Raw genomic sequence first — 57671 nt, 5'->3', positions numbered from 1 at the left:
AACTTAATGATTAAGGAAGCTATTAAAATTCAATAATTTGGGCACTTACAGGTTTTAATGATACGGTTATCACTTTTCCCTGGGTGCTTAGTGCGCCCGAGCCGAGCAGCGCCGTAGCTTTAACACTTTTCACACCATTTAATAGTTGTTCGGGAATAACAATTTTAGCATCCATCGCAAGCGCTCTATCAAAATTAACCACTATTAATAAACGCTGTTTGGCGGTATAACGAATATAGCCATACATTCTGTTATTCATATTGCCGCTTTGCGGTATTTCAAAAATTTCTCCATGCTGTAGCGCAGATGCCGTTGCAGCAATATGCATTAGTTTTTTATAGAAATCTCTTAGCTCAAATTGGTCAGCATTCAATAGCGCCCCATCAAAGGCACCCTTGTTCATCCATTTTTGATGCTCAGGAATGCCCCAATAATCAAAAATGGTACTCCTGTTATCATCTCCACCAAAACCTTCTTTACCAATAGCAGGCTCTCCAACTTCCTGACCAAAATAAAGCATAACAGGTCCGCCAGATAATGTAGCAGATACCACCATTGCAGGTAAAGCAAGTACTGGATCGCCGGCAAAACCAGCAGAAGCAATGCGCTCTTCATCATGGTTTTCCAGAAAACGAAGCATTTTATTTGGGTATCCCTGGTGTTCCGCCTGCCAGGCTTTTGTAATTTCATTTACAGCTGCATTGGCCTCATTTCTAATCAGTTTCTTTAAACCATCATACAAGCCAACCTTATCATAGAGGTAGTCAAATTTTCCCTTGTTGAAATAAGTTTCATAGACTTTAGGGTTATAAGCTTCGCCAATGAACACCATTTTGGGGTGTACTTTTTTGATTTCCGGGATCACCCAATTCCAAAACGCTACAGGCACCATTTCGGCCATGTCGCACCTGAAGCCATCGACGCCTTTATCAGCCCAAAACATTAAAATAGCCTTCATTTTACCCCATAAAGGAGGCATAGGTGAAAAATAATTCATCTCGCCGGCACTATAATCAACACCATAGTTCAATTTTATGGTTTCATACCAATCGTCTACTTTAGGCTTTTCAGAAAACACATTGTTTCCTGTTGCTTTAGCAGGGTATTCCTGGAATTTACGATCTTGTAAATGAGTTAACGATGTGGTAATTGTATCCATGTTTGGAGGCACCACCAAAGCTTTTCCAGGCACATAATAAAAATCATTTGTTGGGGAAAAGGCTTTGTTAACATCATCCTGAGCACCAAAATCTATTACAGTTGCAGGTTTTGATAATGATTTATACCCACGGGAAACATGATTGGGAACAAAATCAATGATTACTTTCATGCCCTTTTGATGCGTTCTATGCAGCAGTGCTTCAAACTCGGCCATCCTGTTATTCACATCCACCGCCAGGTCAGGATCTACATCATAATAATCGCGGATGGCATAAGGAGATCCAGCACGACCTTTAACCACATCGGCATCATCGGGCATAATGCCAAAAGCACTGTAATCCGTAAGACTGGCATGGGCAATAACACCGGTATACCATATATGCGTGGTTCCCAGTTCCTTGATGCCATCGAGTGCTTTACCGGTAATGTCATTAAATTTACCACTGCCATTTTGGGCTATCGTTCCGTAGGCCATATTCTGCGTACTGCTGTTCCCAAACAAGCGAGGTAACAACTGGTAAATGATCAGTTTTTGCTGGTCCATATTTAATACTTTTTGATTGGTATTTTGATGCTTTTTTTGTGCATCGGTAGTAATGGCACTGCAAAGCACTAACAGTACGACTACCATTAATGGTTTAATAAACTTTATCTGCATGTTTGATGTTTATCGTTTTCTCTCCTGGAGGGAAAAGGTAAGCCTGCTCAAGAACCTGAATTGCCAAAGGTTCTGCAGCATAATTTTTGATGCTAATCTCTTCTGCCGAAATCCTGACGTTTAGGGTAGTACCTCTGAAATTGATATTGAAAGAAAACGACTTCCATTGTTGTGGTACAAAAGGATTAAATTGAAGTTGGTTATTGCTAACCCTCATACCGGCAAAGCCCTCCACAATGCTCATCCAAGTACCAGCCATGGAGGTGATGTGTAAACCGTCTTCCGTATCATTGTTATAATCATCAAGATCCAGGCGTGCTGTACGCAGGTAAAAGTCGTATGCTTTTTGTCCATAATTTAAACGAGAGGCCAAAATACTGTGCACACAAGGCGATAAAGAACTTTCGTGAACAGTTCTGGATTCATAGAAATTAAAATTGCGACGCAGCGTTTCCAGGTCAAATTCCTCCTCGAAGAAATACATGCCCTGTAAAACATCTGCCTGCTTGATAAAGCAGGAGCGCAAAATCCTGTCCCAACTCCATTTCTGATTAAGTGGCCTGGCTTCTGCTGGCAGTTCAGAAACCAATAGTTGCTCTTTGTCTAAATAACCATCCTGCTGCAAAAACACCTCTTCTTTCTGATCATAAGGATAATACATTTTATCGGAAATATTGATCCAGTCAGAAAATTCTTCCGCTTCCTGCAGCTTAGTTTTTTGAACAATCTTCTGGTACAATTCCGGAGTCGCTTGTTGCACCATTTTCGCCGCTTCCACAGCATATTTCAAACACCATGCGGCAAGCTTGTTGGTGTACCAGTTGTTGTTAATGTTATTTTCATATTCATTAGGTCCGGTAACGCCGAGCATGACAAAACTGTTTTTATCAGTACTCCAATTGACGCGTTGTCTCCAAAAGCGGGCAATACCGATAAGTACTTCTAAACCATATTCCTGTAAATAGCTTTGATCGCCGGTATACCTGATGTAGTTGAAGATGGCAAAAGCAATGGCACCATTGCGGTGAATCTCTTCGAATGTAATTTCCCATTCGTTATGGCATTCTTCACCATTCATGGTTACCATAGGATACAGTGCCGCACCGTTATTAAAGCCTAACTTCTCTGCATTTTCAATAGCCTTTTGCAAGTGCTTATACCTGTAAATTAACAGGTTTTTTGAAACTTCTGCAGGTGCCGTGGCTAAATAGAAAGGGATACAATAGGCTTCGGTATCCCAATAAGTAGAACCGCCGTATTTTTCGCCTGTAAACCCTTTTGGTCCGATATTTAAACGGGCATCTTTTCCGGTATAGGTTTGGTTCATTTGAAAGATATTGAACCTTATGGCTTGCTGGGCAGCAACATCACCCTCAATCAGGATATCACTTTCTTCCCATTTTGCCAACCAGGCCATGGCCTGTTCTTTCAATAATTGTTGGAATCCTTTTTTAGAAGCACGATCCAAAGCGGCACGACTCACCATTTGCAGTTCGCTTTTATCATAATTCATGGAAGAAATATGCGCACCAACTTTGTAAACATCAATACAATCGCCTTGTTTAACAAATACTTCTCCCGTTAAACTGATATACTTTGGCTGAGCTGCTCCCGAAGCTGAAGATAACAATTGGGCTTCCTCATTTTTAAACAGGGTTGTTTGGGTGGCAGTACAGACCTCAAAAGCCGTTTTCTTTGTCCTTAAAGTTAAATAGGTGTTTTCATTTTCCGTTAATGCACTTACTTCATCCCAAAACTTCTCGTCGTAATTGGCATCCTGGTTTTTTACATCGCCATCCGTAAAAGAAGTAATGCTAATCGTGCCCTCAAAGTTAAGTGGTAATACCTGGTAGTGCAGGGCAGCAATCTCATCATCGGCAATGCTGCAAAAACGTTTAGCCTTAATTTTCAACTGTTTACCACTGTTGAGCTCGGCAGTAAAAGTTCGTTCCAGGTATCCTTCTTTCATGTTCAGCACACGTTTAAAGTCTGTCACTTTAGCATGGCCAAGGTCGAGCTCTTCGCCATCAATGCTAATATGCAGACCAATCCAGTTGGCAGCATTTAAAACTTTGGCAAAATACTCAGGATAGCCATTTTTCCACCAGCCAACACGTGTTTTATCGGGGTAATAAACACCGGCCATATAATTACCTTGCAGGGTTTCACCACTGTATTGTTCTTCAAAATTAGCCCGATGCCCCATTCTGCCATTACCAATACTAAAAATACTTTCAGAAATCTTATTTAAGTGAGGATCAAATCCTTCCTCAATAATATTCCATTCCTCTGCTTGTATATATTGTTTCATCTTTTCTTCTTCTTATCCCTTTATAAGGGTCATTATTTCCTGCACTGTTATTTCCGAAAGGTCTTTAACATAACGATTGGCTCCTTTCAAATTAGCTGCTGTACCTACTGCTACCACTTTCATTTTTCCTGCGATGGCTGCTTCCACACCTACTTGTGCATCTTCAAAAACAATACAAGATGCTACAGGGACGCCCAGCATTGCTGCCGCCGTGGTAAACACTTCTGGATCTGGTTTTGAAGCAGAGACCACATTACCATCCACAATGGCATCAAAAAAGTGTGTGAGCTGAGTTCTTTCCAAAATAACAGCCGAATTTTTACTTGCAGACCCCAGGGCAATTTTCACTCCCTCCTTTTTAAGGTCTGCTAACAACTGCACAGTTCCCGGTAATAATTCTGCTGCCGTCATCTTATTGATCATGGCAACATACCATTCGTTCTTTGTAGCAGCCAAGGTTTCTTTTTCTGCAGCCGATTTATCCACGCCTCCCCAATTCAGAATCATATCAAGAGAACGCATGCGGTTTACACCTTTTAAGTTTTCGTTCTGTGCTTCCGTAAAATCAAAGCCCAAGGAATTGGCGAGCTTTTTCCAAGCCTGAAAATGATAAACAGCCGTGTCAACCAGTACACCGTCGAGGTCAAAAATACAGGCAACGGCAGGGCTTGATTGATGTTTTATGGGTTCTTGCATTTTTTAGTTTATTTCTAACACCAAGGTTCCATTTGCTGGTACCACTATGGTTTTAATTTGATTTAATTTTACTCCAGTAATCACATTGTTCGCTGTTGTGGCATTGCCTATGCGCTCGCTAAACCTGGAAGTAGTCAATTGTTTTTCTTTACTTTCCGTATTGACAACCACCATCACCGATTGAGCAGGTTGTTTGGCATCACTATATCTAAAATACACGTACATGCCATCTTCAGGCACATATTGCATCATTCTTCCTGCCTGAAGGGCCTCACTCGTTTTACGGAAATTAGCCAGTTTACTAAAATAGGAATGCGCTTCATTTTCTAAAGCCGTACGTCCGGCAGCTGTAAATTTATTGGACTGATCTACTTTCCATCCGCCTGGAAAATCTGAACGTACTAAACCATCAGGATTAGAATAGTTTTTCATTAATATTTCAGTACCATAATAGACCTGAGGGATTCCCCTGATCGTTAAAAGCAAGGTCAAACCCGCTTTGTATTTATTAAAATCTTCGTTGACCATGGAATAAAAACGACTCATATCATGGTTATCCATAAATATGACGTTTTTAGTGGCATCTTTATATAGAAAATCCTGCGCCAGGGTAGCATAAAGTCTAAAGATTCCATCTGTCCACCCTGATTTACCGTTCAATGCTTCATAAATGGCATCTTTTATGACGGCATCAGTAATACCAGGTAAATGGGTGTCAAAGCCACTGTTAACAGTGTTGCCCCCTGTAAAGAAAGCCTGACTGGCTACAGAATTAACTAATGTTTCTCCAAAAATACCTAAGGTTGGAAATTCTGCCTTTATTTTTTGTGCCCAATCGGCCATGTATACTGGATCGCTGTAAGGATAAGTATCAAGCCTTAAGCCATCAATACCAGCGTATTCCACCCACCAAATATGGTTTTGAGTGAGGTAATTTTGAACAAAAGGATTGCGTTGATTTAAATCTGGCATGGAAGGAACAAACCAACCATCCAACATTCTTTTTTTATCTGCTACCGAAGCATGGATATCCATCACTGGTTGATCGCGGTAGCTTGTTTGCGTATATTGAGGCCATTGGTTAACCCAATCTTTCATGGGCATGTCTTTAAACAAATAATGACCGGTACCGATATGGTTATGAACGATATCTTTGATCACTTTCATTCCTTTAGCATGTACTTGATCTACATAGCTTTTAAATAAGGAATTGGTGCCATAACGGGCATCAATTTTATAATGATCTGTAGCCGCATAACCATGGTAAGAGACCAATGGCATGTCATTTTCAATTTCTGGTGTCATCCAAACCGTGGTCACACCTAACTCTTTCAGGTAATCTAAATGGTTAATTACCCCTTGTATATCACCACCATGGCGGTAATACATAGAATCACGGTTAAGTTTAGTTTCCTGTAATCCTTTAACTACATCATTTTTAGGGTCACCGTTAGCAAAACGGTCGGGCATTAAAAGGTAAATTAAGTCTTTATTGCTTACTCCCTGAATTCTGGAAGTAGATTGTTCTTTATTTTTAAGTTCATATTCGTATTGTAACTTCTTTTTACCTTGTTGCATAAAGGTGATTGGAAATTTACCTGCCTTTGCGTCGGCAGCAATTTCCAGGTCGAGGAACAGGTAGTTTGGATTTTCAACTTGATGCACTTTTATCAATTTTACCCCCGGATAATTTACCTGGGCAGTTAAGGCTGAAATATGCGCTCCATGAACTAAGAGCTGCAATTTTGGATTGTGCATGCCCACCCACCAAAACATGGGCTCAATACGTTCCAATTTTTGGGCATGTGCCATGGTATTGACCAGGAAGAAGAACAAAACAATTAATAACTTTTTCATTGGTTTATGTTTTTTTTTTCAAAAGTGATGAAGCTATCAGGCGCAATATTCATTGCTGCTGGTGGTTTCATTTTATTTACTTTAAAATTGACAGAAATTATAAAAATGGATCATTAAAAAACCCTGCAAAAAAAGGAGTCTATTTTTGCAGGGTTTATCCTATAAATTTTAATTTTTAACTATAGTATATTTCAATGTATTGGTATTCAAAGTAACGGTATAAGAGCCAGCTGTAGTAATTTTAATATCCGCTCCTCCAGCTTCGGCATTTCCGCCACTACCGCCATAATTCACTTCCCATGCATGGTCTTTTCTGAATTTCATTGCACCCACGCTAAGGTTTGTGGATACCGACCAGGCACCTTTGGCATAGGTCATATCAGTGTCGCCATCCCATCCTTTTGCGGTAGCATCACCAATAATTCCGTACACTATTTTAGTATAGGTAATGGTATTGGCATTTAAATCAGCAACAATTAGATAAGCACCAACGCCAGGAGCTTTTAAATCGCCGCCAGTTGTACTTAGTTTTCCCGTACCTGCGTCACCGTAAGCACCGTCCCATTTTTTAGCTGGAGTAATTTTGAAAGCTAAATTACCTTCAGTAAAACCAATGATTCCAGTATAGATACCATTTCCGGTTAAAGAAACCAGGCTATCAGCCGTTTCCGGCGACCATCCCTGGTAAGCACCGGGTACATATATCCATGCTGTTAAAGGAAAAGGTTTAGCATTTAAGGTCAATACATTACTGTAAACAGGAGCTACAGCATTGGAAATAACAGATTTCAGCCTTACTTCAACAGCCGTTGCCTCTGTGAATGGTAAATTTAAAGAGAGCAATAAGTTGTTAAAATCAAGTCCGTTAAAGGTTTTGGATACCACGTTGGCAGGTAAAACAAAATCTTTTGTAGTTTGAAAATTCTTACCTTTTATTGCCAATTGTAAAGTATTTGAAACAGCGGCCTGGTAACCAAAATCAGCGTTAGAAAAGTTCAGCGTTATCACATTACTGTTCAGCATGGATTTATCCAAAGCTACGGTTGCAACTGAAGCGGTTATTGTGCCACCTTTTCCACTGGTAGCAATTATTTTGGTTTCGTCCTTCTTACAGGACCATAAACCCATGGTCATTAAACCCAGGGCTACAGCTTTTATAATGAATGATTTCATATCTATTTTCAATATTTTAATTAATAACCTGGATTTTGAACTAAGTTGGTGTTCGCAATTAAATCTGCAGTTGGAATAGGATAAATATTTCTAGTCTCTGCAACACCGGCTCCGGCTTTAACACCACCTTTAAATGGCCACAAATAAGATGCTGCAGTAAATTTTCCATAACGTACTAAATCGGTACGTCTAAATCCTTCCCAGTAAAGTTCACGTGCACGTTCATCTAAGAAAAGATTTACATTCAATACCGCCACATTTCCGTTGGCATTACCATAAGCCCGCTGACGAAGGTTGTTAAAATAGGTTAATGCTGTTCCTGCATTGCCACCACTACCACCACGGGTTACCGCTTCACCATAGATTAAATATTGCTCAGCTAACCTGAATAAAGGAAAATCTAAAGAAGAGAAAGTACCATTGGTAGAAGGTGAAGTAACACCTGTAGAACTTACATTTCTGAATTTAGTGACTCTCAAACCATCAGAAAAAACACCTGGATCATCAGTAGCTAACTTTGTTCCAAAGAACATCGCACGCTTGTCCGTATTTCCGCTGTAATCACTGAAAGTTAATGGCAAGTTACTACGACTTCTGTTACCGCCCCAGCCACCATTAGGAATACCGAAAGACTTTGTATCCATCTCTGCATTAACCGCAGCATTGATTAAAAAAGTCGTGCCACCGTAGTTTTCACCTCTTAAACCATCGTAGTTAATGGTTAAAATCAATTCGTTCTTACTGGTTGCCGCATTGTCTGTTAAGAAAAGGTTTTTGTAGGTAGGAGCCAAAGTATAACCTGCATTGATCACTTTACTAGAATAAGTAATGGCTTCTGTATATTTGGGTGTACCTGTATAAACTTCAGCATTTAAATACAGCCTTGCCATTAATGCCCAAGCAGCACCTTTATCTGCTCTGCCATATTCGTTGGAACGTGCATCAGGGAGTTCTGTTTCTATAGCTTTCAATTCTGATTCCACATATTTAAATAGATCAGCACGTTTGATTTGTTTTGGAGCTACTTTACCAATTAAATCATTTTCTGTAACAAACGGAGGATTTCCAAAACCATCCATTAATACCCAGTATTGGAAGGCACGCAGAAAGCGGGCCTCAGCTCTGTATTTATTGATGTTATCGGCATCTGCACCAGAAATATTACGGCTAGCCAATTTTTCGGGAGTGCTCTCTCTAAGGAATTCATTAGCAACAGTGATTTGGTACATACTTCTGGAATACAGGCCCCTTAAGAAAATGTTATCCGTAGACCATAAGGAAGTATTCAATTCTGGAAGACCAACATCACCCCATGAACACACCGCTTCATCTGTTGTTAATTCCTGGGAAGTCCAGAATAACCTTAAGAAATCAGAGAACCCTGGATTTAAACCACCTAAGTCACTAAAATCTGTAGCCCCACTGGAATGGGTTAAGCCAAAACTTGCGTATAATTTTACTAATGCTGATTTGTAACCCGTCGGATTAGCATAGACATCAGCTGCCGTTTTATCATTTATTGGCGTTAAATTTAAGTCCCCTTTTTTACAGGAAACAACTGATACCAATAAAATGATGGATAAGGTTAATATCTTATGTAAATTTTTCATCTTCTTCTTTTTATTAATTAAAACCCAACGTTTACACCTAAAGAGAATATTCTTGGTCTAGGATACAAGTTGTAATCTATTCCGTTACTTAGTTCAGGATCTATACCCTTATAATCTGTTACGACAAATACATTCTGACAGTTGGCAGAAATACGCAGATTGGCATTACTATTTTTAGATAGATTGCCAGCATTAAAGCTTAAACCCAAATTATCCATTTTTAAGAAAGATGCATTTTTAATGTAGTAATCGCTCAGGTATTGGTTACCAGTAAAATTGGTAAAAAGAACATCTGGATTGGCGTTATTCACTAAACCACTTGGACTTAAAATATTGTTTTTCACCCCCAAATTAGATGAAACATTATCATAAACATAATTGCCTAAACTAGCTCTTAAAACAGTGCTTAAAGTCCATTTTCTGTAATTAACAGCAGTTGTAAACCCAAACAAAAACTGAGGTTCTGGAGATTTATAATAATACTGATCGCTGGTGTTAATTACACCATCGCCATTTAAGTCTGCATAAACACCTTCTAATGGGACACCATTATCGTTATAAACTTGCTGGTATACATAAAAAGTTCCTGGAATCTGATTAGGCGTATTGTATTTGATGTTAATTCCAGTACCACCAGTGATACCACCAGCATCAACTTTAAAATTAGGATCAGGATTAACCGTTAAATTAGTTACCAATCTTTTGTTGTAGGCCATGTTAAAACCCAAGTCCCAGTTTAAATCTTCGCTTTTAATTACACCGATGTTCACACTTGCTTCGATACCTTTATTTTCCATGTTACCCACATTTGTAGTTAACCTGTTGCTAAAGTTAACACCCACCGGAATATCAATGGTACTCAATAAATCTTTTGTTTTTTTATAGTATACATCTACGCTACCGTAAACTCTTCCTTTAAAGAAACCATAATCAATACCTGCATTATAGGTTTTTGTAGTTTCCCATTTTAAATCAGGATCATAAGCAGATGGAGAATAGTAATCATAGTAAGTACCACCAACCTGGTATTGCCCGGTGTTGGTATTTAAATAATATTTAGACAAGTAATCATAATTGCCGATACCATCTTTATTTCCTGTTTCACCATAACTTAAACGCAATTTCAAATCAGAAACCACTTCACTGTTTTTAAGGAATTCCTCTCCGATAGCTCTCCAGGTAAAACCTGCAGAAGGGAAATAACCCCAACGATTTTGTTCAGAAAATTTAGAAGAAGCATCCGCTCTCATTGTTGCAGAAAGGATATACTTATCAGCTAAAGTATAGTTTAATCTACCATAATAAGAAAGCAATTTATTTTGCTGTACGCCAAAAGGAAATTTAGGTGTAGAGCGTACATTTCCTGCCGCATCATAAGCATCAAAGTTATAATCTTTATTATAGTTGTCATAATAACCGTAACCCGCAGTTGCACTAATATTACTGTTGATAGCGGTTAATTCTTTGGCATAGCTTAAATATGCTTCCAGAAAGGTGTTATTTTGATTACTTAGAAAGTGAGTCATAGAACCTTTCGTTGATGCACTTTGTGCAGCAAAATCAGGAACCCTTGTCCACCCTTGTCCTTTTGAAATATCATAACCTAAGTTGACGTTAGCATGCAATTCCGGTAAGAAATGGAAAGAGTAATCAACTTGTGCGTTACCGAAGGAACGATCTGCTTTTGCATCATTATTTTGCAGTCTAACTAAGCCTACTGGATTTCTTGGTGCGTTTGGATTAGGAACCGTTCCCGTAATCCATTCAAAATAATTACCAAATTGATTCGTTGCGTAAACCGCTTGTGTTGCGTCGAACTGAATGGCAGAAGCTACAGCACCCGTATTTGCAAAATGAGAATTACTTAATGTCCCCTTTAGGTTTAAATCAATTTTCAAGTGGTTATCGAACAAACTTGGAGAAATACGAAATCCACCGGAAGCACGTTTCAACCGATCAGTGATTAAAGAACCCTGCTGATCTAAATAACCAACAGAAACACGGTAAGGAACATCTTTGAAGGCACCAGCAATGCTGATATTATTATCTGTAGTAAAAGCATTCTGATAAATTTCATCCTGCCAATCTGTATTGGATTTTCCTAGTAATGAAGAATAAGTATGTGTTGGCACATCATCATAAGCTTTATCATTTGCCGCAACATAAGCACGTAATTGCCCAGCCGACAATACCGCTACTTTATTTGCTACCGTACTGTAAGAATTTACAGTACTAAAATTAATGATCGCTGCGCCTGATTTACCTTTTTTAGTGGTAATTAAGACCACTCCGTTAGAAGCTCTTGAACCGTAAATAGCCGTTGCATTTGCATCTTTTAAAATAGTAAAAGTTTCAATGTCATTCGGGTTGATTAAACTTAAAGGGTTAGCAGCACCACCAATAGCAGATCCACTCAATGGAATTCCGTCAATTACGATCAATGGATCGTTACTTGCATTTAAGGAAGCACCACCACGAATCCGGATTACACTACCTGCACCCGGCTGACCACTATTAGAGGTGATTTGAACACCTGCAACTTTACCAGAAATCAATTGCTCCGGACTAGTAATGTTACCAGATTGGAAATCTTTGGATGATACTGTTGCTACAGACCCTGTTAAGTCCTTTTTCTGAACAGTACCGTAACCAATCACTACAACTTCATTTAGATTTTGAGCATCTGGTTTTACCGAGAAATCTGCATTGGTATTACCGGTTATAATTACAGTTTGTTCTGTAGAACTGTAACCAACATAACTAACGGTAACCACAATAGAACCGTTGGTCAATCCTGTTAAGCGGTACTTTCCACTCACATCAGTGGTGGTACTTCTATTCAGGCTTTTAATTTGAATTGATGCACCAGGAAGTGACTGTCCGGTTTCATCTAAAATAGTACCAGTCAATGAGCTGGTTTGTGCCTTTGCTACAAATGTTGCCAGTAAAATTAGCAACAGTAAACAAGGCTTAAGAAGATAAAATACTTTCATATTTGAACGCGAGTTTAAGGGTAAATATTTGATTAACAATCTTCGTGTATAACACTAACCCTAAATTTACAATTGCAAACCATAATTCAAAATAATATATCAAATAATTTTTTAAGGCAATATTATATACTTTAAAAACCACAAAAAAGGTATATATATTTGTAATTCCGATTTTAATTATTCAAACATTTCTCAATACTAGCCATTGAAAACCAAATAATTACAAAATAATTTAAACAAAAAAAGTGTAATAAATACACTAAGTGTTTTTTGGCTCTTTTTTCGGGAACGATACCGGGAACGTTCCCGAGATTATATAGATTTCAGCCGACGACTAACAACGTAAGTCGTCGGATTTCTGCGTAAAACCAGGAAAAGTTCAAAATAAATGAGCGAAATAAGGGCTTTTCAACACGCTAAAAACGACGGTTTTTAACCCTTATTTTCGGTAGATTTTCGCTTGATTAATTTAGAGTTCAAGACCACTTTTTTATTGCAATCTACAGACTGCGGGGCCTCCAGCATTTTGAATAAAAGCGAGGCCGCTTCTATCCCAATTTGTGTAGCCGGCTGGGTAACCGTTGTTAAAGAAGGGTTAAGCAATGGGGCAATTTCCAAACTAGAAAAACCTATGACCTTCAACTCATTAGGTATCGAAATACCCAAATCATAGGCTGCATAATAAGTAGCGAAGGCCAGACGCTCTACAGAGGTAAAAACACCATCAGGCTTTAGCACCTTCAGCATATTTTTTAAGATGGCATTATTTTCTTTATAACTATTACTGCAATCTACAATAAAGCGATCATCAAAAGGAATATTGTATTTACCTAATGCATCAATATAACCCTGCATCCGGGTTTTACCGATCGATAGGTTTTTATTAATAACTAAATAAGCAATACGGGTGCAACCTTGTTTAATAAGGTGTTGAGTAGCAGAAAAACTACTGGCATAATCATTTGTAACTACCCTTGGGGTAATGATATCTTCATAAACCCGGTCAAAGAAAACCAGGGGCAATCGTTTACTACCAAATTCATTAAGATAAGTATGGTCGTTTGCTTCACCAGAAACCGACATGATGATACCATCAACCCTTCCATTATGCAAATGTTGTATAAAAGAAACTTCTTTTTCATATTCATCATCCGTGGCATAGATCAAAATATGATAGCCATTATCACGGGCAATGCGTTCAATACCATTTATAGCCTGCGAGAAAAAATTATTCCCCAGCTCAGGCACAATAACAGCAATCGTTTTACTACGCTGTTCACGCAAATTACTGGCGTAATGATTTGGCTGGTAATGAAACTCTTTCGCTTTGGCTAAAATCCTTTCTTTCGTTTCCTTATTGATGTCACTATTATCCCTAAAAGCGCGAGAAACAGTTGAAGTCGACAAATTTAAAGCTTTAGCCAGCTGTTTAATATTAAAGTTTGGCATCAGTCCCCTCTTTCCAACGCCATTCACCCGCAATCTTTAATGGCAATTCCAAGCCTTGTTCTTTTAAAAACTCGCGCAACTCCACGTCAGCTTGTTTATTAACCGGTATCACCTTCGTATTCGCTAAGGCATAAGTAAGCATGGCACTATAGCGGACTGTATTTTTCAGTTCCTGTTCAACTACTAACGAAAAAGCATCTCCGTTGGAATGATAAAACTGACCCGAATTATTAGGCAGTTTCCCACCAAAGCCACCCCCAGTAGGAATGCCTTGCAACAAAAATGGCTGATGATCGCTGTGTAAACCAGCACCAGCAATAAATAAATTTTTATACCCTGTGTCTAACTTAACAATATCAGCGCCCCATGCCGTAAACAAATCCTTCATTTCTTTTCTGCTCGCAGCAGTTCCTTTAGGATCATTGGTCATATCGTAATTCAGCATGAACTTTACTTGTGTTAATTCTCCGGCTTTTTCTGCTGCCGACACATAGGCTTTTGAGCCAAGTAAACCCTGTTCTTCGCCCATAAAAAGTACAAATTCAATGGTGCGGTTATTTTTTAACTTTAACTTTTTAAAAGTACGGGCCATGTCCAATATAGCAAAAGAACCTATTCCATTATCGATAGCCCCTGTAGCTAAATCCCAGCTGTCTAAATGCCCACCGACAACAATTTTTTCTGCAGCCAGTTGTTTACCCTTTAATGTAGCAATTACATTGCGGGCTTTAATTAAACCAGAGAAATTATTCATCTCCAGGTTTGCAAATTGCTTACCTTGCTTTAATGCTGACTTAAGATTCATTCCATCTTCCAAACCTATACAAACAGCGGGGATGGAGATTAATTTCCCAGTAACTGAAGCAGTGCCAGTTAAAAGCACATTGTTCTTTACCGTATTGATAATGATGATACCTACTGCACCATTTTTAATGGCAAGAGCGGCTTTTTCAGAACGGTGTAGAGAAGTTGAACCAGCAGGAGACCCACTTAATAGGTGCAGGTATACTAAAGCAATTTTTCCTTTCACCTGACCAGCATCCAGCTGGTAGTCGGCCGCTAAGCCATTACCTAAATCAATCACTTCAGCAGTAACATTTGCTTTGACGGGCGAATGCGCCAGCGCCACACTTGGTACTTTTTGCAAATCACTGATCATGCTGCCAATTGATGTGGCATTACTTAACCTGCTCCAGCTCTCCACTTCAAATGGTTGGTATTTTACTTCGTAGCCATAAGACTTCAATAAATTATAAGCATATTCCTCAGCCTGAGCACCGTTTTTAGAACCTGTTAACCTATGCCCAATAGCTATTGAAGCTTGTTCTAAGTTCTTATAAACCGGAGAATTCTGTTGAACTTCCGTGTTAATCTTAGAAAAAGCAGCATAAAAATTATCCTGAGCAGTTAAAGAAAAACCGCAGCAAACCAGTAAAAAGCAAGCTAAAAACTTCATCATAAATTTATATTTTTTATTTCTTTCGCTCTGTTGTATAAAGCACCAATTGTTCAAGACCTGTTTTAGCCTCACCATCTTCAAAAGTATCCAGAATGGCAAATGCTTCCTGCTGATATTCCAGCATTTTCTCCTGCGCATAAAGCACACCATCTTTCCTGTTCACAAAGTCAATGATTTCCTGTATTTTCAAGGGATCATCTTTATGGTTTTTCACCAGGTTGATCATTCTTTTTTTCTCTGTCTTATCAGAACGGTTCAGGGCATAGATTAAAGGTAAAGTAACCTTTTTTTCTTTGATATCAATACCTAAAGGCTTCCCCACCTCATCGGTTCCAAAATCAAAAGTGTCATCTTTTATTTGAAAGGCTATGCCTACTTTTTCTCCAAATAAGCGCATTTTCTCCACTACCTCATCGCTGGCACCAGCCGAAGCAGCACCACAAGCACAACAGGAAGCAATCAATGATGCCGTTTTCTGTCTTATGACATCAAAATACAGGGATTCACTGATGTCCATTCTGCGCACTTTTTCGATTTGCAGCAATTCACCTTCACTCATTTGCTTAACCGCTTCAGAAACAATCTGGAGCAACCTAAATTCTTGGTTATTGATAGAAAGCAACAATCCTTTGGCCAGTAAATAATCGCCAACCAGCACTGCTATTTTATTTTTCCACAAAGCATTGATTGAAAAAAAGCCCCGCCTTTCATAAGCATTGTCTACTACATCATCATGCACCAAAGTAGCGGTATGGAGCAGCTCCACTAACGCAGCACCACGATGGGTAGATTCGACGATTCCACCACAGAGTTTTGCAGCAAAAAACACGAACATTGGACGTATCTGCTTTCCTTTTCGCTTTACAATATAATGCGTAATCCGGTCGAGCAAAGGCGCATCGCTATGCATAGAAGCTTTGAATTTTTCTTCAAAAACGGAAATATCGGTCTTTATGGGTTGTTTAATCTGATCTATTCCCAGCATGCAGGTTAATAATGTTGTTCACAAAAATAAAATAAAAATACGTTAAAAAGATGCGTTATTCTTCATCGCGCTATAACCACCTGTAATATTAATCACCTGGTCTATCCCTCTGGCACTTAAAATAGAAGCCGCAATCATAGAGCGATAACCACCGGCACAATGAATATAATAAGTTTCCTCCTTCTTCAGCTCATTAGTCCATTCATTCAAAAAATCCAAAGGCTTATTAGAAGCAAAATCAAAATGTTCGGTTTCATATTCCCCTGGTTTGCGTACATCAAGCACATTTATACCTGGATTATTCTTCAATACCGCAACAAATTCTTCAGCCGAAAGTGATTTAATTTCCTCCACTCCTTTACCCGCCAATTTCCATGCAGCAAGACCACCAGATAAATAACCAATGGTATTATCGTAACCCACACGGGCCAAACGCATCAATGCCTCCCCTTCTTTTCCTTCCTCAACCACCAATAAAATAGGCTGCTGCAAATCAGCAATTAAGGCACCGACCCAAGGAGCAAACTGACCATTCAACCCTATGTTCACTGCAGAGGCGATAAAACCATCTGCAAAAACCTCCGGATCTCTGGTATCCAGGATCAAAGCGCCAGACTGTTGAGCCAGTAATTCAAAATCGTCTGGCGACAAAGGATTTAAGCCTTTCTCATAAACCAGGTCGACACTTGCGTAACCATGTTTATTAAGGGAAGCATTTTTAGCGAAATATTGTGGTGGCGGTAAAATTCCTTCCGTAACTTCTTTAACAAATTGCTCTTTTGATATGGCCATTAATGCATAATTCAATTGCTTCTGGCGACCTAAAGTATCAAAAGTCTCCGCGCTCATGTTTTTTCCACAAGCAGAGCCAGCGCCGTGTGCCGGATAAACCAACACCTCATCAGGTAAAGTCAATATTTTATGTTGCAAAGAATCATATAATGTTGCAGCCATATCCTCTGTGGTCAAATCACCTTGTTGTGCTAAATCCGGGCGACCCACATCACCAATAAACAAAGTATCGCCACTAAAAATGCAATAAGGTTTACCATCCTTATCTTTCAACAGATAGGTGGTAGATTCTGGTGTATGGCCGGGGGTATGCAAAGCGGTAATGGTAATTTCACCCAATTTAAACACTTCACCATCTGTAGCGATGTACGATTCAAAAGCCGTATCGGCAGTTGGCCCATAGACTATTTTTGCACCCGATTTTTGTGCCAGATCAATATGTCCGGACACGAAGTCTGCATGAAAATGAGTTTCGAAGATATACTTAATGGTTGCATCATCTTTTTCTGCCCTTTTAAGATATGACTGAACTTCTCTCAGCGGATCAATGATAGCAGCCTCTCCCTTACTTTCAATATAATAAGCAGCCTCTGCCAAGCATCCAGTATAAATTTGTTCTATCTTCATTCATTTCCAATTAAAGCACAAAAATAAGGTTATTATCACGTAATGAGGCCCCTAAATCTGAAAATACAGCTTTTTAATTATGCAGAGAGCTCACCACGAAGAGATTGGGACATTAAACTTGCCATTTCTGCAACCGGTAAGCCTAAGCCCATCAGGTACATCAGTTTTGTAACTGCGGCCTCAAAAGTCATATCATAACCACTTACCACACCCATTTGCTGCAATTTTCTGCTAGTTTCATATTTGCCCATCTCCACAGAACCCACCTGGCACTGAGAAATGTCTACAATAATTTTACCTGCATTAATGGCTTCCTGCAGACAATCAATAAACCATGAGGCAGTAGTCGTATTTCCAGAGCCAAAGGTTTCCAATATAATGGCATCAACAGCAGAGCGGGTTACCGCTTGCAGCGCTTGTATGGTTATGCCTGGATACATTTTCAACACGCCAATATTAGCATTAAAATCAGTATGTACTTTTAAAGGTGCAACAGGCACCTTTTTAATGTAATTATTAAAAAAAGCAAGGTGCACCCCGGCCTCTGCCAGTTTCGGGTAATTAGGAGTACGGAAAGCCTCGAAACTTTCAGCATTGTATTTAATTGCCCTATTACCTCTAAAAAGCTGGTAATCGAAATAAATACAAACCTCGGGTACCATGGCTTTACCCTGTTTTTTAGTTGCCGCAATTTCCAATGCCGTGATGAAGTTTTCTTTGGCATCGGTTCTAATCTCACCAATTGGCAATTGGGATCCCGTTAACACGACAGGCTTGGCCAGGTTTTCCAACATAAAGCTTAATGCCGAAGCCGTGTAGGCCATTGTATCTGACCCATGAAGGATTACAAAACCATCAAATTCTGCATACCTGCGTTCTATTATCCTGGCCAGTTTGGCCCAAATATCTGGGTTCATATTGGAAGAATCGAGGATAGGATCAAAAGAATGCACCTCCAGATGGTAATTTAACCTAGCCATTTCAGGCACATTTTGCTGTATTTGCTTAAAATCAAATGGAATAAGCACCCCTGTTTGGGAATCATTAACCATCCCAATAGTACCACCTGTATAAATGATTAGAATTTTTGTCATGAGCCGCTAAACTAAAAATATATTTCTGGAGTTTTCCGTTGTAATAGCAGCAATTTCTTCGAGTGGAAGGCCGTATATATCTGCCACTTTTTGAGCTACATGTACCAGGTAACTGCTCTCGTTTGGTTTTCCACGAAAAGGCACAGGCGCAAGATAGGGAGAATCAGTTTCCAAAACGATTCTATCCAAAAGCACATGTTTCAAAACCTCATCCAAACCGGCTTTCTTATAAGTAACTACCCCTCCTATGCCGAGGTAAAAACCTAAATCTATAGCCTGCAATGCCTGATCAAGGTTGCCGGTAAAACAATGCAGTATGCCCCTTAATTTTTCGTCTCTTTCTTCCTCCAGCACTTGAAAAACTTCGTCAAACGCTTCTCTGCAATGAATAACAATGGGAAGGTTTAACGCTTTTGCCCAGGCAATCTGTTGTTTAAAAGCATTTACCTGAATATCAAGGGTCGTTTTATCCCAATGAAGATCAATTCCTATTTCACCAATTGCGACAATATTTCTGCCATTTATACTATTGTAGATAACGGCTAGTAAAGCCTCAAAATCTTCTTTTACATCACATGGATGAAGGCCGGCCATAGCGAAACAATTTTCAGGAAAGCGCGAAACCAGCTCATCAATCATGGCAATGGAAGCAATATCAACATTCGGTAAAAACAAACGTTTTACGTTCTGGTCATAACAGCGCTGCATCAGCGCTGCCTGCTTCTGTTCATCCCTTTCATAATAAAGGTGAGTGTGGGTATCAGTTAAAAACATAGTGCAAAGTTATTGAAAAACAAATTAAGGTAAACAGAATTGTAAAATCGTTCAACTTACTCAGCTTATAAAAAGTCCGTTAAGCGTGTCAAAAGTTCAAAAAAGACGTGACTTGCATTACCTTTAAAAAAGACCAGAATTGGGAGATCGTTGGTAGGTCCTTACGAGGTCGTTGGTAGGTCGTTGGTAGGTCTAAATGACCTGCAAAGGACCTATAAATAACCTGTCAAAGACACGGCAATATTTATCAAATCACGAGGCCACCTGTTGCCTGAGCTATCTATAGCTGCGAGGCGCAAAAATGTTAATGTATAAAAAAAGGCTTTCGTCATTTTGAATGACGAAAGCCTTTTAAAACACATCTGGATTTTATGCCGGATGCTTATTATTTAATTGGAGCAGCAGGTGGAGCTGTAGCAGCAGGTGCCGCTTCTGGTTTTTTGATATCTGTTAATTCAACTTCAAAAACCAATGGAGTAAACGGATTGATACCACCCTGAGGCATACCATTCTCGCCATAACCCAATTTTGAAGGAATAATGAAAGTAGCTTTACCACCTTTACCTAATAATTGCAGGCCTTCATCAAAACCAGGAATTGCTTTTCCAAGAGAAAATTCACGTGGACCATATTGTGCTCCAGCATTGAATTTACCAGTTTCTTTAGCGATTTTAGCATCACTGGTATCAAAAATATTGTCCTTACCATCTGTTTTTTTAGTGGTTAGTTTACCAGTATAGTTGACCATTATCACATCACCTAAAACAGGTTTTTGCGCAGAACCAGGATTAGTAATTACATATTGCAGACCAGAAGCTGTAGTTTGAACTTTTAGTTTGTTATCAGCAATGTATTTTTTAATTTTTCCATCTTCAGAAGCTTTGTGTTTATCAATAGCAGCCTGGTAATCTTTTTGGAAAAAATCTTTTGCTTTATTCTGAAAAACAGAATCAACTTCTTTTGGATCTTTATGTAATACTTTTTCAACTTTAACGGTAAAAATTAAAAATTTATCGTTTTTAAGGGCTTCTGGTTTTGGTTGACCAGAATGTTTAGCCATTGTATCAAGGTTTAATTTAAAAGTAGCACTATCACCTTCACCAAAAAGATAAAGCACATCATTCATATCACCATCATACACTTTCTTCCCTACAGGAAATACTTGTGGTTGTTCCAGGTCATAGGTATTTGCCATAATTGAATCTTTTTCATTTTTCTGAATAAAGTTCAATTTAATGATGTCTCCTTCTTTGATTTTTTCTTTTCCTTCTGATTTATGTATGGTATACATTAAACCTCCTGGTCCTTTTTTTTCGTTGTTACAGGCAGTTAGACCGAGTGTAGCTGCAAAAATAATTACTAAACTTTTTTTCATTGCGTTTTTTATCTTTTTTTAATGTAGGTCAAAAACCCTTAACGGGTCTTTATTTTGTTAATTTTTATTTATGTTTTGAAGCCTCACGGCATTCAATATTTAAAGCAATAATTGCGTTTTGTATTCAGGTAATATATCTTTAAAATAAGCGACCGTATCGTCGAGTCCCTTTTCAGAAACCCCACCGGCAGCATTTCTATGTCCACCACCATCGAAATATTTCCTACATATTTCATTTGCAGGAAAATCTCCTGTAGAGCGTAAAGATATTTTAACTTTATCTTTTCTTTCAATAATAAAAGCTGCCAGCCTGATCCCATTCACAGATAAGGCATAATTCACTATACCTTCCGTATCGCCGGTAACAATTTTATAATGTTTTAACTCCTCGGCAGTAACGGTAATAATAGCGGTGTTTAAATCTTTTAAGATTTCCAGCTTATTTGACAAACAATGACCCAAGAAACGTAAACGGTTTTCTGTAGCATTATCGTATACCAACTGGTGTATTCTCCAGTGCTCAGCACCAGCATCGATCAAGTCTGCCCCTATGCGGTATACCGTAGAATTGGCAGATGGGAAACGAAAAGATCCAGAATCAGTCATAATTCCGGTGTATAGACAGGTAGCAATGTCTTTTGACATTAGCGCACCGTCTTCTAATTCGTTGACAATAAAATCGTAAACCAATTGTGCAGCAGCGCACGCATTGATATTCCAATGTCTGTAGTCATCAAAATCTTCCGGGTCAAGGTGATGATCAATCATTACTTTATAAGCACTGGCAGCACGGATAATTTCACCCAATTCATTGATTCTACTCAGCGTATTAAAATCCAGGCAGAAAACCAAAGCAGCTTCGGCAATCAGATGGTCGGCCTTTTGTTGCTCCTCAGTGTAAATAATAACATCCGAATTGTTGGGCAGCCAGTGCAGGAAATAAGGATAATCTGTAGGGGTAATAACCTTAACATGATGCCCTTTCTGGATCAAATAGGCGTAAAGACCCAATGAAGATCCCATTGCATCGCCATCTGGCTTATGATGGGTAGTTATTACAATTTTTTGTGGCGTTGCCAGCAAAGATTTTAGTTCAGAAAGAGATAGCATATTTGGTTACAAAGCTAACAATTTAATGATGAATTAAAGCTCAAAATATTTCAAGCTTTAATATTAAGGGTTTAATATGTAATTTCGCAAAAAAATATAAATAAAATGGCTACAAATAGAACTTTTACAATGATCAAGCCTGATGCTGTGGCTAATGGACACATCGGAGCAATCATCAATGACATTACTGCCGCAGGATTTAAAATCGTTGCTTTAAAATACACTAAATTATCTGCTGAAACTGCTGGTAAATTTTACGAAATTCATAAAGAACGTCCTTTTTATACTGATCTAGTGAACTTTATGTCTTCAGGACCTATCGTTGCTGCTATCTTAGAAAAAGACAATGCAATTGAAGATTTCAGAAAATTAATTGGTGCTACTGACCCATCTAAAGCAGACGAAGGAACAATTCGTCAAAAATATGCGAAATCAATTGATGCAAATGCAGTTCATGGTTCAGATTCGGACGAGAATGCACAAATTGAAGGCAACTTCTTTTTTACTGCTGACGAACGTTTTTAATTTAACCCGAAACGCTATTTAAAAAATAAGCACCCCCAAAAGGTGCTTATTTTTTTGAGTTATGCTACCTACTTTAAAAAACGAAAACAACATGAAAAAAAACCTCATTACTTTAACGCTATTGCTTGCTGCCTTTACAACCTTTGGGCAAAAAAAAACTGCCAATCCAGCAAAAGCAACCATAAAAAAACAAACAGCTCCAGTTAAAATAAATGAACCAGGTTTGAAAAGCGGACTTGATTCTGCCAGTTATTCCTTTGGACTGATTATGGCCACAAACTTAAAAACGCAAGGATTAACAGGGTTAAATTACGACTTCATGGTAAGGGGCTTAAAAGATGCCTTTAACAGCCAGAAACCTATGCTCAGTGCCGAAAATGCACAAACTGCCATCGGCAACTTTTTTAAAGAATCCAGCAAACTTAAATATGCAGCAACCATTGCTGCAGGTAAGGCATTTTTTGAAAGCAATAAAAAAGCAGCAGGCATAATCACTACCGTTAGTGGTTTACAGTACCAGGTATTAAAAACTGGAAGTGGTGAAAAACCTGGAGCAACAACCAGTGTTACTGTACATTATAAAGGTACATTGTTAAATGGAACACCGTTCGACAACTCTTATGATAGAGGAGAGCCTAATACATTTGCAGTAAATAACGTCATTGCAGGTTGGACAGAAGGTTTACAGTTAATGCAGAAGGGCGCTAAATTCAAGTTTTTTGTTCCTTACAATTTAGCGTACGGCGAACGTGCCCCAGGCCCGGAGATACCAGCATTCAGTGATTTGATTTTTGAAATCGAATTACTTAAAATTGATGGTAAATAAGCAAGGCACAAACCATTTTCTTTTTTTATTGTTGTGAATAGAAAAATAAAATGAATATGAAAAAGTATTTCCCACTAGCCATGGTGGCTTTTTTAGCCACAACATTAACCAGTTGCGCCGCAATTGAAGGAATTTTTAAGGCAGGACTCTGGACTGGAATAATTTTAGTGGTATTGGTTCTTGCCTTAATTATATGGGTAATAAGCAAGGTATTTGGTGGTAAGGGTTAAGTATTACAAAAACACAATATCCGTAATAACTTCAGAACCGGTTCGTTCATTTAATTTTTGGATGATACCGGTTCTCACCATTAAAAGTTCGTTTTTAATAACTGAAGATTCAATTCTTACAAATAGCTTTTGATGGGCTACATATATCTGGGTGGTTCTGTTGGCAACTGCTTTACCCATAATTTCTGGCCATAGCGCTACTATTGAAGTTTGATCGAACCTACCCCTTAATTTATATACGGAAAGCATTTTATCTATACCTTCTTTCAAGGTAATGTCATTGGGTTTACGCATGATTTACGGTTCCATTATTTACGTCGAACAAAGTTACGGGAACATTAATGCTATTAAAAATTTTTAACACTCTTTCTCTTCCCGTATCCGTAATAAAGATCTGACCAAAATCCTGATGTGACACCATCTCCATCAACTTATGCATCCGCTGGTCATCTAGTTTATCAAAGATATCATCTAGCAGCAACAAGGGCTTAAAGCCTTTATACTTCTGCAAGTAAGCATATTGAGCTAACTTAAGAGCTATTAAAAAAGATTTCTGCTGCCCATGGGAGCCAAACTTTTTTAATGGCATGTCTGCTATTGTAAACAACAGGTCATCTTTATGAATGCCCATCGTTGTCCTTTCCAGAATTTTATCTTTTTCGGCAGCTTGAGTCAGTAAATACTGGAAGGAATTATCCTTCAACTGAGAAGAATAAAACAAGCTAACTTCTTCTCTGTCATCAGTAAGGAAAGAATAATATTTATTGAACAAAGGAATAAATTCCTCCATAAATTCTTTACGCTTTTTAAACAGTTTATTACCGGATACCACCAATTGCTCATCAAAAATTTGCAGCAATGCAGGATCATATTTACGTGTAACAGCAATTTGTTTGAGTAATGCATTCCTGTTTAACAAATGCCTATTGTATAGCATCAATTCATCCAGGTAGCGGGAGTCGGTTTGTGAAATCACGTTATCCATAAAACGCCTACGTTCCTCACTACCTTCCATAATAATATTGATATCGTAGGGAGAAATCATCACTACGGGAAATAATCCAATATGGTCAGCAAGTTTTTCGTATTCCTTTTTATTGCGCTTAAACTGTTTCTTCTGATTCCTTTTTACACCACAGGTAATTTTCTCATTTTTGAGCTGTCGATCAAAATCACCCTGAATCAAAAAAAGATCCTCACCTGTTTTAATCTGCTGACTGTCAATAGGATTAAAATAACCTTTACACAGACATAAATAATGTATGGCATCGAGCAAATTGGTTTTACCACCTCCATTATTGCCTACAAATGCATTAACTGACTTTGAAAAACGGACATCAGCATCAGCATAATTCTTGAAATTTAAAAGGGTAATATTTTTTAACCACATAGTTTATACTAACAAAGTTACCCTTTAGCAGCGTTAAAACATTAAACTTTAATTAAATACTAAAGAAAGGGGTTGATACTTTGATCGAAAAACGTATTTTTGCAATCCTTAATCTTTTAAAAAGAAAATGTCCACAACAGAAAAAGAAATAATCAACCCTGTTAAAAAAGGTTCTTTTGTACAAGAGAACTCTAAAAGCCTATTATTTATTATAGGTGCAGTAGTGGTATTAATCGGTATTTATATCTGGTATCAAAACGTTTATTTATCAGACAGAGCTCAAGAAGCTTCTGCAAAGATGTACAAAGCAGAACAATACTTAGGTGTTGATTCCTTAGCTAACAAAGCCTTAAAGGGTGATGGCGGTTATCCTGGTTTTGAAGAAATTGCAAACGAGTATGATAACACAAAATCGGCAAACTTAGCTAACCTTTATTTAGGTGGCATTTATTTGCGTAAAGGAGAATACAAAAAAGCAACAGAAGCACTGGGTAAATATTCAGAAACCGGCAGTCCGGTTGCTGATCCTTTAGCTTTAGGCTTATTAGGTGATGCTTATAGCGAATTAAAAGATTACAAACAAGCAGCTACTTATTACAAGAAAGCTGCAGATAAAGCAAGTAATAAATTTACGTCGCCAATGTTCCTTAAAAAATTAGGCTTAGTTTATGAGCAGTTAAAAGATTATAAATCTGCTAAAGATGCTTATACTAAGATTGTAAAAGAATTCCCTGCCAGTCAGGAAGCGGCTATGATTGATGCATATATTGCACGTACTGAAGCGCAAATTAATTAAAATCATTAAAATATTTGATTAGGCTAACCCAAAAGGTTAGCCTTTTTTGTAGGCAATCCTTATCTTTACACCATGGCAACACAACTAAAAAACCTGTCAGATTTTTCACACACTACTGTTCCAGATGCAAGTAACTACCATTTCGCTATTGCAGTTGCAGAATGGAATGCAGAAATAACCGGTGCCCTTTACAATGGTGCATTGGCAACACTGCTACAACACGGTGTTAAAGAAGCCCACATTATTTCGGTTGCCGTTCCGGGTAGTTTTGAACTTACCAGCGCAGCAGAAATTCTTTTGAACAAACACGCACACCTAGATGCTGTTATTTGTCTGGGTTGCGTTATACAGGGTGACACCAAGCATTTTGATTTCATTTGTGATGCAGTAGCACAAGGAATTACACAGGTTGGTATTAAACACAGCAAGCCTGTAATATTTGGTGTACTGACTACAAACGACCAACAACAAGCCATTGACCGTGCTGGTGGCAAACACGGAAACAAAGGAGATGAAGCAGCGATAACCGCCATTAAAATGGCCGATCTTGTTGCTAAACTATAATAAAACCCATTTAACAGCAAACGAAAAATAAATAGAGATGGAGTGGAAAAAACTAACTGATATCGCACAAATAGCCGAAATTAAACAACAGGCTGGCTATAGCTTAATTTTTAAACACAGTACCCGTTGCTCGGTGAGCATGATGGCGAAAAGAAAATTTGAAATGGATTGGGAAGTAATTCCTGCTGCAACAAATCTTTACTTTTTAGACTTAATCAGCTATCGCGACATTTCTGTGCAGATAGCTGAAATTTTCGAGGTTCACCATGAATCCCCGCAAATATTAGTCATTAAAGACGGTGAATGTATCCTTGACGCATCCCATGGCGATATTTCTGCCGAGGAGGTCGCCGAAACGATTAATAATTAAAAGTAACGGTTTTGGTAATTTCTGGATGAATGCTGTAAGCAACCGGACAAGTAACTGCTGACCTTTCAATAATGGTCTTCACCTTGTCGGAATATTCATTTACAGGGAACTGAAAATTGACTACGATTTCGACAACACGTCTTGGATGTTCTGCCATCACTTTGGTAATTTCACAAGTGGTGCCATCAATATCAAAACCGTGCTCATTTGCAGCAATGCCAATAATAGTAAGCATGCAATTGCCTAATGATGTTGCTAGAAGATCTGTTGGAGAAAAGGCTTCGCCCTTGCCCTTATTATCTATAGGGGCGTCGGTGATCATTTCATTTCCAGAACGTTCATGGATGGAGGTTGTTCTTAAACCACCGTTGTAAGTTATTTTTGAAGTTGCCATAAAATCGTTTTTTGACTACAAGATTACCATTATTTTTTTGGATATCAACTTGTGGAAGACACAAGTCAATCCTATTGCTTAACTTTGCCTCATGATCGAACTTCCGGTTGTTTCAGCAATCCCAATACAACGCAAACCAGATTGGCTTAGAGTTAAGCTGCCTGTTGGTAAAGAATATGCTCAAGTACGCAGTTTAGTGGACACGCATAAATTACACACCATTTGTGAAAGTGGTAATTGTCCGAATATGGGCGAGTGCTGGGGCGCAGGTACTGCAACTTTCATGATTTTAGGAAACATCTGCACCCGCTCCTGCTCTTTTTGCGCAGTAGCCACAGGAAGACCTCTTGCCGTGGATGTTGATGAACCTAACCGTGTTGCCAATTCCGTAAAACTGATGCAGGTGAAGCATTGTGTAATTACTTCGGTTGACAGGGATGATTTGAAAGATGGTGGCTCTATTATTTGGGCAGAAACCTTGCAGGCCATCCGTCGCGAAAGTCCGCAAACTACTCTTGAGACTTTAATTCCTGATTTCAGAGGGGTATGGGCTAACCTGGAACGGGTACTAGAAGAACTTCCTGAAGTCGTTTCTCACAATATGGAAACGGTAAAAAGGCTGACCAAACAGGTTAGAATTCAAGCGAAATATGACAGAAGTCTGGAATGTTTAAAACGTATTTCTGAAGCTGGAGTAAGAACCAAAACCGGTATCATGCTCGGTCTTGGCGAAACTGAAGAAGATGTTTTTGAAGCAATGGATGATATTGTTGCTAATGGTGTCCATATTTTAACCCTTGGCCAATACTTACAACCTACCCGCAATCACCACCCTGTTGTTGATTGGATCCATCCTGATCAATTTGCAAAATATAAAGAGGTTGGTCTGTCTAAAGGCTTAAGGTATGTTGAAAGCGGACCATTGGTGCGTTCTTCTTACCATGCAGAAAAGCATTTATTTGAGTTTTAACCTCCTTAAAATGGTGTTGCTTTTAACCATCAGCCAATGATGTGGCGCACTACCTGTGGTATATTTTCAGCTAATTGAGAGGCGGTGATATTAAAATGGTCAACCGCTAAATCATCACCTGATTTTCCATGGAAATAACAAGCTGCTATTGCAGCCTCTTCAGCCGGGATACCTTGTGCCAGATAAGCGGTAAGCACCCCCGTTAACACATCTCCCATGCCACCTTGTGCCATTCCAGAATTTCCTGTTGGATTGATATGCACCATTCCACCCCTGGAAACAATAAAAGTATATTGGTTTTTAAGCACAATGACACTTTTTAATTTCACCGCCTGTTTGCTTGCCGTAGCTAAACGTTCGTACCAGGAATTATGCTTTCCGAACAATTGATCAAACTCTTTCACATGAGGCGTTAAAACAGATCCTGAACTTACCAAAACAAGAAGTTCCTGATGCTTAGCCAGTAGATTTAAGGCATCCGCATCTAAAACTAATGCTCTCTTTAAAAGCAGCATTTCTTCTAACAAAGTTTTAGCCACTACACTTGTGCCCAATCCACTGCCAATAGCAATGGCATTATATTTAGCTGCATGATTACCCAGTCCTTCACGCGCTGCATACATCACTTCCGGCAATGCCGTATTTAATGTGGCTAAACCGCTCTCGGGAATGGAAAGGGTAGTTAAACCAGCACCAGCATACAGACAACCCTTTGCATTTAAAATAGCAGCACCCATGGTTTGAGTAGCTCCTGCAACAAGCAGTGCATGTCCATAGGTACCTTTGTGACTAAAGTTTTTCCGAGGTTTTAGAATTTTCCTGATATCGGAGATTTCCACCAGCTTAAAAATAGAAGGCAGATTTTGAATATAACTTTCGTCAAGACCTATATCCATTACCTCAAATTGCTCGGTTGCCTGCACCGATTCAGGGAAAAAGAAGTTTATCTTGGGACGCTGGAAACAAATCGTTTTAAAAGCTTTAATTCCATTATAATTGGCTGGCAGCACCCCCTCCGCAAAAAACCCAGTAGGCACATCAACGGCATATATTGTTTTATTTAACCCATTAATCAAGCTTACCAGTGCTTCCATTTTTCCGGTTAAAGGTTTATTTAAACCCGAACCTATTAAAGCATCAATAATGATAGTTGTTGTTTGCAGATTTTTAATTTCTGCCACATCCTGAATAGCAACAATATCAACTGGCAGATTCTTTAGCCGTTGCAAATTTGCAGAAAAATCATCGCTTTGCTGCGCTGTAAAATTAGCAATAAAGACCTTTAGGTTTTTATAATGATTGTTAAATAACAATCGGGCAATAGCCAGACCATCGCCACCATTATTTCCTTGTCCACAAAAAACAGCAATGGCCTTGTCGTAGCCCAAATTCTCTCGCAACAATGCAGTAACAAATGCCTCCGCAGCTCTTTCCATTAAATTTACCGAAGAAATAGGTTTATTGCTGATGGTGAAAGTATCAGCCATTCGCATTTGGGCAGTGGTAAGAAGCGTTTGCATTACGCTAAGTTAGGTATTTGTTTTATAATGAAGGCCTTAGGGTAAGATAAAATGGTGCCTCCTGATCCTGGCGACGTTGATTTTTAATAATTTCTGCTGCAAGAGTGCCCATCATTTGGAAGTCTGTTGAAATCGTAGTGATTCCATTGAGTAAAAATTTCTTTAATGGTGTTTCATTATAGGAAATGATCCCTACATCTGATCCTACCTTTAAATTTAAAGAAATAACCCGCTCAATTAAAATAACCAAGTCATCCTCCATCAAATTAATAAAAACTTCACCAGCCATTATCGGCTCATTCCTCACATCACTCACAATATGGTGGTTAAATGCATATTGCTGACAAAAGCGCTTAAAACCATTCACTATTTCTTGAGGAAAATAACCTCTTTTAGGGAATATTAATTTCAAAGTCTGGTACTTCATAAGCGCTTCTTTCGCTTCTGTTAATGCACTGTAAATATCCTTGTCAAAGTTTTCATAGATGGCAGAATATTGACCGTCAACACCCGGGACTTTCTTGTCAAGGAGAATCAATTTCTCTTTAGGCAGTGTGTTTATAATCTGTGCCGCATTTTCACCGCCTTCAACAAAATGAGGGATAATTACATAATGACTGTAGTCTGTACGTTTATTCTGAATTAGCTTTTTGAAGATCTTAAAATCATTATTATAGATATAGAAATCGATAACAGCATCCTCTCCTAATGCATCCGCAAAAGAATCAAATATTAATTTTTTATGAATTGATAATTTATTGAATAACAGAAAAATCTTAATCTTTTTCTTGAACTCCGTATTATCAATATAATAACCTTTACCTGGTACAGATAGAATGACACCTTTATTCTTCAAATATTTATAGCCCTTTTCTGCGGTATCCCTTGATACTTCAAGTACATAGCTCAACTCATTGATAGATGGCAAAATATCGTCCTTCTTTAATTTACCATCTTCAATAGCTTCAATAATTGAATCACTTAATTGCAAATACTTAGGTGTAGCAGAGTATTCATCTATATGAATTAAATTAAAAAATTCGGCTGGCTTCATCTTTAAAATTTAGTTAATAATTTAATTATCCTATTCCACTAATAAGGTAAGCTTAATTTACGCTGATGCAACCCTTTATAATATTGTTGCCAATTCAAAATGATAAGTTCCTGAATTCGCTACACCTGGTACACTAATCTTTGCCATTGCTATATCATCTACCTAAAGTAAAGAGATAAATAAAAGCTGGCAACCTGCGCTATCCTGTAAGATTTTACTTTATTTCAAATTCAAAAGTTCCAGCTTCCAATACTAAGCTGTCAACTACAACTTTACCTTGCTGATAAGCTTTTTGTCCGACTTTTAAAGGGAAAAACACAGTAGCGGTGGAATTTGCAGGGATAACTTCCACTGCAAGTTATATTCCCATCCTTATCCCATAGTTCAATAAGCCAATAATATTTGGTAAATGGTGCAACTCAGCACCATTATATTTAACCAAGTTTGCAGCGGTATTTACCTTTTTTGTATCCCATAAATCGCCTTTTCTTTTATTCACCTTTAAGGAATCCTTACTTAAGTAGAGACGGTAAGCTGTTTGTTTGGCACCCCGACGACTATCATCCATCATCCATGAAAAACGTGGATGGGCCTCATCAACACCAATAGGTTGAACCAGGTGCTCACATTTAAGGTCAAAAGGTTTACTGTTTTTTTGATATGCTTGTACTAAAGAATAAGAAAGCAATAGGATTACGCAAGAAAAAAGGAACTTAAAAAAAAACGATTTCATATAATTATAGTATAGCATTTTACAATCTTACTTCACAACAATACAATTAGCAACCTGTACTTTCCTGACTCCTAACAATGTGGTAAATTTAAAGAACATCGTTTTTGATTAAACAAGCTTAAACAAAAAGATTCGTTTAACAAGATACAACAAAAGGCCACTATTTAACAAATGCCTTATAAGTAACCCCCAGCTTTAGCATCTTTCTTTAAAAAAGACAAAGAAATTATAAGATGATGAGACTAACAAAACACTTGATCACTGAAAATTCGTATTTTTGCATTTAAGAAAAAAAATGTAATGAGTCTGTACAAAACGAATGAAGAAGTAGCAATTCAACGGGAAAGTTGTTTAATGGTAAGTGCAACAATTACTGAAGTTGCAAAAGCACTTAAGCCGGGCATCACGACGCTATCGCTTGATACAATGGCAGAAACTTTCATCAGGGATAATGGTGGAATTCCATCATGTAAAGGTTATCATGGCTATCCTTATTCATTATGCATCTCTGTTAACGAACAAGTTGTTCATGGTTTCCCGGGAATGTATATATTGAAAGAAGGAGATATAGTTTCCATCGATACCGTAGTTTTTAAGAATGGATTTCATGGAGACCATGCTTATACTTTTATTTTAGGGGAAACTTCACCAGAAATACTGGATTTTGTAAGGATTACCAAAGAGTCACTTTATGTTGGAATAGCACAAGCGGTGACTGGAAACCGTACTGGAGATATTGGCTTTGCTATTGAAAATTATACGAATGGGCAACATGGCTATGGCGTTGTGCGTGAAATGGTTGGTCACGGTGTAGGAAGAGAGATGCATGAAGATCCACAAATACCAAACTACGGCAGAAGGGGTAGCGGCAAGAAGCTACAGGAAAATATGGTTTTAGCAATAGAACCCATGATTACCATGGGTAGCCGTGAAATTTATACGCTGGATGATGGCTGGACAATAGCTACTGAAGACGGATTACCCGCCGTTCATTTTGAGCACAATGTTTGTGTTAAAAAAGGCAAGCCAGAAATACTTTCTGATTTCAGACCAATAGAAGCGGCAGAGAAACAAAACATCAATTTAAACAGCAGCTATTATCAAATTTTAGCAGAAAATCAATAAAACAGATTAAAGTAGCAGCGCAGCCCTAATCTGCGCTACTTCTTATTAATATATGAAGAAAACCCGCCTACGACGACATGTAAGAACAGCCAAATACATCTTTTATAAGGAAACTCTTGTAGATTACAAAGAGCATATATGGACTTTTATGGGTTCTTTCTTTGGTATTGGCTTATTAGGATTACTGCACAGCAAATATTTCAGTCCAACAGATAATTTATTTTTAATTGGTTCTTTTGGTGCCTCTTCCGTATTGGTATTTGGAATCATTAACAGTCCTTTAGCTCAACCTAGAAATCTAATTGGAGGACATGTGATCTGCGCATTAATTGGTGTTACTATACAAAAATTAATTCCTGGTGAGCTATGGCTTTCCTCTGCGCTTTCCGTTTCCTTAGCAATTGTTTTCATGCAAATCACAAAAACCCTTCACCCTCCAGGTGGTGCCACTGCATTAATTGCAAATATAGGATCAGAGAAAATAATATCGATGGGCTACTTCTATGTAATTAGTCCGGTTTTATCAAGTGCTTTCATTTTATTATTAGTAGCCATTTTTTTTAATAATAGGACATCCCATCGCAGTTATCCCAAGAATAGACATTGGTTTAAAGTTTGGCATCGGTACAAAAACAAAAATCAGCTATTATAGCAAAAACATTAAGTCTCTTATTTAAAAAGTGATTAAAACAAGTGCTTATTAACGAATAATTAATAATAACATTATACACTTTCCCTAATTTGCAGAAATTAAAAGTAATTAAGGTTTTGAATTATTTTTCTTATAATTGAATAGCAGAGATAAACTTTTAACAATTTTATTTTGACAACTTAATGAATGTAGTATTTAATGATTTAGATAAAAAACGATAAACATGCCCATAAATGTTCAAGTAAGAGCTGCAAAAGGAAATAGAAATTATATTCCTTAACGACCTCTCATTAAAAGAAATAATCCAATTGAACATTCATACAAGCATCTGTAGAGCTTGTTTGAGATATAAAAAACAAAGTCTGATAATTGAAAAACCCCTTCAGAAGCACATACAAATTTCAGATTCGGGAAATGCTCCTTTAATAAAGAATGAAACCCTGAAAGAAAAGATCAATAATAGCCTGTTATGAAACCGACCCTATTCATCTAAAAAACCTATCATTTAATATCTGATCTATTACCATTTTTATAAAACATTAGGTTGTATGTTACATTTAACCAGTTATTACTAATAACCTTACAACTATAGAGTATTCCCATCAATACCTTTCGTTTAATCTGCCAACATTAAAAATTAGTTGTCAGGTTTGTAAAATTCCTACAACTATTTGGCAATACCTTTGTTCATAATATAGCTGTAACTAATACAATGGTAGAGCAATAAAACAATCAAGTAAAGCAATGGGAACACATGATTTAAAGCGGCTAAAAGGTAAAGTTGCGGTTATTACAGGAGCAGATTCGGGAATAGGCCAGGCAATTGCCGCGGAATTGAGCATACAAGGTGCTCATATACTTATTCATTATCATTCTGATAAAAAGGGGGCAATCGAAACTTTAAAGATGGTTGAAGACAATGGCAGCACTGGTCTTGTATTTCAGGCAGATGTATCTGATTATGATCAGGTGAAGGAATTTTCAAAACAGCCCAATCTAAACTAGGGATACCCTGGATCCTGATAAACAGCGCCGGAATAGATTCATCAGGAAAAACCCTAGATGAAATTGACATAGAGTTGTTTGATAAAACTATCCGCACCAATTTATATGGCACCTTTTATAGTTGCAGGGAATTTATAAAAATAAGGAAGGCTGAGGGAGGAAACGGAAAGATCGTTAATATCACATCGGTACATGAAGATATACCCCGCGCCGGTGCGGCTGAATATTGCGCAAGTAAGGGTGCTGTACGTAATTTAACCCGGTGCCTTGCCTTGGAACTTGCAGAATTCAAGATCAATGTAAATAATCTGGCCCCTGGAATGGTATTAACACCAATGAATCAGGAAGCTATAGACGATCCGGAATTATTAAAAAAGCAGGTTCAGAATATTCCATGGAAACGTGCGGCAGAACCTTGGGAAATCGCAAAACTGGCCGCCTATCTCGTTTCTGAAGACTCTGCCTATGCTGCAGGACAAACATTTACCCTTGATGGAGGTTTAATGCAAAACTTGGGACAAGGAGCATGAAAGATTACAAAGTAAAAAAAATTGAGGAAATTAAGCTTGAATGCACATCTCCTTTATCAGGCATGTTCAAACTCAGTCCCTTTGTATGGAAAGAAAATGGCGTTTATAATATCATGCTTCGTGCCGTAAATCCTTCGGAGGATGCTACACAAAAATTGCAAGGGCTTATTACGGAACCTCAAAAAATGGACTTCATTTTAATATGAATGATGGACCCACTATTGCGCCCGGAACTAATAGCTATGATAAAGATGGTTGTGAAGACCCTACTGTAATTTGTGTAAATAATAATAATTATCTGGTTTATTATACGGGATGGAATCAAACCAAACTAGAAGGCCAGCTTTTATTTGCGGAAGGTAAAAACATGGAAACCCTGTCATTAAAGGGAATAGCAATACCAAGCCATGAGCCTTATATTAACCCAAAAGAAGCCACGGTTGCACAATTAAAGGATGGTAAATGGGTGCTCTTGTTTGAATATTCAAATGAAAGTCGTTCTAAACTTGGAAGGGCATTTAGTGAAAATCCCGATGGTCCCTGGAAAATAGAAGGTGAATATCTACCTGCTGTAGTAAATTCATGGGACTCCTATCATTTAAGTCCGGGACCTATATTGACAGATAGTTTAAATCAAACCGTTATGTTTTACAATGGGTCCGATGAAAACGCTCACTGGCATATTGGCTGGGCAAATTTGGATGCCCGGGGCAATGTCACTAAGCGTAGCAAATCCCCTCTTATCACACCTCCTAAAGGCAAGGATGGTGATAGCGATATTTCATTTGTTGCCTCGGCTGTACTGGTAGGCAAAGAAATATGGCTTTACTATTCTATCTCAGACAAATCTACGCACAGAGCCATTATCACTCTGGAAGAGCAATAGTCGCTTAAATCACTAAAAATCTGTAACGGAACAAGCCCATCTACCTCATTAAGCTACTCCATTTCCTTCTTCAAGAACTTTCCGGTTAAACTAATCGGATTTTGGATCAATCCTTCAGGTGTACCCTCGAATAAAATCCTTCCACCGCCAGCACCGCCCTCTTCACCAATATCAATGACCCAGTCGGCAACCTTCACAACATCAAGGTTATGCTCAATTACCAATACCGTATTGCCTTTCTCTACCAGCTCATTCAAAACCCCAAGTAACACATTGATATCCTCGAAATGCAAGCCTGTAGTGGGTTCATCTAAAATATAAAAAGTCTTACCCGTATCTTTTTTAGACAATTCAGTAGCCAATTTAACCCTTTGCGCTTCACCACCAGACAGCGTAACAGACGATTGACCGAGGGTAATATAACCCAGGCCAACATCTTTCAAGGTCCTTATTTTACGGTAAATAACAGGCATATTTTCAAAGAAAGTACAAGCCTCTTCAATACTCATATCCAGCACATCACTGATAGATTTGCCTCGGTAACGCACTTCTAAAGTCTCGCGGTTATACCGTCTGCCACCACACTCTTCACAAGGCACCTGCACATCAGGCAAAAAGTTCATTTCAATTACTTTCATACCAGCACCCTGGCAAGTTTCGCATCTACCACCTTTCACGTTAAAAGAAAAACGTCCAGGTTTATACCCACGGATTTTCGCTTCCGGCAATTGCACATATAAATTCCGTATATCTGAAAACACCCCGGTATAAGTAGAGGGGTTTGAACGTGGCGTTCTGCCGATTGGTGCTTGATCTATTTCTATTACTTTATCGATTTCCTTGATACCCGTAATTTTTTCATACGGCAAAGGATGTTTTTTTGCTCTAAAAAAATGGTGATTTAATATAGGATACAAAGTTTCCGTAATTAAGCTTGATTTACCACTACCGGAAACACCAGTAACGGCAATAAATTTACCCAGCGGAAAATCTACCGATACATCCTTTAAGTTGTGGCCGCTAGCCTTAATAATGGAAAGCTTATGTCCGTTTCCTTTTCTTCTGTTTTTAGGGATTTCTATTTTCTTTTTCCCATTCAGGTATGCTGCCGTTAAAGTTTTAGATTTCAAAATCTGAGCAGGTGTTCCCTGAGCTACAATATAGCCACCCTTTACTCCTGCTGCCGGGCCAACATCAATAACATGGTCAGCTTCTAAAATCATTTCCTTATCGTGCTCCACAACCAAAACAGTATTACCAAGATCACGGAGGTTTTTCAAGGCATGAATCAGCCGTTCATTATCTCTTTGGTGGAGACCAATACTCGGCTCATCCAAAATATACATCACATTCATCAGCTGCGAACCAATTTGAGTTGCCAAACGGATACGCTGTGCTTCCCCACCTGATAATGTTCTTGCCGTACGGTCCAATGTCAAGTAATTTAATCCTACATCGCTAAGAAAGCCTAATCTTGATCTTATTTCTTTCAGAATTTCTTTAGCAATGGTATTCTGCCTTTCATTTAACCTATGCTCTAAATTTTCATACCAGGATTTCACACTGATGATGTCCATTTCTGCCAGTTCAAAAATGTTTTTGCCATCAATTTTAAAATGAAGACTTTCTTTTTTTAAACGTGCACCATTACAAACCGGACAAGTTTTTAACTTCCTGAAATTGTCCATATCATCAGTTGCACCCTCCCCTTTACGCTCCTGTTGTTCTTCTAAAAGCTTTATCACCCCCTCAAAGGTGATCTGGTAATTTTGAACGTTCCATTTATTGTATTCTACAGCTACGGAAAGCAATTCAGGACTGCCATTCAAAATAATTTGGATGACCTCTTCACTCAATTTTTCAATTGGCGTAGACAGCGAGAAGCTATATTTTTTAGCCAAAGCTTTAAGGACCTGAAACATCCAGATTTCTCTGTACTCGCCCATTGGCGCCAGACCACCATTGAGAATACTCAATTTAGGATTAGGCATTACTGACTCCCGGTCAACGACAAAAATATAACCTAAACCATCACAACGTTCACAAGCGCCGTATGGAGAATTAAAGGAAAAACTATTGGGTTGGGGCTCGTCGTAAGAAATACCAGAAGTAGGGCACATTAAAAATCGGCTGAAATGCGACACATTATTGTCCTTATCACTTATTTTGATAATACCTTTACCTAAACGCATTGCCGTATGCAAAGAATCAAGAAGACGCTTTTTATCCTCCCTGTCAATAATCAACCGGTCTACCACAATTTCAATATCATGGATTTTATAGCGGTCTAACTGCATTTTTGCAGAAATATCCTGTATAGCTCCATCAACACGAACTTTCACATATCCTTGTTTACGAATTTGTTCAAACAGTTCCCGGTAATGACCCTTTCGGCCTTTAACCACTGGTGCCAGCAAATTAACCGGCATTTGGTCATATTTTTTGAAAATATTATTTATAATCTGATCCTCGCTCATGCGCTCCATTTTCTCTCCGGTATTGAAAGAATAGGCCTCAGCCACACGGGCGTATAACAAACGCATAAAATCGTATATTTCAGTAATGGTACCTACTGTAGAGCGGGGATTTTTACTAGTGGTTTTCTGCTCAATGGCAATAACCGGACTTAAGCCAGAAACTTTATCAACATCTGGTCTTTCCATTCCACCCATAAACTGACGGGAATAAGCACTAAAGGTCTCCATGTAGCGGCGTTGTCCTTCGGCATAAATGGTATCAAAAGCCAATGAAGATTTACCGCTGCCACTCAACCCTGTTACAACAACGAGTTTGTTTCGGGGAAAGGATACATCTATATTTTTAAGGTTATGTACCCTGGCACCATAAACTTCTACATCTTTTTGCTCGCCAAGGTCAACGGTATTTTTACTCATAAGTTTTATAAAAAACGCTATTGGAACTTTGCATTCAAACAGCAAATTTTCAGCCACAAAAGTACCATTTTTCTTTTAATGGTATATCCTTATTTATCGTATATTGAAAGAGAATTCCATTTCCAGGATGAGGTCATATATATTGCGCTATATATACTGCTATATTTATTTCTCTCATCTTAAAACGGGAAGCATTAACGCCAATAGGAGGTAATCAAAAATTGGCGACAAAGGATCAACTTAGCTCGGTTTATTTATTTAGATCTTCTTCTCACCTATAACTCGAGTTTTAAACATTTTTTCAAAATTCACTATAGCAACAAAATGCTGCTTCCCACGACTATTTAAGTTGAAAAATAGGCGGCTTGTTGTAAAGTAGACTTACTGATGGAAACTTTAGCAGCATAGTTCAGGATGGTCTTGTTATTCTGTCCTTGTATCTTGGTTATACCAAATATAAAATACCATGACGATAAGTTTACACAAAAAACTAAGCCTATTGCTTTCAATTTTTGGATTGAGTTTACTTTTATTTTGCACAGTTCAGTGCTCTCAATCGAACTCACCTACCATAAAAGTTAAAAAAGGATTTCACATTGTTTTAATCGGAAATAATTTCCCCTCTAGAATGATGAATTTTGGTCATTTTGAAACTGAAATGCACCTTCGCTATCCTGATAGTATGCTGTTTATCCGTAATATGGGCGATGGCGGAAATACTCCTGGATTTAGGCCCCACTCTTCACGAAATTCACCTTGGGCATTTCCTGGTGCTGAAAAATTCCAAACAGAACTCGCAAAAAATTCCGGGAGCGAAGGTCATTTCCCAACAGAAGACCAATGGCTTACCATGCTTAAACCGGATGTTATTATTGCATTTTTTGGCTATAACGAATCGTTTCAGGGTGAAAAGGGACTCGAAAACTATAAAGCAGAACTTGATGCTTTCATTAAGCACACTTTAAAACAAAAATACAATGGCGATACAACTGCTCAACTTGCAATTGTGTCACCAATTGCTTTTCAGGACCTTTCCGATAAATTTGATCTGCCCGATGGAAAAAAGGAAAATGTAAATCTTGAATTATACACCAAGGCGATGGAGGAAATAGCAGCCCAAAATCACGTTATCTTTATGGATGCCTTTACGCCAACAAATAAATGGTTTAATTCTAGTAAGGAGCCTTTGACAATTGATGGTTTTCAACTTACTGATAAAGGCTATTTGAAGTTTTCAACGCTTCTGGCGGATAAGATTTTTGGAAAAACTTCTGCAAAGGCTGAATCTCATCGTGAATTGGTGCATGCCGCTGTCCTTGAGAAAAACTGGATGTGGCATAATGATTTTAAAATTCCTAATGGCGTCCACGCCTACGGACGTCGCTTCGATCCTTTTGGCCCGGCTAATTATCCTGCCGAAGTTGCTAAAATCCGTGAAATGACGGTGATCAGAGATGAAGCCATTTGGCTTGCAGCTAAGGGTGAGAAAATGAACCTAAAAGCTGCTGATGAAAAGACTTCAAAGCTTCCACCTGTTAAAACAAATTATGATCCCGGGAAAAATGGAAGCCTAAAATATCTATATGGAAAAGAGGCCTTAGATAAATTTCACGTTGCACCAGGTTATAAAATTGAACTTTTCGCTTCTGAGCGGGAGTTTCCAGAATTAGAAAATCCTGTTCAAATTTCTTTTGATAATAAAGGTCGTCTTTGGGTGGCTGTCATGCCAACTTATCCCCATTGGAAACCAGGTGATGAAAAACCGAATGATAAGATTCTAATATTAGAAGACACTAATAATGATGGTAAAGCGGATAAGAAAACGGTTTTTGCAGAAGGTCTACAACTTCCTATTGGTTTTGAATTTGCACCAGAAGGGGTTTATCTTTCACAAGGCACTAATTTTGTTCTTTTAAGGGATACAAACAGCGATGACAAAGCGGATACGAAAGAAATATTATTGAGTGGTTTTGATGATCATGATACCCACCATGCACACAGTGCTTATAGTGCAGATCCTTCAGGTGCTATTTATATGGGCGAAGGCACCTTTTTGCATACCAACGTAGAAACTCCTTATGGACCTGTTCGTGGCACGAATGGTGGTTTTTACCGCTATAGCCCCCAACTCCATAAGCTGGAACGTGTTGCTCAGCTTGCCATCCCAAATCCATGGGGCATTGCTTTTGATGAATGGGGGCAAAATTTCTTTGAAGAAACTTCTAGTCCCGATGTCCGATGGATGATGCCAGGATCTGTGAATCCAAGGTATGGAGAAGCTACACATAAATCAGTGGATTTGTTGGAGCCGAAACACAGGGTAAGACCAACTTCAGGACTTGAGTTTGTTTCCAGTCGCCATTTTCCAGACGAGGTGCAGGGAGATTTTCTTGTGAACAACACGATAGGTTTTTTAGGCACCAAGCAACATACGCTAGTAGATAATGGAACGGGCTATAAGAGTAAACACCGTCAAGACCTTTTATGGTCTGATGATAAAAACTTTCGTCCTGTAGATATGGAGTTTGCTCCTGATGGTTCTCTTTATCTTATTGACTGGCACAATGTATTGATTGGACACATGCAACACAATGCCCGTGATCCACTTCGCGACCATGTTCATGGTCGAATTTACAGGATTACTTATCCTTCGCGACCACTGGTTAAGCCAGCTAAGATTGTAAATGCTAGCATTGATGAGCTTTTAGACAATTTAAAACTTCCTGAGTATAGAACACGCTACCGTACAAGGCGTGAACTTCGGGGTCGGAATGCTGTTGAGGTTCTTTCCCATATAAAAACCTGGGTAGCCAAACTTGATCAGCAAGATAAAAAATATGAACACCATGTTCTTGAAGCACTTTGGGTAAGTTGGGGACTTAACAAAGTAGATCAAACCTTACTTAAACAAATGCTTAAGGCAAAAGACTACCATGCAAGGGCCGCCGCGGTTCATGTGTTACGTTATACGGACCATCAAGTCGCTGACCAGACTGATTTATTACTTCAGGCTGCCCGGGATGAACATGGCCGTGTTCGTCTAGAAGCGATAGTAGCAGCCTCTTGGTTAGAAAAAGACTATGGCTTGCGAATTGTAAATGAAGCGGGGAAAAAGCCCCTTGACGAATGGATGGTACATGCTCATGAAGCTGCGTTGGCACATCTTAATGGAAAATCAGTAAAAGCCGAAAAAGAAACGCCTGTTAAAACTGATCTTAAAGGTATTGAGCTTGAACTTTTCGTTAAAGGTCGTGCTATATATGCTAAGGAAGGGTTTTGCAATACCTGCCATCAGCCAGATGGTAAAGGTCTAGAGTCATCTGGATTTCCGCCACTTAAGCAAAGTGAATGGGTTCTGGGAAATGAAGAACGACTCATAAAACTTACATTAAAAGGCCTTCAGGGACCTATTGAAGTCCTTGGTAAAAAATACTCCGGACAAGTTCCAATGACTCCATTCGGTGGGATGCTTAATGATGAAGAACTTGCGGCAGTGTTAACCTACGTTCGAAATGCTTTTGGTAATAAAGCCTCGGCTATTTCTCCAACTAAGGTAAGGCAGGTTAGAGCAACAGTCAAAGACAAATCTGGTTTTTACGCTCCTGAAGAGTTACTCCAACAACATCCGTTCAAAAAATAATAGATTTTAGCCCTGCCCTCTACCTTTAAAGATGTGTTGAAGACTCAAAAAATCGGTTAAACGGTGTTTGATTCCGCGATTGGACAAAAAATAAAGTATTAATGCTAACCAAATAATGATTTTCTAACCTCAAATAAAATTAAACTGTATGACAAGTACTATCGAAAATACTGGAAATATTTCTGGACCAGAAGAAAAGGCTAACAAGATCCTTTTTTATGGTTGTTTTATTGCACTTATGGCTACTGCCTTTGGATTTGTTTTTCGAGCATTCATCATGGCCGATTGGGGCAATGAGTTTGGGTTAAGCAAAACACAACAAGGAGAGATTTTCGGTGTAGGATTCTGGCCTTTCGGAATCAGTATAGTTTTTTTTAGTCTCATTATTGATAAAATAGGATACAAAAAATCGATATTATTTGGATTTATCTGCCATGTGGCTTCTGCTGGTATTACTATTTTTGCAGATGGTTATTGGATGCTTTATATAGGCACTTTCTTGTTTGCTTTAGGAAATGGTGCGGTAGAGGCTGTCGTTAACCCCGTCGTGGCCACGATGTTCCCGAAAGAAAAAACAAAATGGCTAAATATTCTCCATGCAGGGTGGCCAGCAGGGATGGTGATTGGTGGTTTGCTCGGAATATTTATGCTTGGTCAAAGATTTAGATGGGAAATCATTATCGCCTTTATTCTTCTACCTGCTTTGGTTTACGGTTATTTAGTTTTGAAAAGTAAGTTTCCAGTAAATGAACGGGTTAAGGCTGGAGTTAGTTATCTTGAAATGCTTAAGGAAGTTGGTGTTTTGGGCTTTTTAATTATCACCTCATTGGTTGTTTTTCAATTGGGCAATCTCTTTGCCTGGTCTACAATGGCTAGTGTTATCATCACCTTAATCATAGTTGGTGTTTTTGGTTATTTTGTAAGGGCCCTTGGTCGTCCGTTATTTATTTTGCTTTTGTTAATTATGATTCCATTAGCAACCACAGAATTAGGTACTGACAGTTGGATAACTGAGCTCATGACACCAGAAATGAAAAAAATAGGGATGCAAGGAGGATGGGTATTGATCTATACTTCTGTATTAATGACCTTCCTGAGGTTTTATGCTGGCCCAATTGTACATCGGTTATCCCCATTGGGACTTTTAGCAACTAGTTCCTTTATTGCGGCAATAGGATTAACATTTCTTTCCTACTCAAGTGGATTTACTATTGTTATTGCGGCTACTATTTATGCTTTAGGGAAAACTTTTTTTTGGCCAACCATGCTTGGCGTAGTTTCTGAGCAGTTTCCTAAAGGTGGGGTATTAGCTTTAAATTTTACGGGAGCAGTGGGCATGATTGGCGTTGGTGTCATAGGTGCCGTTATCCTAGGCTTTGTTCAAGATAAAAAGCTGGATCAAAATCTTAAAGCGTACGATCAAATTCATCAAACAGTACTACAAGTTAATTATACAGAAGAGAAAAATGGAATTTTCGGAATCTATAGATCTTTAGATACCGACAAACTAAAGACTGCTACTCAAGAAACTGTCTCAACGATCCAAAATATTGAAGATCTTGCCAAAAAACATGCCTTAAGAACCATTGCATTTTTTCCAATGTTTATGTTTTTGGTATATTTTGGATTGATCGTATATTTTAAATACAGAAAAGGAGGCTACAAACCCGTAGTATTAGAAGAACAATAAGTTATTATTAATAGAAAAATAATTACTCCATGCTATCATTAGCAATCATCATAAATGCTAACCAAATTAAATAGAACATTATATGTACAGAAAATTCACACCTATACCAAACCTGTTAAAAGGATTGTCGCTTTTTGTGCTTTTCCAGTTCTTTGTCTTTGCTGCATTTGCACAGCAAATTACGATCGCTGGAAAAGTAACTTCCGAAAAAAACGGGTCTCTACCAGGCGTATCAGTTCAATTAAAAAATGCAACAGGCATTCTTAGAAGTGCAAGTACAAACCAGAATGGTGAATATACAATAGTTGGTGACGGAAATTCAACAATCACATTCAGCTATATTGGATTTACGACACAAACTATTAATGTTAATGACCGATCAACAGTGAACGTCACACTAATAGAATATTCAAATTTGTTAGATGATGTAATTATTTCAGTTGGATATGGAACAATAAGAAAGTCTGATATGACCGGTGCTGTTGGCGTTGTAAAAGGAACAGAGCTTGCAGATCGGCCTGCTGCTTCTTTAAATCAAGCTTTAGCTGGGAAGGTAACTGGAATGAATGTTTCCGTAAATTCCGGTAGACCAGGAGGTCGGGCACAAATTCGAATTCGTGGAAATACATCTGTAAGCGTTTCTAATAATCCTTTATATGTAATCGATGGGGTAATCTTGAATGCAACAGGACTGGCCAATGGCAGTTCACCGATTGATTACATTAATCCCAGTGATATCGCGTCTATTGAAGTGCTAAAAGATGCATCTGCCACTGCAATTTATGGTGCAAGGGGTGCCAACGGAGTAATTCTTGTGACTACAAAAAGAGGAAGCACTACCGGTGGCGGCATAAACTATGACTCTGATGTTAGCGTAGGAACTTTACCTCGCCAACTGGATTTGTTAAATTCCCGTGAGTTTTTAGAGGTGGAAGATATTGCTTATAGAAATTCACAAAAGTATGATCCTGTTGGTTTTGCAGCAGGTAAATACACTGATCCTAAAACAAAAAAGAATAATCCTTTACTGTTTGATGGACAAGGAAATCCTCTTTATGATACAAACTGGCAAAATGAAGCATTTCAGAAGGCTTATACTCAAAATCATCAATTATCAATAACAGGCGGTAATGAAACGGGTAGCTATGGAGCATTTTTGAATTATAGAAATGAAAATGGATTAGTTAAAGGATCTTCATTAAAACGTTATGCCGGACGATTTGTATTTGATAGTCAGGTTAAAGACTGGCTTAAAGTTGGTGGGTCAATGAGTTACAATGACCAAGACGAAAGACAGATTGACCCCTTGGGAGGTGGTGGTATAATTGCCATGAGACAGGTGCTTGAATCACTTCCTATTATCCCTGTAAAATATGCTGATGGACGATGGGGAAGTAATGAAAATTATCCAGGCATGGAAGGTGGTGGCAATCCGATCAATATTATAGAGGAACAGCTCTATTTCCTAAAAACTCAGACCTTATTGGGAAATATATATGCCAATATTAACTTAGCGGATGGCTTGGAATTTCGTTCCACTTTTGGCACCAATATCATCAACCAAAGGAATGATTCTTATGCTGGGCGCGATCTTAATTACATTTCAAGAAACCAGCGTGGTGTAGCTTCCGTAGCAAACAGCCGTTACAATTCCTGGCAATTTGAGAATTACCTAACTTATCTAAAGCGATTTGATGTCCATTCCATAAACGCCCTATTGGGTTTATCGTGGCAACATGTAGATCAGTTTAGCGCTACAGCAAATACTCAAAATTTTCAGGATGATTTCTATGGATTCAATAACTTGGGTGCTGGCTCTAATCCTCAATCCCCATCTTCTAATAAAGGCGGCTATGGGCTGAATTCCTATTTTGCCCGACTAAATTATGGTTTGATGGACAAGTATCTTGTCACCTTTACAGGTCGTGCGGATGGGTCTTCAAAATTCGGTGAGGGTAACCGATTTGCATTTTTCCCTTCTGCTGCCGTCGCATGGAAGGTTTCAGATGAAGACTTTATGGAATCTGTGGAGGGCATTTCTAATTTAAGGCTTCGTGCCAGTTATGGTGTTACTGGAAACTCCGAAATCAATGCTTATCAGGCACTTGCAGGAATGGGTAATTATTCAATGATATTTGGTGGCGACCGTGCCATTGGAATCGGGATTAACCGCTTATCAAATCCTCAGTTAAAATGGGAGAAAACATACCAGATGGATGCCGGTCTGGAATTTGGTTTGTTTCAAAACAGAATATCATTTGAATTGGATGTCTATAAGAAAAAAACAACCGACATGTTATTGAATGCACCAGTTCCAGCCAGTAGTGGCTATCAAACCGTTTCCCGAAATATAGGAAGTATGGAAAACAAGGGTATTGAGCTTGCATTGCATACCACAAACATAAAAACAGACAATTTTTCCTGGAATACCACCTTCAATATCTCCTACAATAAAAACAAAGTTCTTTCTTTAACTGGTGGTAATGATATTTTCTCTGGAAGGACTGTTATTCGTGAGGGGGAGCCTTTGGGATCTTTCTTCGGTTATGTGCATTTAGGTACCTGGGGAACAAGCGAAGAGGCTGAAGCTGCAAAATTCTTTAAAAAACCTGGTGATGTGAAATACCAGGATTTAAATAATGATGGAAAAATTAACGATGCCGATCGGACAATAATTGGTCAGGGAATAGGTAATGTCTTTGGTACTTTTATGAATACCGTGAGTTATAAGAACTTTGAGCTTATGGTGGACCTTCAATTTATGCATGGAAATGACGTAGTTTATGGAAGTTTGCATTCGGCAGAAGATCGTACAGGAATTGCAAATAGCTTCAAAACTGTATTAAATGCCTGGACACCAGATAATCAGGATACGCCAATTGCGCAACTTCGACCTGTTTCAGCTGGATACAACACAAATAATGATTCCCATCGGGTAAAAGATGGATCATTTATTCGTGGAAGAAACTTGTTAATAGGTTATACTTTTCCTGCAGCAACAATTTCAAAATTAAAATTGAATAGATTGAGGGTTTTCGCATCTGTTCAGAACTTCTTTTTATCGACGAAGTATGAGGGCTATGATCCAGAAGTTAACACCTCTGGAAACCCATTTGACCAAGGAGTTGCTTTGTACGATTATCCTAAACCAAGGGTGTTTATGTTGGGACTTAACATTGGATTATAAAACAGTTAACAAAAGGAAATTAGTCATGAAAATAATCTTAAAAAGAAGTTGTCTTTTCTTAATTATAGGAACATTGGTATTTTTATTCCCGGGTTGTAAAAAGTTTTTAGATGAAACAGATGCATCGAACTTTACAGTCGAAAACTATTTTACTAAACCTGAGCATGCGCAAAGCGTTGTCAACTCTATTTACGACAACTTAAAAAGTACGCAAGGTGGCGGATTTGGTGGTGCGCCATGGATGATGTTAGAGTTTTCTACAGGTCTGGCAAATACAGAACTTGGTCAGGCGGTCAACAGTATATTTGTGCGTAACCTAGTAAATACTTCAGATAACACCTATGGACAAACGTATTGGGTTAGTCATTATAGAGGCATTGCCAATGCAAATTTAGCTATTGCTAAAATACCGGGAATTAGTATGGATGAAGCATTAAAAAAAAGAACATTAGGCGAGGCGCACTTTCTTAGGGCCTGGTATTATTTTAACCTTGTTCAAATCTTTGGGCATATTCCATTGATTGTAGATCCCGTAGGACTAACTTCAGAAAAGCTGTACCCCAATCAAGTTCCTGCTGCAGAGGTATACGACCTGATTGTAGCAGATCTCATTGCAGCTGAATCATCTGGCCTTCCTTGGACGAATAAAAATGGACGGGTTAATTTAGGCGCGATTAAATCACTTTTATCAACGGTATACCTCACTATGGCCGGTTATCCACTTCAAAAAGGAGCTGAGTATTATAATTTGTCTGCGGTAAAAGCAGCCGAAGTAATCGCATCGGGACAATTTAAACTATTTGATTCCTATAATGATTTACATAATCCAGATAAGAAAAATATGGAGGAAAATATATTTATGGTACAATTTGCAGCCTTTATTCAGCCATCTAGTTTGCAAGTAGCAATAATCCCTTATAATCAGGGTATTTCAGCTTATTCTGATGAAACAGGTGGTATTTCTGTGATGCCTGAGTTTGTACGGTCTTATGAAGCTGGTGATCTAAGGGTTAAAGAAAAAGAATTTTATTACTCTTCGTATACGCTTAGAGCTGATCGTACAAAGACCAAAGACCTAGGTGGTTTTTACATTTACAAGCATTTTGATGTTTTAGCCCAAACCAGTACAACAAGTAGTAATTTGAACTGGGCCTTAATTAGGTATGCTCAGGTTTTATTAGATTTTGCCGAGGCTTCAAATGAGGCAAATGGCCCAACTTCCGAAGCTTATAATGCGGTGAACAAAATAAGAAGCAGAGCCGCCTTGCCAGACTTAGCAGGATTATCCAAAGCGCAACTTCGGGAAGCAATTTGGCGGGAACGCTTTTATGAACTAAGCTTTGAAAATAAAACGTGGTTTGATATGGTACGTATCCGCAAAGGATTTAATGTAGCAACTAAGCAGTTTGACAATTATGTTGGATATAAATTCTCTTACGGACCCATAGTTTCAGAAAGAGAACTTTTATTTCCAATTCCAACATCTGAAGTCAGAAACAATAAGAATATTACACAAAACCCCGGTTATTAAAGTATCGAAATCGATATCTTAGACCTTGTTAAAAGAAAAATCAATGACTAAACACCAAACAATAACTATAAAATTATCAGACCAATGAACAAAATAGGATTTAATGTATTGGTTTGGTCTGCAGTTGTTTCTGAAGAAATGACACCAATCATAGAAAGGTTGAAGAATATTGGCTATGATGGCGTAGAGTGCTTTATTGGAGGTGATGATAAAAGTGCATATAAACGCTTTGGTCAACAGGCCCTAGGTTTTGAGTTGGAAACTACCGGTGTTTTCACACTTGGGAAAAATGAAAATCCAATTAGTGAATCAGCGGACATTAGAGCAAAAGCCGTTGACCGGATAAAGTGGGCAATAGACCGGGCACATGATATGAATGCAAAAATAATTTGCGGACCTTTTCATTCTGCACATACAATTTTTGCCAATCATGCACCAAATGATCAAGAATATGCGTGGAGCGCTGAAGCATTACATGAGGCAGGTGATTATGCAGCACAAGCTGGTGTTGTACTTGCAATGGAAGCTATTAATCGTTTTGAATGTTATTTATGCAATACGATGGATCAATTAAAAAGACTGATCGATGAGACTTCACATCCAAACGTAAGAGCGATGTATGATACCCATCATGCTCATCTAGAAGAAAAAACGATTCTTGACCCCATTGAAAAAATTGCTCCAGTACTTGCACATGTCCACATCAGTGAAAATGACAGGGGTACTCCTGGTGATGGACTTGTTCATTGGGATAAATCTTTTTCCACTTTGGCCGCAATCAATTACCAGGGTTGGTACACCATTGAAGCGTTTTCCAGGAATGACCCCGATTTTGCCAATGCAATTAATGTATGGCGCGACTATTCCGAGCCATGGGAAATTGCAGAAAATGGCTATAAGTTCATTAAGGAAATGAGTGCTAAGTACCAGCTTTAAACCTAATTTTTAATTTAAGCTTTGTTTAAAAATTACACAAATTAAAATACACAATACTTAATAAAAGACGATGATACAATTGATCATGAAATATATTTATTTAGGGATTTTCATCTTTCTTGCACCGCTGGTAAATGCGCAGCAACAACCTCAGTGGCTACAATTTCAACCCAATAAGGGTATAGCAAATGGCAAGCACATTGTGCTTATCGCTGGAGATGAAGAATACCGCACAGAGGAATCACTGCCTATGCTGGCGAAAATACTAACCCAACATCATGGGTTTATTACTACAGTATTGTTTTCCATTAACCCTAAAACTGGCCTAATTGATCCAAATTATAAATATAATATTCCTGGATTGGACCATCTTTCTTCGGCGGATCTTTTAATTATTGCAACTCGTTTTAGAGAACTTCCAGATCATCAAATGAAATATTTTGATGACTATTTAAAAGCTGGAAAGCCCGTAATGGGATTTCGTACCGCTACACATGCCTTTAATTTTGAGAAAAAGCCCAATAGCCCTTATGCAAAATATGGTTACTCCAGTAAGTTAAAAGGTTGGGAGGGTGGTTTTGGCAAACAAATACTTGGCGAGACCTGGGTTAGTCATCACGGGAATCATGGAAGTGAGGGAACGCGAGGATTAGTAAATGGTCTTCTTAAAGTGAAGAACCATCCCATATTAAAGGGGGTTACAAATATTTGGGGGCCTACTGATGTTTATACAGTCAGCAGGCTACCAGCCGATGCGGAGGTATTGGTTTGGGGACAATCGACTATGGGGATGACTGCCGCAAGTTTAGGTAATTGGGAGAAAACAATTATGCCTATTGCCTGGACCAAATCTTATGTAAGTGAATCTGGAAATAAAGGGAAGGTATTTACCACAACAATGGGCTCGTCAATTGATTTTTTGAGTGAAGATCTTAGGCGTCTAATCGTAAACGCTTGTTATTGGGCTGTTGGCCTTGAAAACAAGTCTGCAGAAAAAAACAACGTTGATATTATAGGTGCTTATCATCCAACCAAGTTTGGTTTACTTGATTTCAAAAATGGAAAGCGACCTCAAGATCTTATGAATTAGTATTTATTAACGCTGCGTCCTAAAAAAAGAAAAAATGCAAAATGCTATAAATCTAATATTAGAAAAAACCTAAAATATATAACAAACAGCTACAGCTGACTTTATCTCAAATGACAGGTTTCAGGGATCTCATACTGTTCTTCATCTAATGGTATGATTTCAAATAAAGTTAAATAGATTCTAAAACGATAATTGTTCCACTCCGTTTACGGTATCCAATCCGTGCCTTGTATTTTTATTTCATACATAGCAGTAATGGTTTTACTGTTTGGTTCTAAAAATCCGGAACCTTCCAATAAAAGGGTTTCAGTGTAATTGTTTACAATCCGGTTTGAGTTTTCGGCCTTATCTATTATGTGTAGGTGTAAATCTTGTTGTAAGCGTAGAGATGCCAATTTCTTTTCTAACGTAGTTCATTTTGAATGTATTCACTTGTAATACCAAACTACTAAAAATTTATAGATCAAGCGCTTAGTCAGGATAGGAATATTTACGTAAAGGATACTGAAGCATTTAAACAGCCATTATATATTTGGTTTTTAAAAATGGAATTAATAAAAAGTTGGATATTTGCCAACATTATAAGTATATTTGTGTCTGTTCGGACAATGAAGCCGTAGACTTGTAAGTCGCCGTAAATACATTAAGTAACGCAAAGGAGATCGAGATGGTAAACAAAAACTTGAAAAATAATGCGGATTATTCAGCAAATAAAATTACTAGATTTCACAAAAAAGCATGCAGACGCAACTAATAGTGTGACAACATGGAGAAAGGTTGTACAGGAAGCAATATGGAAAAAAGGCACTTATATTTTATCCGATTTTCCAAAAGCGAAACTTATACCTAGCAAAAGAGCCCGCTTCAAAATCGTTGGCAATAAATACCGCCTCATTATCGAGATTGATTATTCTGATGAAACAGTTGAGATCAGGTTTGTAGGAACCCATTCAGATTACGATGAAATTGATGCAGGTTCAGTTTAACCGGAAATAAAAAGAATAATATGAATAAAAAGCCACAATGGTTTTTAATTAAAACCGAACAGGAATATAACGAAGCTCTTGCCAGATACCGGGTAATTAAGTATTCAACAGCGGGTGAAAAAGACCATCAGGAAAAACTTCTTTTGGTGCATCTGATTGAAAATTATGAGAATAGCCTTTGGGATCTGCCCGAAGTCGATCCGATCGAAATGATCAAAATTCGAATGGAGGACTTTGGCTATAAAGCAACTGACTTGGCAGCGGTTTATGGCGATAAAGGTACAGTTAGTAAAGTGTTAAACTATAAACAACCCTTGTCTTTAACCATGATCAGAAAATTTAGCAAGCTTTTACACCTGCCTGCTTCCGCATTACTTAAAGAGTATGCCATTTCTTAATAACCCGCAAATCGACCATTAGAGATGGAAAGGATAAGCAGGAAAAAAAATACTCAAACTAAATGCTGACCAAATAACATGTTTTGATTAAGGATAGACTGTATTCGTAATTTTCGACTCTTTTTTAATATAGAGTCAATGATTGATAAAAATACATCAAAAATAATGCAGGTAACGTTTTTAGGCTTGACAATATGGCTGCATTTCAACTCTAAAATTAATTAGAAATCCTCACATTTAATTCAGCACGAATATTTCCTTGGAGTAAATTAGTCGCCATATTGTCTAACCGATGTTCGTTAGCAGCAGTTATTTCATTTTACTCAATTTTTCCTCCCATTTACTGTTTGCTAAAAACTTTTTGTAGTCTTGTATATTTAGCATTTCCTTAATCGTTTTCTTCTTGTCATTTCCATTTTCATAATAGGATTTGCAAATTTGATACCCTACCCAATATCCTTGGTCGGGTAAACTGTTTGGAGTAGATTGATCACCGTTTGCTATCCAATTGCTGTATCTATCATAATAAATATCCTTTTTAAAATTTTCCCAAATTTTCTTTTCTTTTCCTTTAGCCCATACCATTAATTTTTCATTTGAAGTACTCCCGCTTATCAATTCTCCAATAAAATCTGCCATTCCCTCTCGAATAGCGTAACTTAATGTAGTGGTATCATTCTTCATGCCACCTTGCTGAAAATGTATTAATTCGTGAGCAATAGTGTTAGAAACATATTTAATTTTGGACATTCTTGATTGATCTTTAAAATCCAGTTCGTCAATTGGCGTTTCCTCCGTTTGAGAAGCTTGATTTAATCCAATTAATAGTCCTGCATTTGTTGCTGTTCCACCACTGGTAAATGCACCAATTATAAAATAAACATTTGGAAATTTAGCATTAGGATATAAGTCTTTAAATTTTTTGAAAGAAGTTGTAAAGTCTTTCTTCTGATCATCAATGTTCAACGTAGATTTCCTTATTGATTTATAAAAATTGGGAGCAGATTTGATGTGTTCGACAAAATAGTTAATACTACTAACTTTAGCACTCATATAATCATCCATTCCTTTACTTGCTTTTTCAAAATACTCTTTTTTGAAAATTGCTTTGAAATTTGATGTGTCAGCATTTGCTTTATCATAGGCTTTCCAGAATCTATGTACGTCTTCTGTAATGAATTTTGCTTTTGAAGGGTCAGTATTTAAAATTTCTTTTTTAATGCTTTTTACAATATTTTGCCATTGTTGGTGGTTGTGTAGATTTAAAAGGTCTTTGTCATTTAATAAATTATTTTTATCATCGTATCCTAATGATATAGCTTTTTTTAATTCTATAATCGCTTCTTCAATCTTATTATCTAAGGACAAACAGCAAGATGCATTATAGAAAAGCGTTACTTTCTTAACTTTGAATTCAGCAATTGCTGCAGAATTTAAATAGTAAGTTGAAGCTTCTGAATAATTTTTTGCATAATATAAACTGTCTCCTGTTTTTTCTAATCTCTGAGGCGATAAAACGACCTGTCCATAAACTATCCCGAATGCCCAAAGGTTAAAAAACAGAATTATTGTAAACTTAACTTTCATAGTTTAATATTTATTTAGTGTTATTGCTTTGGATGTTTCTTGATCACAATTGTTACAGAATTATTGTATGCAAGGCAGAAAGGATTATACCGAAAAACTCTTTTATATCGACGAAGATTTACCCTGGCATTTAGGCAATCAGCAGAACGAGACAACTTTACCGGCATCCCTTTTTGAAACATTATTTAATAAGGTATTTGCCCTCTGTATAAATAGCGGAGTGGTATCCGGCCATAGGCAGGCTGTAGATTCCGCTCCAATCAAAGCCATTGCATCTATGGAAATCGTGGTGCTGAAAATACCGGCACTTCCTTAGACAACCAATTGAAAAAAGTGTCAGAAGAAAATAAGGAAGCTACCAAAAAACAAGATGAACCTGTATCACCAGCACAAGTCACTGCGCCGGAACACCAGCAGAAACGTAAAAAAAAGCATTATCAGAACTCCAAATATACCATTACTTAAGTCGATACCTTCACCTTAAACCACTTCTGCAACAGCCATGAAGGTTTGCTGATAGGAGTTCATTAAACATAAATAATGAACTGCCCTAATGAGGCTGACATAAAGCCGCCTTTAATAAAACAAAAGTAAAAAATATTTGGAATTCAACACAGCATCTCGTTTTTTAAGACAATGTCTTTCTTTTTGTCGTTGGTGCAACTATGAGTTTTACTTACAGCAAAAAAATAATTAATCTGCGTTTTTTCATTATTTTACCGTTTTTTGGTAATTATGGCATATTTTAAAAAATATGTCTTTGAACAATATTGGTCAGATGTAAATTCATTAAACTCTTAATATTATTCTTCCTACATTTGTATTACAAGTGAATACATCTAGATATATACATATGAACGCTACAATAGAAAAAAAATTAACATCTATACGCCTGCAGCAGGATTTATATTTATACATAAAAAATAAGGCCGAAAAATCCAATCGGAGCGTAAACAATTACATTGAAACTCTTTTGTTAGAGGGTTCTGGATTTTTAGAACCAAACAACAAGACCATTAGCGCTATGCATGATGTAAAAAATAAAACGAAGGGATTGGATACTGTTAACGGAGTGGAAGAATTGGATAAATATTTATCGAATCTTCGGGATGAGTTATAGACTTATTTTTACCACTCAGTTTAAAAGAGATTCAAAAAAATATTTTAAAAACCCGAAAAAATTCTCCAAAATACGATCCTGTTTAATGCTTCTTGAAAAGGGAGGCGTTGATCTGATACTTGAAAGTATGAAACCGCACAAATTATCCGGAAATTGGGCAAGATACTGGGAGTGTCATATAGAGGGAGATTTATTAATTATCTAGCAACAAGAAGATAGCCCCAATGAAATATATTTAGTGCGTTTAGGCAGTCATTCAGAATTATTCTAATAATCCAATAGGATTATTAGAATTCCACCGTTTTCTGATAGGTTAACTTATTCATTGAATGACAACGTTAACCCAGCTGACCCGAACTGAACTTATATTTTTACTTGTAACGGAAGCAAAAATGGTGGTCGTTTTGGGAGTATTTGACAAGGTTGTGGGGAGTAGTCAAATTTTTATACCACATAAAAAACGGGAATAGAACATCGTATGCTCAAAACGCCAGATGACCACATCTTTCATCTCAGGATTAATTTTTTACCTTAGAGCTTCTAACCCATTCTAAATAAATGAAACGCATTTCAAATATCGGTATCCATATACCCGCTAACGTGGATAATTATATAAAGCTTGATAGCATCAGTTCGTTATCGGAAACTGATATTGCGATAATTAGTCCGGATTTGGACCATACAAGCTATTCTACCTAGGAAGGATATTCTGATACCGGCAAATATGAAGGTAAAAAGCTATACAACAAAGATTCGTCAGCTAGGGTTATTGACCACACCAAACATTGGAAAGCTGAAGTACTGCATTTCGTTGAAAATGGAGGCACCCTGTTTGTTGTGTTGTGTAAAAAGGCCGATTTTTATATTTATACCGGAACTCAATCATTTGGCGGAACTGGCCGAAATCAAAAGACCACCAACCATGTTACGCCCCATTCAAATTACAATTATTTACCCTTTGGTTCTTTTGAGTTTCATTCTGCTAGTGGAAAGACCGTATACCCCAACTCCAGTTTAGTCGCTGAGCTGCATAAAAATTGCGGAGATTATTTTTCTTTCGAGACCTATATAAAAAGTGACAAGATTACCAGTTCAACGTTTAGTATATGAGAGCGTTAATTTAGATAAAGAATCTAACTACCCGCAGATAAATTAACACTGCAATTTTGAGCAAAGCCTTCGTTTTTTGAGACAGTTTTTCTTGATAAGCTTAATTGCAATTAATGGATATTCTGCTGCCACCCATGACGATATTTTTAATTGCCTAATCAATGTTTTCACTAGCGTATTATCAAAGCAAACGCTGATCAACTGGAACTTTAATAATATTAATAATTTTTACTAATTCATGATAACCTGGAAATAGAAGATCCAATAATATATTATATTCATATTGGTTAACTGCTGATCTAACTTTAATGCCTAATAATTTGTGATTGGATAATAATTGTTCACCAAATTTTTTACAGGCCAAATTATCCGTATTAAGCCAATCTTCCGGATAGTCCGAGTCAGGTACTTCAAAGATCAATTTTTCATTATGAATTACAATCTCCATGATATATAAATCATCTGGTGTTTCTTCAACATCAAAATGTACTAAGTTTTCCAGAAAAGCCAGTGATGAATTCTCTGATGCATATAAAACGTAGGTTCCTTTGTCATTCCATCTTCCCCCTGAACGGAAAGCTCCTGTACCAGATAAATCTTAAGTTCTACGTTCTGATTTTACGATTCTGAAAACGTGCATTTACGAATAAACTCCCTCTTCAATCCTTGTCAAAACATCTTCAACCATCCCTATTCCTGTAGGGGTAGAAAAAAGGGATAAAGGACTTTCCCAATGGAGGGCCTTACTCGGCTTAGAAAGCCATCTTTCAACTTTTTCTTTGTCATTAAAAACTCGGTAGGTGTGCTCAAGCACTCTTGCAACTTCGATTACTAATGAAGATGCTCTTTTATCGAGTTTATCATTGTCTTGTTTTCTTTCAAGAGTCTTTATTGACATATTCAGAATATCTTCAACGAAACTCTTTTTGGACATGCCCGTAAAACTTATCAGTGACTCTACTGACGCCTTACTTATTCGAACTCTGGATAGCAAAATGAGGTCATAATGATTTTTGATGGAAGCATTCAGCAAAAGTTTACCTCCAAGGAAATCACTAAAGCTCATTGGGATTGTCTTTTTTTGTAAACCCTCCATGTGCGACATTTTTATCAAATATATAAAAAAATGTCGCTATATTATTTTTTTATATTTTAATGATGTCCGGTTTGTAAATGTAGAGTCACTAATATTCAGAGCCAATAACATTCGTTAAACTTTACTGACTTCAATAACGCCCGATTCTCTAGTTTGAAGTGGCTAGTTTTCGGGGAGGGGCACTTTATTTTCAAGTCAGTCTCGTGATTAAATAAAATAAGCTAGCTATCGAAAGAGCCAATGTTAGTGAGGAAAGAAGTGTTTGTCTACTAATTCTTTTTCCATATTCTTCTCGTTCAACTGAAGTCCATTCTTGCTCTCTTGAAGCAAATCGGTGTATTTCCATTTGTCGAATGTCGATATTGGAATTGCAACTTAAAAGTGGAGACCTTTTATGCGACTAATAAGTTGGTTGTTTTATAAAATATTTCCATTTCATTTGGGGTCCTGTCACCTAATGCAGTATGTATTCTTTTCGCATTGTAAAATCCTTCGATATATCTAAAGATTTCTATTTTGGCATCTTCTCTATTAGCAAATTTTCTAAAGTAAATCAATTCACATTTTAGCGTCTTGAATAAACTTTCTGCAACTGCATTATCCCAGCAATTACCTATTGTAATCGGTAAATAAAACTGCAGAGAAAATGGCAATTAGTAATACACAATAATTGGCAACAATAGTGCAGGATAATCGGCAACAATGATGCAGA

At 37.8% G+C, this 57671-nt stretch carries 49 protein-coding genes and 2 pseudogenes; 25 read left to right on the top strand and 26 right to left on the bottom strand.

Going from position 1 to position 57671, the window contains the following annotated elements; all coding sequences use genetic code 11:
* Window positions 1-22: 22 nt before the first annotated feature.
* The 15 genes from AAKU52_RS00255 to AAKU52_RS00185 all read right to left on the bottom strand — a co-directional run bounded on the left by AAKU52_RS00255 (window position 23) and on the right by AAKU52_RS00185 (window position 22124).
* Window positions 23-1819 carry an alpha-amylase family protein gene (locus AAKU52_RS00255; RefSeq protein WP_354328989.1) on the bottom strand — a complete coding sequence of 599 codons (1797 nt, stop codon included), beginning with the start codon at window positions 1817-1819 and terminating at the stop codon, window positions 23-25.
* Window positions 1800-4130, bottom strand: a complete 2331-nt coding sequence (locus tag AAKU52_RS00250; RefSeq protein ID WP_354328987.1) for a glycoside hydrolase family 65 protein — start codon at window positions 4128-4130, stop codon at window positions 1800-1802. The genes AAKU52_RS00255 and AAKU52_RS00250 overlap by 20 nt, the downstream gene beginning before the upstream one ends.
* 12 nt (window positions 4131-4142) lie before the next feature.
* Window positions 4143-4826, bottom strand: coding sequence for a beta-phosphoglucomutase (pgmB, locus tag AAKU52_RS00245; protein ID WP_354328985.1), 684 nt, complete (start codon window positions 4824-4826; stop codon window positions 4143-4145).
* 3 nt (window positions 4827-4829) lie between these two features.
* The gene (locus AAKU52_RS00240; RefSeq protein WP_354328984.1) at window positions 4830-6683 is read right to left on the bottom strand and encodes a glycoside hydrolase family 13 protein; all 1854 of its coding nucleotides are present in this window, start codon (window positions 6681-6683) and stop codon (window positions 4830-4832) included.
* A 168-nt stretch (window positions 6684-6851) separates the two neighbouring features.
* Entirely contained in the window at window positions 6852-7856 is a 1005-nt protein-coding gene (locus AAKU52_RS00235) for a SusE domain-containing protein (protein WP_354328982.1), read from the bottom strand.
* 20 nt (window positions 7857-7876) lie between these two features.
* Window positions 7877-9466, bottom strand: coding sequence for a RagB/SusD family nutrient uptake outer membrane protein (locus tag AAKU52_RS00230; protein ID WP_354328980.1), 1590 nt, complete (start codon window positions 9464-9466; stop codon window positions 7877-7879).
* 17 nt (window positions 9467-9483) lie between these two features.
* The gene (locus AAKU52_RS00225) at window positions 9484-12459 is read right to left on the bottom strand and encodes a SusC/RagA family TonB-linked outer membrane protein (protein ID WP_354328978.1); all 2976 of its coding nucleotides are present in this window, start codon (window positions 12457-12459) and stop codon (window positions 9484-9486) included.
* Window positions 12460-12891: 432 nt separating this feature from the next.
* Window positions 12892-13908, bottom strand: a complete 1017-nt coding sequence (locus AAKU52_RS00220; protein ID WP_354328976.1) for a LacI family DNA-binding transcriptional regulator — start codon at window positions 13906-13908, stop codon at window positions 12892-12894.
* On the bottom strand, window positions 13895-15367 hold the full coding sequence (locus tag AAKU52_RS00215; RefSeq protein WP_354328974.1) for a M28 family peptidase: 1473 nt from the start codon (window positions 15365-15367) through the stop codon (window positions 13895-13897). Before AAKU52_RS00215 ends, AAKU52_RS00220 begins: the two co-directional genes overlap by 14 nt.
* 13 nt (window positions 15368-15380) lie before the next feature.
* Window positions 15381-16352 (bottom strand): polyprenyl synthetase family protein, encoded by a 972-nt coding sequence (locus AAKU52_RS00210; RefSeq protein WP_354328972.1) that lies wholly within the window; start codon window positions 16350-16352, stop codon window positions 15381-15383.
* A gap of 42 nt (window positions 16353-16394) precedes the next feature.
* A complete protein-coding gene (locus tag AAKU52_RS00205) occupies window positions 16395-17771 on the bottom strand; it encodes an MBL fold metallo-hydrolase (protein WP_354328970.1) in 1377 nt (458 codons plus the stop codon).
* Window positions 17772-17848: 77 nt separating this feature from the next.
* A complete protein-coding gene (locus tag AAKU52_RS00200; RefSeq protein ID WP_354328968.1) occupies window positions 17849-18865 on the bottom strand; it encodes an asparaginase in 1017 nt (338 codons plus the stop codon).
* A gap of 6 nt (window positions 18866-18871) precedes the next feature.
* Window positions 18872-19639 (bottom strand): TatD family hydrolase, encoded by a 768-nt coding sequence (locus AAKU52_RS00195; RefSeq protein ID WP_354328966.1) that lies wholly within the window; start codon window positions 19637-19639, stop codon window positions 18872-18874.
* Window positions 19640-20024: 385 nt separating this feature from the next.
* The gene (locus AAKU52_RS00190; RefSeq protein WP_354328965.1) at window positions 20025-21014 is read right to left on the bottom strand and encodes an FKBP-type peptidyl-prolyl cis-trans isomerase; all 990 of its coding nucleotides are present in this window, start codon (window positions 21012-21014) and stop codon (window positions 20025-20027) included.
* 99 nt (window positions 21015-21113) lie between these two features.
* Complete coding sequence (locus AAKU52_RS00185) at window positions 21114-22124, bottom strand: DHH family phosphoesterase (RefSeq protein ID WP_354328963.1); 1011 nt, start codon at window positions 22122-22124, stop codon at window positions 21114-21116.
* A 105-nt stretch (window positions 22125-22229) separates the two neighbouring features.
* On the opposite strand from AAKU52_RS00185, the gene AAKU52_RS00180 reads away from it, so the two are divergent.
* The 3 genes from AAKU52_RS00180 (at window position 22230) to AAKU52_RS00170 (ending at window position 23705) form a co-directional block, all read left to right on the top strand.
* Entirely contained in the window at window positions 22230-22649 is a 420-nt protein-coding gene (locus AAKU52_RS00180; RefSeq protein ID WP_354328961.1) for a nucleoside-diphosphate kinase, read from the top strand.
* A gap of 91 nt (window positions 22650-22740) precedes the next feature.
* The gene (gene bamJ, locus AAKU52_RS00175; protein WP_354328959.1) at window positions 22741-23475 is read left to right on the top strand and encodes a BamJ family beta-barrel-assembly machinery protein; all 735 of its coding nucleotides are present in this window, start codon (window positions 22741-22743) and stop codon (window positions 23473-23475) included.
* A gap of 56 nt (window positions 23476-23531) precedes the next feature.
* Window positions 23532-23705, top strand: a complete 174-nt coding sequence (locus tag AAKU52_RS00170) for a hypothetical protein (protein WP_354328957.1) — start codon at window positions 23532-23534, stop codon at window positions 23703-23705.
* Between the two features lie 3 nt (window positions 23706-23708).
* Here the strand turns inward: AAKU52_RS00170 and AAKU52_RS00165 are convergent, their stop codons facing one another.
* Window positions 23709-23999: a DciA family protein gene (locus AAKU52_RS00165; RefSeq protein WP_354328955.1), complete on the bottom strand. Its 291-nt coding sequence runs from the start codon at window positions 23997-23999 to the stop codon at window positions 23709-23711.
* Window positions 23992-25095 carry a DNA replication/repair protein RecF gene (gene recF, locus AAKU52_RS00160; protein WP_354328953.1) on the bottom strand — a complete coding sequence of 368 codons (1104 nt, stop codon included), beginning with the start codon at window positions 25093-25095 and terminating at the stop codon, window positions 23992-23994. Before recF ends, AAKU52_RS00165 begins: the two co-directional genes overlap by 8 nt.
* Before the next feature lie 127 nt (window positions 25096-25222).
* Here recF and AAKU52_RS00155 point away from each other — a divergent pair, with 127 nt between their 5' ends.
* From AAKU52_RS00155 to ytxJ, 3 genes are all read left to right on the top strand, one after another.
* Complete coding sequence (locus tag AAKU52_RS00155; protein WP_354328951.1) at window positions 25223-25891, top strand: tetratricopeptide repeat protein; 669 nt, start codon at window positions 25223-25225, stop codon at window positions 25889-25891.
* A 72-nt stretch (window positions 25892-25963) separates the two neighbouring features.
* Window positions 25964-26455, top strand: coding sequence for a 6,7-dimethyl-8-ribityllumazine synthase (gene ribH / locus AAKU52_RS00150; RefSeq protein ID WP_354328949.1), 492 nt, complete (start codon window positions 25964-25966; stop codon window positions 26453-26455).
* A 37-nt stretch (window positions 26456-26492) separates the two neighbouring features.
* Window positions 26493-26825 (top strand): bacillithiol system redox-active protein YtxJ, encoded by a 333-nt coding sequence (ytxJ, locus tag AAKU52_RS00145; RefSeq protein ID WP_354328947.1) that lies wholly within the window; start codon window positions 26493-26495, stop codon window positions 26823-26825.
* On the opposite strand, the gene AAKU52_RS00140 is transcribed toward ytxJ, so the two are convergent.
* Window positions 26815-27219, bottom strand: coding sequence for an OsmC family protein (locus AAKU52_RS00140; RefSeq protein ID WP_354328944.1), 405 nt, complete (start codon window positions 27217-27219; stop codon window positions 26815-26817). The two genes, ytxJ and AAKU52_RS00140, sit on opposite strands and share 11 nt — an antisense overlap.
* A gap of 91 nt (window positions 27220-27310) precedes the next feature.
* Here AAKU52_RS00140 and lipA point away from each other — a divergent pair, with 91 nt between their 5' ends.
* Window positions 27311-28189, top strand: coding sequence for a lipoyl synthase (gene lipA, locus AAKU52_RS00135; RefSeq protein WP_354328942.1), 879 nt, complete (start codon window positions 27311-27313; stop codon window positions 28187-28189).
* A 29-nt stretch (window positions 28190-28218) separates the two neighbouring features.
* Here the strand turns inward: lipA and AAKU52_RS00130 are convergent, their stop codons facing one another.
* The 3 genes from AAKU52_RS00130 to AAKU52_RS00120 all read right to left on the bottom strand — a co-directional run bounded on the left by AAKU52_RS00130 (window position 28219) and on the right by AAKU52_RS00120 (window position 31496).
* Window positions 28219-29709: an NAD(P)H-hydrate dehydratase gene (locus AAKU52_RS00130; protein WP_354328940.1), complete on the bottom strand. Its 1491-nt coding sequence runs from the start codon at window positions 29707-29709 to the stop codon at window positions 28219-28221.
* A gap of 22 nt (window positions 29710-29731) precedes the next feature.
* On the bottom strand, window positions 29732-30763 hold the full coding sequence (locus AAKU52_RS00125) for a GntR family transcriptional regulator (RefSeq protein WP_354328938.1): 1032 nt from the start codon (window positions 30761-30763) through the stop codon (window positions 29732-29734).
* Between the two features lie 358 nt (window positions 30764-31121).
* Window positions 31122-31496 (bottom strand): glycoside hydrolase family 78 protein, encoded by a 375-nt coding sequence (locus tag AAKU52_RS00120; protein ID WP_354328936.1) that lies wholly within the window; start codon window positions 31494-31496, stop codon window positions 31122-31124.
* A gap of 300 nt (window positions 31497-31796) precedes the next feature.
* Between AAKU52_RS00120 and map the strand changes: the two genes are divergently transcribed.
* From map to AAKU52_RS00095, 5 genes and pseudogenes are all read left to right on the top strand, one after another.
* Window positions 31797-32621, top strand: a complete 825-nt coding sequence (gene map, locus AAKU52_RS00115; protein ID WP_354328934.1) for a type I methionyl aminopeptidase — start codon at window positions 31797-31799, stop codon at window positions 32619-32621.
* Between the two features lie 52 nt (window positions 32622-32673).
* The gene (locus AAKU52_RS00110; RefSeq protein WP_354328932.1) at window positions 32674-33273 is read left to right on the top strand and encodes an HPP family protein; all 600 of its coding nucleotides are present in this window, start codon (window positions 32674-32676) and stop codon (window positions 33271-33273) included.
* Window positions 33274-34017: 744 nt separating this feature from the next.
* A pseudogene (locus tag AAKU52_RS00105) lies at window positions 34018-34808 on the top strand (SDR family NAD(P)-dependent oxidoreductase).
* A complete protein-coding gene (locus AAKU52_RS00100) occupies window positions 34805-35014 on the top strand; it encodes a hypothetical protein (protein WP_354328930.1) in 210 nt (69 codons plus the stop codon). The pseudogene AAKU52_RS00105 and the gene AAKU52_RS00100 overlap by 4 nt, the downstream one beginning before the upstream one ends.
* Window positions 35011-35694 (top strand): glycoside hydrolase family 130 protein, encoded by a 684-nt coding sequence (locus AAKU52_RS00095; RefSeq protein WP_354328928.1) that lies wholly within the window; start codon window positions 35011-35013, stop codon window positions 35692-35694. The genes AAKU52_RS00100 and AAKU52_RS00095 overlap by 4 nt, the downstream gene beginning before the upstream one ends.
* A gap of 53 nt (window positions 35695-35747) precedes the next feature.
* On the opposite strand, the gene uvrA is transcribed toward AAKU52_RS00095, so the two are convergent.
* Window positions 35748-38588 (bottom strand): excinuclease ABC subunit UvrA, encoded by a 2841-nt coding sequence (uvrA, locus tag AAKU52_RS00090; protein ID WP_354328925.1) that lies wholly within the window; start codon window positions 38586-38588, stop codon window positions 35748-35750.
* Window positions 38589-39216: 628 nt separating this feature from the next.
* Between uvrA and AAKU52_RS00085 the strand changes: the two genes are divergently transcribed.
* The 8 genes from AAKU52_RS00085 to AAKU52_RS00050 all read left to right on the top strand — a co-directional run bounded on the left by AAKU52_RS00085 (window position 39217) and on the right by AAKU52_RS00050 (window position 52046).
* Entirely contained in the window at window positions 39217-42228 is a 3012-nt protein-coding gene (locus AAKU52_RS00085) for a PVC-type heme-binding CxxCH protein (protein ID WP_354328923.1), read from the top strand.
* Between the two features lie 148 nt (window positions 42229-42376).
* Complete coding sequence (locus tag AAKU52_RS00080) at window positions 42377-43918, top strand: MFS transporter (RefSeq protein ID WP_354328921.1); 1542 nt, start codon at window positions 42377-42379, stop codon at window positions 43916-43918.
* A gap of 82 nt (window positions 43919-44000) precedes the next feature.
* Window positions 44001-47105: a SusC/RagA family TonB-linked outer membrane protein gene (locus tag AAKU52_RS00075; protein ID WP_354328919.1), complete on the top strand. Its 3105-nt coding sequence runs from the start codon at window positions 44001-44003 to the stop codon at window positions 47103-47105.
* 25 nt (window positions 47106-47130) lie between these two features.
* Window positions 47131-48636, top strand: a complete 1506-nt coding sequence (locus tag AAKU52_RS00070) for a RagB/SusD family nutrient uptake outer membrane protein (protein ID WP_354328917.1) — start codon at window positions 47131-47133, stop codon at window positions 48634-48636.
* Between the two features lie 84 nt (window positions 48637-48720).
* Entirely contained in the window at window positions 48721-49572 is an 852-nt protein-coding gene (locus tag AAKU52_RS00065; RefSeq protein ID WP_354328915.1) for a sugar phosphate isomerase/epimerase family protein, read from the top strand.
* A gap of 70 nt (window positions 49573-49642) precedes the next feature.
* A complete protein-coding gene (locus AAKU52_RS00060) occupies window positions 49643-50662 on the top strand; it encodes a ThuA domain-containing protein (RefSeq protein ID WP_354328913.1) in 1020 nt (339 codons plus the stop codon).
* 692 nt (window positions 50663-51354) lie between these two features.
* Window positions 51355-51648, top strand: coding sequence for a type II toxin-antitoxin system HigB family toxin (locus AAKU52_RS00055; protein ID WP_354328911.1), 294 nt, complete (start codon window positions 51355-51357; stop codon window positions 51646-51648).
* Window positions 51649-51668: 20 nt separating this feature from the next.
* Window positions 51669-52046, top strand: a complete 378-nt coding sequence (locus AAKU52_RS00050; protein ID WP_354328909.1) for a helix-turn-helix domain-containing protein — start codon at window positions 51669-51671, stop codon at window positions 52044-52046.
* 309 nt (window positions 52047-52355) lie between these two features.
* Here AAKU52_RS00050 and AAKU52_RS00045 read toward each other — a convergent pair whose 3' ends face one another.
* On the bottom strand, window positions 52356-53633 hold the full coding sequence (locus AAKU52_RS00045) for a gliding motility protein GldB-related protein (RefSeq protein WP_354328907.1): 1278 nt from the start codon (window positions 53631-53633) through the stop codon (window positions 52356-52358).
* 67 nt (window positions 53634-53700) lie between these two features.
* On the opposite strand from AAKU52_RS00045, the gene AAKU52_RS00040 reads away from it, so the two are divergent.
* The 5 genes from AAKU52_RS00040 (at window position 53701) to AAKU52_RS00020 (ending at window position 55452) form a co-directional block, all read left to right on the top strand.
* Window positions 53701-53949, top strand: coding sequence for a hypothetical protein (locus tag AAKU52_RS00040; RefSeq protein WP_354328905.1), 249 nt, complete (start codon window positions 53701-53703; stop codon window positions 53947-53949).
* Between the two features lie 17 nt (window positions 53950-53966).
* A complete protein-coding gene (locus tag AAKU52_RS00035; RefSeq protein WP_354328903.1) occupies window positions 53967-54098 on the top strand; it encodes a hypothetical protein in 132 nt (43 codons plus the stop codon).
* Window positions 54099-54486: 388 nt separating this feature from the next.
* Window positions 54487-54753, top strand: a complete 267-nt coding sequence (locus AAKU52_RS00030; protein ID WP_354328901.1) for a toxin-antitoxin system protein — start codon at window positions 54487-54489, stop codon at window positions 54751-54753.
* A complete protein-coding gene (locus AAKU52_RS00025; protein ID WP_354328899.1) occupies window positions 54743-54958 on the top strand; it encodes a type II toxin-antitoxin system RelE/ParE family toxin in 216 nt (71 codons plus the stop codon). The genes AAKU52_RS00030 and AAKU52_RS00025 overlap by 11 nt, the downstream gene beginning before the upstream one ends.
* A gap of 353 nt (window positions 54959-55311) precedes the next feature.
* The gene (locus AAKU52_RS00020) at window positions 55312-55452 is read left to right on the top strand and encodes a hypothetical protein (RefSeq protein WP_354328897.1); all 141 of its coding nucleotides are present in this window, start codon (window positions 55312-55314) and stop codon (window positions 55450-55452) included.
* Between the two features lie 592 nt (window positions 55453-56044).
* On the opposite strand, the pseudogene AAKU52_RS00015 reads toward AAKU52_RS00020, so the two are convergent.
* From AAKU52_RS00015 to AAKU52_RS00005, 3 genes and pseudogenes are all read right to left on the bottom strand, one after another.
* Window positions 56045-56449, bottom strand: a pseudogene (locus AAKU52_RS00015) (RES family NAD+ phosphorylase); the annotation flags it as partial.
* A gap of 54 nt (window positions 56450-56503) precedes the next feature.
* Complete coding sequence (locus tag AAKU52_RS00010; protein ID WP_354328896.1) at window positions 56504-56968, bottom strand: Xre family toxin-antitoxin system antitoxin; 465 nt, start codon at window positions 56966-56968, stop codon at window positions 56504-56506.
* A gap of 383 nt (window positions 56969-57351) precedes the next feature.
* Window positions 57352-57612 carry an integrase core domain-containing protein gene (locus AAKU52_RS00005; RefSeq protein WP_354328894.1) on the bottom strand — a complete coding sequence of 87 codons (261 nt, stop codon included), beginning with the start codon at window positions 57610-57612 and terminating at the stop codon, window positions 57352-57354.
* Window positions 57613-57671: the final 59 nt, after the last annotated feature.

The sequence above is a fragment of the Pedobacter sp. CG_S7 genome (genome assembly GCF_040544395.1).
Lineage (GTDB): Bacteria > Bacteroidota > Bacteroidia > Sphingobacteriales > Sphingobacteriaceae > Pedobacter.
Note: the sequence above shows the minus strand (reverse complement) of the source record. Positions and strands in the feature narration are given on the sequence as shown.

Excerpts from the sequence above, each read along its gene's own strand:
- AAKU52_RS00120 (WP_354328936.1), bottom strand. The coding sequence starts at position 31,496 with ATGAAATCGTTTTTTTTTAAGTTCCTTTTTTCTTGCGTAATCCTATTG.
- lipA (WP_354328942.1), top strand. The coding sequence starts at position 27,311 with ATGATCGAACTTCCGGTTGTTTCAGCAATCCCAATACAACGCAAACCA.
- ribH (WP_354328949.1), top strand. The coding sequence starts at position 25,964 with ATGGCAACACAACTAAAAAACCTGTCAGATTTTTCACACACTACTGTT.
- recF (WP_354328953.1), bottom strand. The coding sequence starts at position 25,095 with ATGTGGTTAAAAAATATTACCCTTTTAAATTTCAAGAATTATGCTGAT.
- AAKU52_RS00080 (WP_354328921.1), top strand. The coding sequence starts at position 42,377 with ATGACAAGTACTATCGAAAATACTGGAAATATTTCTGGACCAGAAGAA.
- AAKU52_RS00235 (WP_354328982.1), bottom strand. The coding sequence starts at position 7,856 with ATGAAATCATTCATTATAAAAGCTGTAGCCCTGGGTTTAATGACCATG.
- AAKU52_RS00240 (WP_354328984.1), bottom strand. The coding sequence starts at position 6,683 with ATGAAAAAGTTATTAATTGTTTTGTTCTTCTTCCTGGTCAATACCATG.
- AAKU52_RS00030 (WP_354328901.1), top strand. The coding sequence starts at position 54,487 with ATGAACGCTACAATAGAAAAAAAATTAACATCTATACGCCTGCAGCAG.
- AAKU52_RS00200 (WP_354328968.1), bottom strand. The coding sequence starts at position 18,865 with ATGACAAAAATTCTAATCATTTATACAGGTGGTACTATTGGGATGGTT.
- AAKU52_RS00155 (WP_354328951.1), top strand. The coding sequence starts at position 25,223 with ATGTCCACAACAGAAAAAGAAATAATCAACCCTGTTAAAAAAGGTTCT.
- AAKU52_RS00170 (WP_354328957.1), top strand. The coding sequence starts at position 23,532 with ATGAAAAAGTATTTCCCACTAGCCATGGTGGCTTTTTTAGCCACAACA.
- AAKU52_RS00180 (WP_354328961.1), top strand. The coding sequence starts at position 22,230 with ATGGCTACAAATAGAACTTTTACAATGATCAAGCCTGATGCTGTGGCT.
- AAKU52_RS00085 (WP_354328923.1), top strand. The coding sequence starts at position 39,217 with ATGATGAATTTTGGTCATTTTGAAACTGAAATGCACCTTCGCTATCCT.
- AAKU52_RS00010 (WP_354328896.1), bottom strand. The coding sequence starts at position 56,968 with ATGTCGCACATGGAGGGTTTACAAAAAAAGACAATCCCAATGAGCTTT.
- AAKU52_RS00190 (WP_354328965.1), bottom strand. The coding sequence starts at position 21,014 with ATGAAAAAAAGTTTAGTAATTATTTTTGCAGCTACACTCGGTCTAACT.
- map (WP_354328934.1), top strand. The coding sequence starts at position 31,797 with ATGAGTCTGTACAAAACGAATGAAGAAGTAGCAATTCAACGGGAAAGT.
- AAKU52_RS00065 (WP_354328915.1), top strand. The coding sequence starts at position 48,721 with ATGAACAAAATAGGATTTAATGTATTGGTTTGGTCTGCAGTTGTTTCT.
- AAKU52_RS00070 (WP_354328917.1), top strand. The coding sequence starts at position 47,131 with ATGAAAATAATCTTAAAAAGAAGTTGTCTTTTCTTAATTATAGGAACA.
- AAKU52_RS00195 (WP_354328966.1), bottom strand. The coding sequence starts at position 19,639 with ATGTTTTTAACTGATACCCACACTCACCTTTATTATGAAAGGGATGAA.
- AAKU52_RS00020 (WP_354328897.1), top strand. The coding sequence starts at position 55,312 with ATGAAACGCATTTCAAATATCGGTATCCATATACCCGCTAACGTGGAT.
- AAKU52_RS00050 (WP_354328909.1), top strand. The coding sequence starts at position 51,669 with ATGAATAAAAAGCCACAATGGTTTTTAATTAAAACCGAACAGGAATAT.
- AAKU52_RS00185 (WP_354328963.1), bottom strand. The coding sequence starts at position 22,124 with ATGCTATCTCTTTCTGAACTAAAATCTTTGCTGGCAACGCCACAAAAA.
- AAKU52_RS00205 (WP_354328970.1), bottom strand. The coding sequence starts at position 17,771 with ATGAAGATAGAACAAATTTATACTGGATGCTTGGCAGAGGCTGCTTAT.
- pgmB (WP_354328985.1), bottom strand. The coding sequence starts at position 4,826 with ATGCAAGAACCCATAAAACATCAATCAAGCCCTGCCGTTGCCTGTATT.
- AAKU52_RS00130 (WP_354328940.1), bottom strand. The coding sequence starts at position 29,709 with ATGCAAACGCTTCTTACCACTGCCCAAATGCGAATGGCTGATACTTTC.
- AAKU52_RS00255 (WP_354328989.1), bottom strand. The coding sequence starts at position 1,819 with ATGCAGATAAAGTTTATTAAACCATTAATGGTAGTCGTACTGTTAGTG.
- AAKU52_RS00095 (WP_354328928.1), top strand. The coding sequence starts at position 35,011 with ATGAATGATGGACCCACTATTGCGCCCGGAACTAATAGCTATGATAAA.
- AAKU52_RS00165 (WP_354328955.1), bottom strand. The coding sequence starts at position 23,999 with ATGCGTAAACCCAATGACATTACCTTGAAAGAAGGTATAGATAAAATG.
- AAKU52_RS00215 (WP_354328974.1), bottom strand. The coding sequence starts at position 15,367 with ATGATGAAGTTTTTAGCTTGCTTTTTACTGGTTTGCTGCGGTTTTTCT.
- AAKU52_RS00060 (WP_354328913.1), top strand. The coding sequence starts at position 49,643 with ATGATACAATTGATCATGAAATATATTTATTTAGGGATTTTCATCTTT.
- AAKU52_RS00220 (WP_354328976.1), bottom strand. The coding sequence starts at position 13,908 with ATGCCAAACTTTAATATTAAACAGCTGGCTAAAGCTTTAAATTTGTCG.
- AAKU52_RS00045 (WP_354328907.1), bottom strand. The coding sequence starts at position 53,633 with ATGAAAGTTAAGTTTACAATAATTCTGTTTTTTAACCTTTGGGCATTC.
- uvrA (WP_354328925.1), bottom strand. The coding sequence starts at position 38,588 with ATGAGTAAAAATACCGTTGACCTTGGCGAGCAAAAAGATGTAGAAGTT.
- AAKU52_RS00225 (WP_354328978.1), bottom strand. The coding sequence starts at position 12,459 with ATGAAAGTATTTTATCTTCTTAAGCCTTGTTTACTGTTGCTAATTTTA.
- AAKU52_RS00040 (WP_354328905.1), top strand. The coding sequence starts at position 53,701 with ATGCAAGGCAGAAAGGATTATACCGAAAAACTCTTTTATATCGACGAA.
- AAKU52_RS00140 (WP_354328944.1), bottom strand. The coding sequence starts at position 27,219 with ATGGCAACTTCAAAAATAACTTACAACGGTGGTTTAAGAACAACCTCC.
- AAKU52_RS00025 (WP_354328899.1), top strand. The coding sequence starts at position 54,743 with ATGAGTTATAGACTTATTTTTACCACTCAGTTTAAAAGAGATTCAAAA.
- AAKU52_RS00110 (WP_354328932.1), top strand. The coding sequence starts at position 32,674 with ATGAAGAAAACCCGCCTACGACGACATGTAAGAACAGCCAAATACATC.
- AAKU52_RS00055 (WP_354328911.1), top strand. The coding sequence starts at position 51,355 with ATGCGGATTATTCAGCAAATAAAATTACTAGATTTCACAAAAAAGCAT.
- AAKU52_RS00075 (WP_354328919.1), top strand. The coding sequence starts at position 44,001 with ATGTACAGAAAATTCACACCTATACCAAACCTGTTAAAAGGATTGTCG.
- AAKU52_RS00210 (WP_354328972.1), bottom strand. The coding sequence starts at position 16,352 with ATGCTGGGAATAGATCAGATTAAACAACCCATAAAGACCGATATTTCC.
- ytxJ (WP_354328947.1), top strand. The coding sequence starts at position 26,493 with ATGGAGTGGAAAAAACTAACTGATATCGCACAAATAGCCGAAATTAAA.
- AAKU52_RS00250 (WP_354328987.1), bottom strand. The coding sequence starts at position 4,130 with ATGAAACAATATATACAAGCAGAGGAATGGAATATTATTGAGGAAGGA.
- AAKU52_RS00100 (WP_354328930.1), top strand. The coding sequence starts at position 34,805 with ATGAAAGATTACAAAGTAAAAAAAATTGAGGAAATTAAGCTTGAATGC.
- AAKU52_RS00125 (WP_354328938.1), bottom strand. The coding sequence starts at position 30,763 with ATGAAGCCAGCCGAATTTTTTAATTTAATTCATATAGATGAATACTCT.
- AAKU52_RS00230 (WP_354328980.1), bottom strand. The coding sequence starts at position 9,466 with ATGAAAAATTTACATAAGATATTAACCTTATCCATCATTTTATTGGTA.
- bamJ (WP_354328959.1), top strand. The coding sequence starts at position 22,741 with ATGAAAAAAAACCTCATTACTTTAACGCTATTGCTTGCTGCCTTTACA.